Raw genomic sequence first — 57330 nt, forward strand, 5'->3', positions numbered from 1 at the left:
CAGCGAATCTTGCCCAGACCGGAACCGTGTTCGACGCCGCGGCGGGCGATCAGCGGGGTGATGCCGCGGGCTCGGACCAGGCGTCGGTACTTGTCGTGGCCGTAGCCGCGGTCGGCGTAGAGCCGCCTGGGCCGCCGGCGTGGCGTGCCGAATGGGCGGGACAGCGTCGAGCAACGGGATCAGCTGGGTGACGTCGTGACGGTGTCCGCCGGTCAGCCTGACGGCGAGCGGAGTGCCGTGCGCATCGGTGATCAGGTGGCGCTTGGAGCCGGGCTTGCGCCGGTCGACGTGGCGCCAGAGACGCCGAACAGGGTCGCGGGCAGCCGGTTCCAGCCGATGCCGGTGCGCACGACCTAGAGGATGCCCTCCAACGCAGACCGGTCATCCGCGCGACTCGACCCGGAAAGCGGAACCGTCACGGACATGCCGGTACCAACGGCTCGCACCCACAGCTCGGCGGTCACGACCTGCTCACCCATCTAGCAATGCTGGAACACCCGACACCGCAACCGAAACCGACATCCCAGCTCATTCTGAACTGATCGCTAAGCCCCCTTGCGCCGGGACCCGCCCTGCAGTTCCTGATGATGCTGCACGGCCAGCTGGACGATGTGCCGCACATGCGGGTCGGCCAGCACGTACACCTGGCGTTTGCCCTCGCGGCGTGCGCGGACGAGACCCGCGAGCTTCAGCTTGCCCAGGTGGTGACTCGCGGTGGGCACCGTCTGCCCGGTCTCCTCGGCGAGCGTGCCGACGTCGCGTTCTCCGTGCGACAGCAGCCAAAGCAGGTGCAGCCGGACCGTGGCGGACAGCAGGCCGAAGGTCGCGGCCGCGTCCTGGAGCACGTCCGGCGGTAAAGGCGGGGGTTCGGGGGGCACAGCGGTCATCCTCTCGGGTCGGTCTCCAGCGTGACCTAGCACCCATCACTTGCGCAAGTGTTTGACTGTTTTCGCGATCTGCGCTCTACTGGTCCTCGGCCGGCGGAAGACCGGCCGATGAGTCTTGCGGAGGAGGTGAGCCGGGTGACCGGCGAAGGAAGTAGTCGGCGCGGCCGCGCCGGAACCAGGGCCGCCATCGTCGTGGCGTAGGTCCGGGTCCCGCGCGGTCCGCTGCCCGGCAGCAGTGACCTCGAGGGACAGGACCTCCCATGACCCGCTTTCGCACCCACGGCGACGCGCCGGTGCTCACCGTTTTCCGGAACCTGGACAGCTCACCCAAAGGCCTCACCGAGGCCGAAGCAGCCGACCGCATGCGCGAGCACGGCGAAAACCGGGTCGTCATCGCACGCCGGACCGCCCGGGCTTGGGCCGCCGCGCGCAGCCCGTTCGTTGCCCTGCTGACCGCGCTCGGCGTGGTGTTCGCCGTGGTCGGCGACCTGCGCGGCGCGGTCACCGTCGGCGTGATGGTCGCGCTCAGCATCGGCTTGCGGTATTGGCAATACGCCCGTTCCGAGCGGGCGATCGACGCAGTCCGCGACCAGATCACCACCACCGTCACCGTCCGGCGGCGCGCGGCGGACGGCTTCCCCGCTACCGCCCGCGAGGTACCCACGGCGGATCTCGTACCCGGTGACGTCGTCCTGCTCGGTCCCGGCGACGTGATCCCGGCCGACGTCCGGATCGTCGCCGCCCGGGACTTCGTCGTGGACCAGTCCGCGCTGTCCGGAGAGGCGCTGCCGGTCCCGAAGGAGCCCGACACCCCGGCACTCGGCTTCGCGGGCACGTCCGTGGTCGGCGGAACGGCCACCACGGTCGTCGTCGCCACCGGCAACGCGACGTATTTCGGTGCGCTGGCGGCACAATCCGCCGAACCGCGCACGGAATCCAGCTTCGACACCGGGGTCCGCCGGGTCGGCTGGACGCTCGTGCGGTTCATGCTCGTGATGGTCCCGATCGTGCTGGTCGTGAACGGCACGGTGACCGGGGACTGGGCGCAGGCCGGGATGTTCGCCGTCGCCGTGGCCGTCGGGCTCACGCCGGAAATGCTGCCGGTGATCGTCACCACGAACCTCGCCCGCGGTGCCGCCGCGCTCTCCCGGCGGCACGTGATCGTCAAGCGGCTCAACGCAATCCAGGACCTCGCGGCGATGGACGTGCTCTGCGTCGACAAGACCGGCACGCTCACCGAAGACCGGATCGCGTACGCGCACAGCGTCGACTACTCCGGGAACCCCGACGGCGAGGCGGCCGAGTACGCCGGGCTCGCCGTGCACTTCCAGACCGACCGGCACGACCGGCTCGACGAAGCCATTGAGACCCTGTTCTCCCACCAGGACGACCTGGTCACCGACGCGCTGTTCACCGGCGTCGGCGAAATCGGCTTCGATCACACGCGGCGCCGGGCGAGCGTGGTCGTGCGGCGTGGCCGCGAGTACCTGCTGATCAGCAAGGGCGACCCGGACGAGATCCTGCCGCGCTGCAGCCACGCGCGGCGCGAGGGCATCGTCACGGATTTCGACGACGCTGCCCGGATCGGCGCAACCGAGCTGGTGCGCGCGTACGCCGAGCACGGCATGCGGGTGCTCGCGGTCGCGGCGCGCGAAGTCACCGCGGGATTCGACGAGCGCGACGAGAACGGGATGGTGCTGGTCGGGTTCGTCGGGTTCGTCGACCCGGTCCGCGACGGCGTCTCCACCGCGGTGAAAGCCCTTGGTGCGCAAGGGGTGGCGCTCAAGATCCTGACCGGGGACAACCAGCACGTCGCCACCCGGGTCGCGGAATCGGCCCGGATCCCGGTCGGCGAGGTCGTGCTGGGGCACCGGATCGAGACGGCTGACGACGCTGAGCTGCGGGAAATCGTCAAGGACACCACCGTGTTCGCGAAGCTCACGCCCGCGCACAAGGCCCGGGTGGTCACGGCGTTGCGGGAGAACGGGCATGCGGTGGGCTTCGTCGGCGACGGCGTCAACGATGTCACCGCGCTGCGGACCGCCGACGTCGGGATCGCCCCGGACACCGCCACCGACGCGGCCAAGGACGCGGCCGACCTCGTGCTGCTCGAACGCGACCTGGGCGTGCTCGCCCGCGGCGTGACCGAGGGACGGCGGACGCTCGGCAACACGCTCAAGTACGTCAACATCACCGCGGCATCGAACTTCGGCAACGTCCTTACGGTGCTCGCGGCAAGCGCGTTCCTCCCGTTCCTGCCCATCCTGCCGATCCAGCTCGTGGTCTCGAACCTGTTGTACGACCTGGCTCAGCTCGCGCTGGCGTGGGACCGGGTGGAGGACGACTACCTGAGCCGCCCGCGCCGCTGGGACGCCCGCGGGCTCACCGGGTTCATGCTCGTGTTCGGGCCGCTGTCGTCGCTGTTCGACCTGGCGACGTTCGCGGTGCTGTGGCATGGCTTCGGCGCGGGCAGCAACCCGCTGTTGTTCCAGACCGGCTGGTTCGTCGAAGGTCTGCTGTCGCAGCTGCTCGTGGTACTGGTGCTGCGGGGCCGGACGATTCGCGCCGCCCGGCCGGTGGTGCTGGCCGCGGCTGCCGCGGCAGTCGCCGGATTGCTGCTGCCGTTGTCCCCGCTCGCGGGAGCGCTGAAGATGCAGTCGCTCCCTCCCGGATATCTCCTGTGGCTGGTTGTCGTGCTGACCGGGTACGCGCTGGCCGCGCAGCTGGTGAAACGCGTCCGCACCTGGTGGTGACCGTCCTTTTCGGACTCGTAAAGGCAAGAAAGTGAGAGCGCAGATGACGACTGCGGAGATGCTGCTGCGCCTTGGCGCCGGTGTGGGCCTCGGCACGGTGATCGGATTCGAACGCCAATTCCGCGCGCGGATGGCCGGACTGCGGACGAACGCCCTGGTCGCGGCCGGGTCGACACTGTTCGTGCTGCTGTCCGCGCACGGGTTCACCGGCGGGAGCGCCGACCCGACGCGGGTGGCCGCGCAAATCGTGTCCGGGATCGGTTTCCTCGGCGCCGGGGTGATCCTGCGCGAGGGACTGACCGTGCGCGGCCTCAACACCGCGGCGACCCTGTGGTGTTCCGCCGCGGTCGGGTCGCTCGCCGGAGCCGGGCTGTACAGCGCCGCCGCTGCGGGCACGGTCGTGGTGATGGCGGTCAACATCGCGCTGCGTCCGCTCGGCCGGGCGGTCGACCGCCGTCCGACGACCGGGCGCGAAACCCCGACGTCGTACACCTTCCTGGCGGTGACCAAAGACGATGCGGAAGCCCATGTCCGCGCTTTACTCGTCCAAGCATTGGCGCGCACCGATTTCGCGTTGCAGTCGATCACCAGCACCAACGCCGACGTTCCTGGCCAGGTTCAGGTACGCGCGGAGCTGTGCGCCGATCAGCGTGACGACAAGCAGATGGAGTCGGCGGTGAGCCGGCTGTCCATGGAACCTGCGGTGACCAGCGTGCGCTGGCAGGCCGAGCTGGCCTACGCCGAACGGGACGGAGACAACTAGACATGCTGCGTACCTTCCCGACCCGCGACGCGCTGGCGCGGCCCCGCCGCACCGCCGCCGACGTGGCCGTGTTCCTCGGCGCCGCCGCGCTCCTGTGGCTGATCGTGCGGCTCGCGCACGGCGCCGACGTGCCGTGGACCCCGGAGACCGGAACGTCCACAGTGTCCACTGACCCGGCCGAACTCCCGTACTACGCCGGGCGTTCGCTGCTGCGGATGTTCGCCGCGCTCGTACTTTCGATCGGCTTCACGTTCGTTTACGCAACGGCCGCCGCACGCTTGCGGCGGGCCGAGAAGATTCTGTTGCCGACACTGGACATTCTGCAGTCGGTGCCGGTGCTCGGGTTCCTGTCGGTGACCATCACCGGGTTCATCGCGCTGTTCCCCGGGTCGCAGCTCGGGCTGGAATGCGCGTCGATCTTCGCGATTTTCACCTCGCAAGCCTGGAACATGACCTTCGCGTTCCACCATTCGCTGGTATCCCAGCCGCGCGACCTCGACGAGGCATCCCGGCTGTTGCGGCTGTCGCGCTGGCAGCGGTTCTGGCGGGTGGACGTGCCGAGCGGAATGATCCCGCTGGTCTGGAACGGCATGATGAGCTTCGGCGGCGGCTGGTTCTTCCTCACCGCATCCGAGGCACTGAGCGTGAACAACCAGAAGTTCGCGCTGCCCGGGATCGGTGCGTACGTCGCCGCGGCGTCCGGCGAGGGCGACCTCGGCAAGGTCCTGCTCGCCGTCGGGGTGATGGTCGTCCTGATCGTCGGGGTCAACGTGCTGTTCTGGCGTCCGCTCACGGCGTGGGCGGAGCGGTTCCGGATCGAGAACTCCGAAGCCGCCGAAGCACCCCGCAGCCTGGTCCTCGACCTGCTGCGCCGCTCGCGGATCCCGGCGCTGCTCGGACGGTTCTTCGGCAAGCTCGTATTCCCGCTCGACCGGGCGCTGGCGGTGTTCGGGCTGGCCGAGTACCCGCTGCGGTTCTCCCCCGCCCGCCGCCGGGCGGCCGACATCGCGTTCACCGTCGTAGTGTTCGGGCTGATCGTCTACGGACTCGTGCGCGCGGTGCAGTTCATCGGCGAGACCACCGGGTACGCCGAGATCGGGCACGTGCTGTTGCTCGGGCTGATCACCTTTGCCCGGGTCGTGACGCTGGTGGTGGTCGGGACGCTCGTGTGGGTGCCCGTCGGGGTGTGGATCGGGATGAACCCGCGGGTGTCGCGGCTCGCCCAGCCGATCGTGCAGGTGCTGGCGTCGTTCCCGGCGAACTTCCTGTTCCCGCTGATCACCGCAGTGCTCCTGGCGACCGGGGTTTCCCTTGACTGGGGCGGCATTCTGCTGATGAGCCTCGGCGCGCAGTGGTACATCCTGTTCAACGTGATCGCGGGCGCCTCGGCGATCCCGCACGACCTGCGCGAGGCCGCGGCGAACCTGCGGCTGCCCCGTGCGCTGTGGTGGCGCCGGCTCGTGCTGCCCGCGATTTTCCCCGGGTACGTCACCGGCGGGATCACCGCCGCGGGTGGCGCCTGGAATGCGTCGATCGTCGCCGAAATCGTGTCCTACCACGGGGTCACGCTCACCGCGACCGGGCTCGGCGCGTACATCAGCGACGCGACCGGGTCCGGGGACGCCGGCCGCATCCTGCTCGGGGTGGCCGTGATGAGCCTGTACGTCGTCGGTCTCAACCGGCTCTTCTGGCGGCGGCTGTACCGCCTCGCCGAGCGCCGGTTCTCCCTGTCCTGACCCCAGTTCCGAGAGGTTGTGTGCCATGTCCGAAGTCCTCGTGTCCGTCGAGCACGTCAGCACGAGCTTTCCCGGGTCGGCCGGGGACGAGCTGCGGGTCCTCGACGACATCACCCTCGACCTGCGCGGCGGCGAGATCGTCGGACTGCTAGGCCGTTCCGGGTCCGGGAAGTCGACGCTGCTGCGCACGATCGCCGGTCTGATCGGCCCGACGCACGGCACGGTGCGTTACCGCGGCGACGAGCTCGACGGAGCCAACCCGGGCGCCGCGATGGTGTTCCAGACCTTTGCCCTGATGCCGTGGCTGACCGTGCAGGACAACGTCGAACTCGGTCTCGCCGCCCGCGGGGTACCCCCGGCCGCCCGGCGGGAACGTGCGTTGCAGGCCATCGATCTGATCGGGCTCGACGGCTTCGAATCCGCGTACCCCAAGGAACTTTCCGGCGGCATGCGGCAGCGGGTCGGGTTCGCCCGCGCGCTCGTGCTCGAACCGGACGTGCTGCTGATGGACGAGCCGTTCTCCGCCCTCGACGTCCTGACCGCGGAAAACCTGCGGACCGAGCTGATGGCACTGTGGCAGCGCGACGATTTCCCGACCAAGGCCGTGTGCATCGTGACGCACAATATCGAGGAGGCCGTGCTGCTCGCCGATCGCGTGCTGGTCCTCGGCACCAACCCGGGCACGCTGCGCGCGGAGGTGGACGTTGACCTCGCGCGGCCCCGCGACCGCAAATCCCCGGCGTTCGCCGCTCTCGTCGACCATCTTTACGACCAGCTGACCGGCCGCGACCCGGCCGCCGTCGAACCCGCACAGGCAACACCGACCGCGCGCCCGCTCCCCCACGCCTCGGTAGGCGGGCTGGCCGGTCTGGCGGAACTGGTGCACGCCCGCGGCGGCCGCGCCGATCTCCCCGACCTGGCTGCGGACCTCAACTTCGAGGTGGACGACCTGCTGCCGCTCGTGGACGCGGCGGCCTTGCTGGACCTGGTGTTCGTGGCCGGTGGCGACCTGCACCTGACCCCGGTCGGCACCGCCTTCACGACCGCCGACATCCAGACGAGCAAGAAGGTCTTCGCCGGTCAGGTCCGCGACCGGGCGCCGCTGGTGCGCACGATCGTCAACGCCCTGACGGCCAGTGCGGGCGGAACACTGCGCGCGGAGTTCTTCCTGGACCTGCTCCGCCGCGGTTTCTCGGCCGCCGACGCACGACAGCAACTGGACACGGCCATCGATTGGGGCCGCTACGCCGAACTGTTCGACTACGACACCGACCGGGACCGGATCACCGTAGCTGCTTCGTGAGGAAGCTGCGCACCGGCAGCAGCAGCCCACCCGCCGACAGCACGATGAAGACCACCTGGTGCACATGGTCCTTGCCGGGCGGCAGCCGGGCGACGAGATGTACCAGCCAGAACACCGGGTAGAACCACAGCACCCACCACGCCCACCGCTCCCGGCGGCGGAACGGGACCAGCGTGATCAGCCCGCCGAACAACCCGGTGCCGATCGAGGCCAGCCCGTCGGCGCGCGTGAGCGCGTCGGCGGGAAACGCGACGGCGACGAGGCCGAACCCGAGGACGCCCGCGCTGACGATCGCCAGGCAGAGCCAGCCGATCCGCATCCGGACGTCCTCGCGCATGCGGTGAATCTACGCCTCGCCGCCCGGAGCGGGAACCGAGTGCGGTGCCGGATTGTCGGCCGGAGCATCCGGGGACGGGTCGCGGTTCACCACCGCGATCGCGGCCGCGCCGATCGCCGCCACCACCGCGAACAGGTAGAACCCCCACGGATAAGCCAGCCCCGCGGACAGCAGGAATCCCGTGACCAGCGGACCCGACATCGCCCCGAAGCGGCCGATTCCGCTTGCCGCACCGAGACCCGTGCCGCGCGCCTCTGCCGGGTACACCCGCGCGATGTACACGTACACCAGCACCTGCGAGCTGAACGTGAAAATCCCCGCCAGCAGCACCCCGGCGTACACGCTCACGCCGGGCAGCTTGATGCTCAGCAACGCCAGGAACACCGCGGCCGCCACGAACCAGGTGATCGTGGAGCGGCGGTACCCGATCCGGTCGGCCACCCGGCCGCCGATCAGGAGCCCGATCACCGCGCCGACGTTCAGCACCAGCAGCAGCGCCAGCGCCGCCCCGAGTTCGTACCCGGCTTCGCGCATGATCTGCGGCAGCCAGGTGTTGAGGCCGTAGACCAGCAGCAGCCCCATGAATGACGTCACCCAGAAGGCGATCGTCGCCCGGCCGTAGCCGTGCCGGAACAGGATGGCGAGCGGGTTGCGCTCGCGAGCCGGCCGCGGGGCCGCCGGCGTGCCGCGGGCTTGTAGCAGCGCCGCGGACTCGGGCAGGAACTTCACCATCAGCGGGACCAGGATCAGCGCCGGGGCCGCCCCGATCACGAACATCCATTCCCAGCCGAACCGTTGTACCACCAGGATCCCGAGCAACGCGGTGAGCACGGCGCCGACGTGGTACCCGGTCATCAGCACCGTGGTCGCGCTGCCGCCGCGGCCGACCCGGGCGTATTCGGTGATCAGCGCCAGCGCCGTCGGCAGCACGCCGCCGAGCCCGAGCCCGGCGAGGAACCGCAGCACGCCGAACAGCCACGGGCCGTTCGCGAACGCGCACAGCAAGGTGAGGATCGAGAAGCTGGTCACCGTCAGCAGCATCATGCCGCGGCGGCCGAACAGGTCGCTGAGCGGGCCGATGGAGAACGCCCCGACCGCCACGCCGAGAAGCCCGACCACCGAGATCAGCGACGCCGTGTTGGGGTCCAGCCCCCAGCTTTTGTCTTTGAGCAGCGCGGGCAGCACCACTCCCAGCACCACCAGGTCGAAGCCTTCGAGCGCCACTGCCGTCCAGCACAGCGGAGCGACCCAGCGGGCGTAACGGGCCCGGGGATCGGCGGGGACAGTCATGGGATCACCTGCGTCGTCGGAGGGGACTGGAGTCAGAACGGGTACTGCGGAAGGTCGCCGCGCACGGTGACCCACTGCGTTTCGGTGAACGCGTCGAGGTTGGCCTGCGCACCCCCGTGCCGCGAGCCGGTGCCGGAATCCCCGACCCCGCCGAACGGCGCGAGGGCCTCGTCGTTGACCGTCTGGTCGTTGACGTGGACCAGACCGGACGGGATCCGGCCGGCCAGCGCGAGGCCACGCGCGACGTCCCGGGTCAGGATGCCCAGTGACAGCCCGTATCCGCTACCGCCGGCCAGGCGGACCGCTTCGTCCACTGTGGAAAACCGCACGACCGGGGCCACCGGGCCGAACACCTCGTCGGCGTAAGCCGGCGCGGTGAGCGGGACATCGGCCAGTACCGTCGGCTGGTAGAACAGGTTCTCGTACGTGCCGCCGGTGGCGATTCGCGCTCCTGCTGCCGCGCTGGCCGTCACCACCGAGTGCACGCGGTCGCGCTGACCTGCATCGATCAGCGGGCCGAGTGCGACTTCGCCGCGAGCCGGGTCGCCGACGGTCAGCTTGGCCGCGTGTTCGGTGAGCGCAGCGGCGTAGTCGTCGGCGATTTCGGCAGCGACCAGGTGCCGTCCGGTTGCCATGCAGATCTGGCCGGAATGGTTGAAGGACCCGAACGCGCCGACCGAGGCGGCTTGCTCGACGTCCGCGTCCGCGAGCACGACCAGCGCCGAGTTTCCGCCGAGTTCGAGGTGCACGCGCTTCAGCCGCTCCCCTGCCACTGCGGCAATCTTGCGGCCCGCAGCCGTCGAACCGGTGAACGCAATCACGCGGACCAGTGGGTCTTCGACCAGCGCCGCGCCGACGTCCGCACCGCCGGGCAAGAGATGGAACAGACCATCGGGCAGCCCGGCTTCCTCGAAGATCCGGGCCAGCACCACGCCGCCGCACACCGCCGTGCGCGGGTCGGGTTTCGCCAGCACCGCATTGCCCAGCGCCAGCGCGGGCGCGATCGCGCGAATGGACAGGATCACCGGCGCGTTGAACGGCGAGATCACCCCGACCACTCCGGCCGGGACGCGGCGGGCCATCGACAGCCGGGGCTGGTTGGACCGCAACAGCTCGCCGTACGGATGCGCGGCCAGCGCGGCAGCTTCGTGGCACTCCTCGGCCGCGACGGCACGGGTCTGGAACTGCGCGAACGCCCTGGTGGCACCGGATTCCCGCACGAGCCATTCGTCGATCTCGTCGCCGTGGTCTTCGAAAAGCCTTGCCGCGCGGCGTAATACGCGTGCCCGATGGTCGTACGGCCGCGCCGCCCATTCCCGCTGCGCTTCCTGCGCGGCCGCAGCGGCCTTCGTCACGTCTGCCGCGGTGGCCGCCCCGACACTCGCGAGCACCTTGCCGGTGGCCGGTTCCACGGCGTCGTACTCACCACCTTCGCTGCGAATCCAGCCGCCGGAGAAGATCCGGCCCTGCCACTGGTTCCCGCTGAGCAACTTCACGGCGTCACCGCCACTTCCAGGACGAGCGGTTCGGCGCGGGCGGCCAGCGTCAGCAGCACCTCATCCAGCGCCACCTCCAGGTCCGCGTAGGTTTCGACCCGCCGGGCCGGGCAGCCGAGCGACTGGGCCAGACCACTCACGCTGACCTCGTCGAACGACGGCCACGGAGCGGGTCCACCTTGGCGCGCGGCGAGTTTGTCCATGATCGCGTACCCGCCGTTGGCCAGCACCACGACCAGCACGCCGACGCCGTAGTGCGCGGCACTCCAGAGCGCCTGGATCGAGTACAGCGACGAACCATCACCGACCACCGCGACCACCGGCCGGTTCGGGCCCGCCATCCGCAGGCCGATCGCGGCCGGTACGGCGAAGCCGAGCCCACCCATGGCCGCACTCAGAAACCCGAGCGGTTCGCGGGCCGGTACCAGGGCATGCAGCAACGGACGGCTCGACGGACTTTCCTCGACCAGCACGACGTCCTTCGGCAACCGGCGCGCCAGCAGGCCGAACACGTGCCCGGGCTCGAGTGGTTCGCCGGGCAGCGGCGGTGCAGGCAGGTCGACCGTGCGCCCGATCCGGCCCGGCCCCGGTTGGCGGGCCGGAACCAGCTCGGCCAGCGGACCGCACACCGCCGACGGCCTCGCCAGCACCGCGAGGTCGGCCGGGCTTCGGTTCGCCTCGGCGGGATCGTCGGTGACGACGGCGATGCGGGTGTCCGGTTCGGTCAGCCGTCCCGGCTCGCGCGGGTACTGGCGGAACACCGGCGCACCGACGGACAGCACCGCGTCGTGCGCGGACAACACCTTCCGCAGCTCCGCGCGACCGGGCGGCAGATGTCCGGCGAACTGCGGATGGTCCTGCGGGAAACCGGCGCGGGCGCCGAAGGCCTCCTGCCACACTGGGCAGGCGAGCCGCTCGGCCAGCGCGGTCAGGCCACGCCACGACTCGGCGTCGTCCGCGCCGGCACCCACGACGAGCACCGGATTGCTTGCCGCGCCGAGGAATTCCGCCAGCTCGGCAAGAACAGCGGGTTCGGCGGCGGTCGCGCGGGTGAGCCGGGCGGGGGCGGGCAGCGGCTCGTCGAGATCGGCGGGCGCGGACCAGTCGTCCATCGGCACGATCACCAGCGCCGGACCACGGTGTTCGCGGGCCTCGTGCCAGGCCCGGGCGAGCGCGCCGGGAACGTCCTGCGGGCGCGGCGGTTCGGCGACCCATACCGGAGCGGGCCGGGCGAGGTCGTCGAGGCGGTCGCCGGTCAGGAACGGCTCCAGCGCAAGGTGCCGCCGGTCCTGCTGCCCGACCAGCACGACCAGCGGCGCCCGGTTGACGCGAGCGGTGGCCAGCGCGCCGACCGCGTTCCCGAGCCCGGCCGTGGTGTGCAGGATCGCGACCGCGGGCCGCTCGTGCGCCAGCGCCCAGCCGGTGGCCATCCCCACGACGGAACCCTCGTGCAGGGCCAGCACGAACTCCAGGTCCTCGGGCAGGTCGGTGAGCAGGGCGATCTCGGTGGACCCGGGATTGGCGAACAGCGTCGTGGCGCCGAACCGGCGTAGCACGTCGAAAGCCGCATCGCGAACGGTGGTGGTGCTCAAGAACTCTCCTCCGGAGCCGGGGTGGGTGGCTCCGGAGTGTCCGCGTTCGCAGACGGCGCGCCCAGCCCGTCTTCCACTGACCGGAAAAGTTTTCAGGCCTGCAATGCGCGCGTGACCCCGAGTGCGGCCATCCGCACCACCGGCACCAGGGGCGAGAGATTCGGCGTACTGCTGGGCACCACCACGGAAATCGCCGCGACGACGTGGTCTCCCGGCCCGCGCACCGGCGCCGCGACGGACGACGCGCCCTCGGTCATCTCATTGCGGGAAATGCAGAAACCCTGCAGCCGGACCTCCGCGAGCACCTCGCGCAGCCGGGCGGGATCGGTGATCGTGCCGCTCGCCCGGCGCTCCAGCCCGGCGGCGAGCACCCCTTCGAGACACTCGAACGGCGCATGCGCGAGCAGCACCTTCCCCGGACCGGCGGCGTGCAACGGCAACCGCAGCCCGACCCGCGACGTGACCACGACGTCCGGATGCGCCTCGAGCTTTTCGAGGTACAGCGCGCGGCCCTCGTCGAGCACCACGAGGTGGACGACCTCGTGGGTCACCTGGAGAAGATCCTGCAGATACGGCAGCGCGACGTCGCGGAGTTCCCGCCCGCCCGGCGCCTGCGCCCCGAGCTGCCACAACCGCAGCCCGATCCGGTACCGCCCGCGCCCGGTGCGTTCGAGCGCCCCCCAGCCGGTGAGCTCGGCGACCAGCCGGTGCACGGTGGCCGGCGCGAGCCCGGTCGCCCGGGTGATCTCGCCGTGGGTCTGTTCGGGACGCCCGTGCAGGAACGAATCCAGCACTGCGAACGCGCGGCTGAGAACCGTGCGCCCGGGTTCGGCGGCGTTGCCGGCGATCGGTGCCTCCGGGGCTGCGGTGAAACGGGACGGGGACTGGCAGTCCATCATCCGCCAGTCCCGCGGACAGGGCAACCCACAGAGTCCGCTCACGACGTGACTGTCCACACTGGACACTCCGCGGCCCCACCCCGCCCAAGTCCGTGAAGGGAACCATCACGGACTCAGATTCCCTCATGGTTCCCTTCACGGACTCAGATTCCCTCATGGTTCCCTTCACGGACCCACGAGCCGCTCCTGCCTGGTCAGCAATGCGCACGCCGTCGCGAATGCGCCCGGCAGGTCGTGCGCCATCCCCGCCACGATGTCGTCCAGCGCACGCAAACCCGCCCGGTCCAGCAACGTCTTCTCGTTCGTCACCCACTCCCCCCGCGCGGCCAGCACCGCATGCGCCGTCTGCATTGCCGCGACGCCCGCCGAAGCCGCGGTCTCGGTGCGCTTGTCGTGCTGGACATACGCGGACCTCGCGTATGTCAGTGTCCGTTCTGCCGCTGCGTGCCAGAAGTCCGGCGCACTTACCCGCAGCAGCTCCGGGTACGACGGTCTCGGCAGCTCGCCCCGCAGGACGCGGTTCAGCGCAAGCTCCGCGACGACCAGGTAACTCGGGATCCCGGCCAGGTGGAACGCGAGCGGCTCCCAGCGGAACCGTCCGGCACGGGCCTCGGCGAGCTCGTGCTCGACCACGTCCAGGTCGCGGTAGTGCACATCCACCGGACGGCCCTCGACGGTGAGCCACGCACCGCCGTTGAACACGCCGCCGCCCCATTCGCCGAGGCCGGACACCGTGCCGGGAAGGCCGAGCGCGCGCAGGTCGTCCGGGTCGAAGGAGCCCCGGTAGTAGACCGCGTAGTCCCAGTCGCTGTCGGCGCGGTGGGTGCCGCTCGCCCGCGACCCGCCCAGCGCGACCGCGGTGACCCCGGGCAGCGCGGCCAGCAGGTCGGCCACGTACCCGGCGAAAGTTTCGTCGTCGTTTTCCGGCATCTGTCCAACCTGCCATGAAACGCCGCCGCGATCCCGCCGTTTTCCCCTCCGGCAGCGGAAACGGCCCGCGCTCTCCCACCCCGACGGGGAGAGCGCGGGCCTTCGCCCACCGGCTGGAGGGTCGGTGTTCCTCCCAAGAACACCGGCCCCTCCGGCCGATGAGCCGCTCGAGACGGTCCGGCTCAGTGCCGCAGCGCGACCGCCACCGGACCGTGAGCCGCCCTGCGCTCCGCCGCTCTGACCGGCGTCCTGGTGCAATACCGCTCCACCCGCTCCATCAGCACGGCGGCGACCATCACGACCAACGGCGTAGCCAGCGCGAACCACATGGTCCACCTGGTACCCATCCGGACCGGAGTCCAACCGTCCTTTCTCCGATCGGGTGATCACCGCCCGTACACTGGGGCTATGCGCACGCGACCGACGCTCACCTGGGCCGGGCCCGCCGAACCCCTGCCGCGCACCGGCACGGTGGCCGACGTGGCGGAGGTCGTCGCCGGGCGAGGCGTCCTCGTGCTCAGCGGGGCCGGGATCTCCACCGAATCCGGCATCCCCGACTACCGCGGCGAAACCGGCAGCCACCGCACGCACACGGCGATGACGTACGGCGAGTTCACCGGCAGCGAAGGCGGCCAGCGCCGGTACTGGGCCCGCAGCCACGTCGGCTGGCGGATGATCGCGCGGGCCACGCCGAACACCGGCCACCATGCGGTTTCCGCGCTGCGGGCAGGCGGCTGGCTGTCCGGGGTCATCACGCAGAACGTCGACGGCCTGCACCGCGCGGCCGGTACGCCGGGTGTCGTCGAACTGCACGGGAACCTCGACCGCGTCATCTGCCTCGGCTGCCGCCGCACCAGTGCGCGCGAAGACCTCGACACCCGGCTCCGCGCGGCCAATCCGGATTTCACCGCGACGGCAAGCCGGGTGAACCCGGACGGCGACGTCGAACTGGCCGAGGACGTCGTCGCCACCTTCCGCACGGTCCCTTGCACCGGCTGCGGCGGCGTGCTCAAGCCGGACGTGGTGTTCTTCGGCGAGAACGTGCCGCGCTCCCGGGTCGAGCGCTGTTACCGGCTGGTCGACGAGGCTTCCGCCCTGCTGGTGCTGGGTTCCTCACTCACCGTCATGTCCGGTCTGCGGTTCGTGCGGCACGCGGCGAAAGCCGGTAAACCCGTCGTGATCGTCAACCGCGGCCAGACCCGCGGCGACGAGCACGCCACCGTCCGGGCCGACCTGCCGCTCGGCCCCGCGCTCACCGAACTGCTGTCCCTGCTGGAAAACGCGTTGCCCGAGGCCACAGCCGGCCGTTAACCTCCGGGTACTCCGACGGAACGGTTCCGGGAAGTACGCCGCAGAGCGAACCGTCCAGCCTCCGAGGCCCAGGAGCGGGCGGCAAACCCGTTTTTGCCGACCCTGGAGATTTCCCATGTACATCGGTATCGGCCTGCCCATCGGCGATCCGGCCGCACTGCTCACCTGGGCCCGGCGCGCGGACGCCGGCCCGTTCCGCACGCTCGGCCTGCTCGACCGGCTCGTGTACGACAATCCCGAACCGCTCACCGCGCTGGCCGTGCTCGCCGGGGCGACCACGCGCATCCGGCTGCAGACCGAGGTCCTGCTCGCCCCGCTGCGTGGCACCGCGTTGCTCGCGAAGCAGGCCGCCACGCTCGACCGGATGTCCGGCGGCCGGTTCGTGCTCGGGCTCGGCGTCGGCGGCCGTGCAGACGACCACCACGCCGCCGAAACCCCGCTGCACGACCGCGGCCGCCGGTTCGCAGAGCAGCTCGCCACCCTGCGTACGCTGTGGTCCGGCGACAGCGTCGGCCCGGCTCCGGTGCGCGAAGGCGGTCCGGAAGTGCTGATCGGTGCCTTCAAACCGGTCGCGCTCGCCCGGATCGCCCGCTGGGGCGACGGGCTTCTCGCCGCCGCCCCGCCGTCGTGGGCAGGCAGCCTTTTCGACACCGTCCGCCGCGACTGGCGCGACCACGGCCGCGAAGGCGAACCGCGACTGGTGGCCCAGGTGAACGTCGCGCTGGGTCCCGACGAAGTCGTCGACGACGCGAAAGCGGCAATGCACGCGTACTACGCCTTCACCGGCACGCCGGAGCGGATGGTCGCCGGAATACTCACCACCGCAAGCGAAATCCGCGCCGCGATCCGCGCCTACCACGACCTCGGCGCCGACGAAGTGATGCTGTACTGCCACGGCCGCGACCCCGACCAGGTCGACCGGCTTGCTGACGTCTGCTGAACGACCGCCGACGTAAGCTCTCGCCATGCAGGACCGGCCCGGTGAGCGCGTCCATCCGCGCCGCAGCTTCCTGCTCGGCGCGGGCGCGGTGGTCGCCGGTTCGGGCGCACTTTCGGCCGCATTGTCCCGTTCCGCGCCCTCGGTGGCGCGGGACGGCTTCGGCGCGGACTGGCTGTTCGGGCCGTTCGTCCCCGGCTGCACCGATCCGGAGTTCGACGACACCTCGCTCGCGCTGGTGTCCGTGCCGCACTGCGTGGTGCCGTTGTCCTGGCAGGACTGGGATCCCGCCGCCTGGCAGCACCTCTGGGTGTACCGGCAGCATTTCCTCGCTCCGGCGGAACTGCGGCGCAACCGCGTTTTCCTGCAGTTCGACGGCGTACTCAGCGCGGCGACGGTGTACCTCAACGGCCGCCGGGTCGCCACCCGCAGCGGTGGCTACCTGCCATTGCGCTGCGAAATCACCGGCATCCTCACCGATCACGACAACGTGCTCGTGGTGGTCGTCGACGGCCGCTGGCAGCAGAACACCCCGCCCGACCTGCCCGAATACCCGAACCCGACGGCGATCGACTTCTACCAGCCCGCCGGGTTGTATCGCGCCGTGCGCCTGACCGGGGCGCCGCAGACCTGCCTGTCCGACGTGTACGCCCAGCAGATCGCCGTCCTCACCCCGAACCGCGAAGTGCTCGTGCACTGCACCGTGGACGCGGCGAAAGCGGTGAAAGGCGCGGTGCAGCTCACCGCGACGCTCAGCCAGGACGGTACGGAAATCGCGTCTTCCCACACCGACATCACCGGACTGCCCAAGGGAACCACCACCGCGACGGTCTCCCTGCAGGGCCTCGGCGCAGCGCGGCTGTGGGACGTGGACGACCCGGTGCTGTCCGATATCCTGGTCACGCTCTCGATCGGCGGCCGGAAAGTGCACACGTACCCGGTCCGCACCGGATTGCGCGACGCCCGGTTCACTGTGGACGGTTTCCGGCTCAACGGGCGGCCGCTCAAGCTGTTCGGGCTCAACCGGCATCAGTGGTACCCGTTCGTGGGCGGCGCAATGCCCGACCGGGTGCAGCGCCGCGACGCCCAGCTGCTCAAGGAACTCAACTGCACGATGGTGCGCTGCTCGCACTACCCGCAGGCGACCGCGTTCCTCGACGCCTGCGACGAACTGGGCCTGCTGGTGTGGGAAGAACTGCCGGGCTGGGACCACGTCGGCGACAGTGCGTGGCAGGAGCTGGCGGTGCGCGACGTCCACGACATGATCGTGCGCGACCGTAACCATCCGTCGATCATCGTGTGGGGCACCCGGGTGAACGAGACGCTGGGCCAATACGCACTGTACGGGCGCACGGACCAGCTCGCCGCCGAACTCGACCCGATGCGGCCGTGCACCGGCGCCGTCGCGGGCGAACGTGGCTACGTTTCGCCGCTGTACCCGGTGAAAGCGGCGGGCGGGGTGTTCTCGTTCAACGACTACAGCCGTCCGCACCCGCCCGGATCACCGCCTCCGCTGCGCCCGCCTCGCCACGGGGTGCCGTACCTGGTCAGCGAAGCGGTGGGCACACTGGTCGGCTCGCCGTACTTCCGGCGCACGGATTCCCTTGCCGTGCAACGAGAACAGGGGATGCTGCATGCCTGGGTGCACGACCACGCGGCGGCCGATCCGCGCTACTGCGGGCTGATCGGATGGTGCGGCTTCGATTATCCATCGGGCTGGTACCACAACTACCGGGGCGTGAAGTATCCCGGCGTCGTCGACTTCTTCCGGATTCCCAAGCTGGGCGCGGGTTTCTACCGCGCCCAGCGCGATCCGGCGCGCGGGGCGGTGATCGAACCGGCCTTCTACTGGGACTTCGGCCCGGGTTCACCGCCGAACGGACCGGGACGCGACGCGATCGTGTGGTCGAACTGCGACGTCCTGGTGGTCACCGTCGCGGGCCGTCGGCCGGTTACGATCCGGCCCGATCGCGAGCGGTTCCCGCATCTGGCGCATCCGCCGTTCACGGTGGACCTGCGGGTGCACGGCCGTCCGGAACTCACCATCGAAGGCCAGGTCGGCGGGCACACCGTGCTACGCAGGCGATTCAGCGCAGATCCGGCGTACGACACGCTTTCCGTCACCGCCGACGACGGCGAGATCACCGCCGACGGCGAAGACACCACCCGGGTCGCGATGCGTTCGCTCGACCGCTATGGCGCGCCGCGGCCCCACCCGCGCGGAATCCTTGCCGTGACCGTCGATGGGCCAGGCGTGCTGATCGGCGACCCGTACCTGGATTTCGCCGCACTGGGCGGCGCGGCCGCGGTGTGGATCCGGTCGATGCGGGGCAATCCCGGTGTTGTGACCGTGACGGCGACCCACCCCTTTCTCGACAGCGGCACTGCCACGATCGCGTCGGTCTGACTCACCACACGACCGGGACCTGCGAAACCCCGCCGGTCAGCCGATTCGACCGCACCTCCAGCTCGCTCGCCGGGACCGCCAGCCGCAAGCGGGGGAAGCGGCGGAACAGCGTCCCGAACACCACCCGCAGTTCGGTCCGCGCCAGGCTGGCGCCGATGCAGAAGTACCCGCCGTAGCCGAAAGCGAGGTGTGCGTTGGGGGTCCGGGCGCCGTCGAACTCGCCCGCGGCGGCGAACACCGCCGGGTCGCGATTGGCCGACGCGGTCGAGATGATCACCGCGTCACCGCGCGGAATCCGGACCCCGCCGAGGTCGACGTCCTCGTGCGCGTACCGCAGCAGCCCCAGCCCGCCGGGCGCGGACATCCGCAGGATCTCCTCCACGGTCGCATGCACGCGCCCCTCGGGATCGGCGGCCAGTGCGTCCCGCCGGTTCAGGTCGGTGAGCAGGAACAACACGCCGAGGTCGATCCGGTTCGAGGTGGTCTCGTGCCCGGCGAAGAGCAGTCCGGCCGCGAGGCGGCCGAGGTCGTCGTCGGTGAACGTGGGGTCGTCTTTCTGGGCCGCGGCGAGGTCGGACACCACGTCGTGACCGGGGTCGGCACGTTTCGCGTCCGCCAGGCCGGACATGTAAGCGGTGAACTCGGCCATCGCGACCTGGGCGTCGCCGCCACTGTCGAGCACGCCGATCCGGTCGGACAGGTCGCGGAACTTCGCCCGGTCGGCGTACGGCACTCCCAGCAGTTCGCAGATCACCAGTACCGGCAAGGGAAACGACAGGTGTTCGTGCAGGTTCACCGGCGTGTTCGTTGCGTCGCGCGCTGCTGCCAAATCGTCGAGACAGCGATCGGCCAGTTCCTGGATCCGGTCGCCGAGCCGCCGCATCCGGTTCGCCGAAAACGCCGGGACCAGCAGCCGCCGCAGCCGCGCGTGCTCCTGCTGCTCGGTGTCGTAGTCGCCCTGCGGCCCGTTGAGGATCGCGGCGTCGGACACCGCGGACGCCTCCTCCGGCGCCGGATGCGAACGGCCGAACCGCTTGTCCGAGAACACTTCCCGCGCCTGGTCGTACGCAGTGACGAGCCACGCCGGGTCCCCTTTGGGCGTGGTCACCGGAACGATCGGCCCCTCCCGCCGCAGCACCTCGTACAGCGGCGCGATGTCCAGCACGTTCGGCCGCGCGAAGGGCAGGCGGGCGGTGGTCGTCATCGGGGGTCCTCCAGCACGTTGGGCCAGGCGAACGGCAGCTTCGCAGTGGTTGTCATCGGGGGTCCTGCAACACTTCGGGCCACGCAATCGGCAACCGGGCAGTGGTCGTGATCGGGGGTCCTGCAGCGACGTTCCGCCGGGCGAACGGCAACCGCGGAGTCATCGTCATCGGGCCCCCTCCACAACACTTCCGGCCACGCAATCGGCAACCCGCGCAACGGTCATCATCACGGCGCCTCCACCACATCCAGCCGCGCGAACCGGGCACCGGCCGTCATCGGGACTCCCCCTCGGCTTCCGCCGCGCGGACGCGCAGCGACGAAATCCAGCGCAGTTCGTCCTCGTCCCGGCGCCCGACTTCCGCCAGCACGAGGCGGCTCCACGGGTCCGTCTGCCCGGCCGCGAGTTTCTCCATCCGCTCCCGGTGCGCGGTCACGGCCTGCTCCTGCGCGTCGAGCACCCGCAGCCGCTCGGCGGGCGTGAGCTCGCCGAACCCCGCCAGCCGCGCGAGGAACTCCGCGGTGTCTCCGGCCAGTTCCGGCGGGAGGTCGGCGAGCAGGTCGTGCAGCATCTCCCGGCCGACGTCGGTGATCGCATAAACGTGTCGCGGCGGACGGCCCTCCTGCGGCTCGGCCGTCCGCGTGACGGCACCGGCCTCGGCAAACCGGCGCAGCGCCGGGTACAGCGAGTTGTTCGACAGCGCCCGCCCGCTGGTTTCCTCGACCTGTTTGCGTAGCTCATAGCCGTGCCACGGCCGCTCGGCGAGCTTCGTGAGCAGCAGCACGTCGATCCACATATAGGTCACCGTAACCTAGGTTCTGGTGACCAGGCAACGGATTTGGTCCGGTTTCCGGGGGAAGATCTCGGTCAGGCGCGCAGCACGGCCGCACCCCTTACGCGTCCCGCGGCGAGGTCCGCCAGCGCACGATCGGCCTCGGCCAGCGGGTACGGCTGGGTCTGCACGTGCAGCCGATGCCGTCCGGCGAAGTCCAGGAACTCCCTCGCGTCGGCGCGGGTGTTGGCGGTGACGCTGCGGATCTGCCGTTCCTGGAACAGATGGTCCTGGTAGTTCAGTTTCGGAATGTCGGTGAGGTGGATCCCGGCTACCGCAAGCGTGCCGCCGCGATCGAGCGCGGCGAGCGCGACCGGGACGAGTTCACCCGCTGGGGCGAACAAGATCGCGGAATCGAGTGGTTCCGGCGGGTCGTCCGGGCTGCTGGCCGAAGTCGCGCCGAGGTCGAGCGCCAGCCGGCGGGCGGCCGCCGACCGCGTCACGACGTGCACCGCCGCCCCGCGCGCAATCGCCACCTGAGCAGCAAGGTGTGCGCTGCCACCGAATCCGTAGACGCCGAGCCGTCCGCCTTCGGGAACCGCAGCGCGCTGCAACGCCCGGTACCCGATCAGTCCCGCGCACAAGAGCGGCGCGAGCTCGTCGTCGGAGTAGCCGCTGGGCAGCTGAAGCGCATATTCCGCCGGGACGACGGCGTATTCGGCATAGCCACCGTCGGCGTCCCAGCCGGTGTACTCCGATTCCAGGCAGAGGTTTTCGTTACCCCGCAAGCAAAAACGGCAGCGGCCGCAGGTGTGCCGCAGCCAGGCGATCCCGATCCGGTCACCGCGCGCGAACCCCGTTCCCCCGGCGACCTCCCCCACCACCTCGTGCCCGGGGGTCACGCCGGGCCGGTGCACCGGCAGATCCCCTTCCGCCACATGGAGATCCGTGCGGCAGACGCCGCACGTCCGCACCCGCACGAGCACCTCGCCCGCGCCGGTTCCGGCACCGGCCCGCGTTCCCGCCGGAGCGGCCCGGTCCCGATCGGGCCCGGTTCACGCACTCGCCACGACCACATTTCCGCCGCCTCCGTTTTTTGTCGGACCCGGAAGATATGGTGCCAGGACGACGAAGAGGGGGACTAATGCAGTACGGGCTCTACCTGCCACCGTTCGGGCCGTTCGGCGATCCGGGTGTGCTCACCGATCTGGCCGTACGCGCGGAAACCGCGGGCTGGGACGGCGTTTTCCTGTGGGATCACGTCGTTCCCGCACAGCCGCCGATCGCCGACCCGTGGACCACGCTCGGCGCGATCGCCCAAGCCACCCGGCGGATCCGCCTCGGGCCGATGGTCACCCCACCGGCCCGGCGGCGACCGTGGGTACTGGCCCGGCAAGCCGCGACGGTCGCCCGGCTGTCGCACGGCCGGCTCGTGCTGGGCACCGGCATCGGGTCCGACGAAACGGGAGACTTCAGCCGGTTCGGCGATCCGGCTGAGCCGGGTGCCCGGTCCGCACGCACGGACGAGGCGCTCGGCATCGTCCGCGCGATGTGGGCCGGAAAGGCCGTGCACCATCACGGTGAGCACTATCGGGTGGAACTGGACGCAACCGAGCCGGAGCCGTACCCGATCCCGCTGTGGACCGCGTGCACCACCACTCATCCGAGAGTGCTCGACCGCGCCGCTGCCAGCGACGGAGTGTTCCCGCTGCCCGGCCCGCACCCGCCGGAACCCGCGACGCTGGCCCGGCTGGTCGCGCGCGTCCGCCCGCCGGACCGACCGTACGACGTTGCGGTGGCAGGCAATGCAAGCCCAGCCTGGGACGAGCCGGTCACCGCCGATCTCGCAGCACTCGCCGACGCGGGGATGACGTGGTGGATGGAATCCCTCATCCACTTCGACCCGCTGGAGCTGTCATTGGCAGTCGTCGACGCAGGCCCGCCGGTCGGGCGATGACGAGAATGGCGGTGAACTCCTGATCCAGGTCCAGGCAACTCAGCCGATGACGACGATGGCCGTGCACTCCTCAGCCGAGTCCGGATCCGCTCCAGCGGACAGCGGCCCACTGGCGCTTGCGGTCGCCGAGGCCGATCAGCGATCACGACGATGGCCGTGCACTCCTCGGCCAAGTCCGGATCCGCTCCAGCGGACAGCGACCTACTGGAGCTGTCACCAGCGGCCGCCGAAGCCAGTCAGCCGATCAGCCGGTAACGATGATGGCCGTGAACTCCTCATCCAGATCCGGATAGCTCCAGCAGAGGGCGCCGTCGGCATCGAAGCACGGGACCTCGCCGTCGGAGTTCTTGCCTGCGGCGAAAGCGGCCGCGATTTCCGTGAGGTAGGCGGCAAAATCCGGCCAGCCCTCGGCGAAGTCCGCGGTGTCGTCCTTGGACCGCCAGCCCACGCGACCGTATCCGGGACCAGGGCGGCAGTCGAGCACGAGCAGGTCGTCATCGAGCTCGGCGAAGGGTAGCCATTGGGCGTGCCACCACCAGTCGTCGTCGGCGTCGTCGCCGAGGTCGTCGGCGGCGGTTTCCACAAGCATCTGCCGCGTCGTCGCGATTTCCGCGAGGGACAGCAGGCGCAAGCCGAAGAAGTCGGTGCTGCCGTGGTCCTGCCCGTCGTGATGCTGCGCCGAATCAGCGAACCCGGCGGGAACTTCGAGGCCGACAGCCTTCTCCAGAGCCGCGATCTGCACCCCCGTCGCCGGGCCACGCTGCGCCCGCGCAGCGGACGGTGCATGCCGCGCCAGCCACCCGTCGATCACCACCCAAGCGGCGGATACGTCTCCCATGCGGTGCAGAATCCCGTCACCCCCGGCAGTTGTCGAGCACGCGAGGTGTGCCCGGAAACCAGAACTGCCCGAACGGACAGCGCGTGGGTTGCCCCAGCAGACCGCAGTCGGGACAGGCTCGCCTCGGAAGTCGGGACCAGGGCACCACCGCCGCTACCCACGGTAAGTAAGTCTGGGACCACTACCCCGTGCACGTCCCGCTTCGGAACCAAGACATCCGGCCACTGCCTCACACATCACGCGCCCTGACCACCGGGCGTTCCCGGAAACCGGGCCAACCCGACCGGACTGCCAACTCCAGGGCCACTCCTGCCCACATCCCATCCGCCCGCACCACCAGACACTCCCGAAACCGGGCCAACCCAACCACCAGCATCCCGCCTTCCGGCAAGCTCGACCGCCAGAGTGGGTAACTCCACCACCAAGCACACCCGGAAACCACGACGACCCGACCGATCACCGTGAAGCACCACCGCGCGGCACCGTCGTGCGCATCCGGCCACCCGGAGTAACCGGTACCGCCGGATGTCCCCCTTCGGCGGCTACCGCGGGGGCCCGGGGAGGGCTACCGTGGAGTGTGGTTGAGCCTCCAGCCACCGTGTTTTCGTCCCGCGCGCCGGGAGTCCCGGTGCCCGGCCGGTCTGGCACACCACCGCGGCCCGGCGTGCGGCTCAGGAGAGAAGTGCCGTGATGACCGCCCCACAGCACATCGGAAGACCTCCCGCCCTGCCGTGGCCGGACCCGACAGGGTCGCTGTACCTGCACGTCCACCGCCCGGCCCCCGGCACCGCCGTCGTCGAGGCGGCCGGGGAAATCGACCTGGCCACCGCGCCGCACCTGGCGGAGGTCGTCGAAGCCCGGCTGCGCAGCACGGTGGGCCTGGTGATCGTCGACCTGCGCCGCACGACGTTCCTCGCCGTAGCCGGTCTCCGCATCCTGCACCGGTTACAACTGCGAGCCGCCGCGGAAGGCGCAGACTTCTACGTCGACCCGGGCGAATGCCCCACAGTCCGGCGGCTGCTCTCCCTGCTGCCCCTGGGCTGCGAACGCCCGGGGTCCGCGGAAGGCCTCACCGAAACAGCACTCCCGAGGCCCGGGGTACGCCACCCTTCGCAGGGGTAGCAGCCGGAGCGGACGACGCCCGCTCGAGTCACCCGGCACCACACGCCGCGAGGCGACTCCGCCCACCAATCGACGACGCACCGACCCGGCTCAAACCGCACCCCGCCACTCACCTGGGCGGACGAGGCACCAGCCGAGCCAGACGTCCCGAAGCAGACCCCTCAACCGCGCACCCTCGACTTTTCAACGGCACCCCGGCCGCGGCGACCCACTCGCCAGGAGGATGACGGGTTCACCCGATTCGAGCCACACCCAGGCCCACCTGCACGCCGCCAGGCAAGCCCGATCGCCGGACGGACGCCACAAGCCCCCGCCTCGGCCGCGAGCCAACCTCGCCCACCAGCCGGACGACATGCCGCTAGGTTCATGCCGCCCCGGGCCGAACGACCTACGGCAAGCCTGCCCCCGCACGCCGGACGGACAACGCCGCCACAGCCGCACACGGTCAGGCAGCCCGCGCATGCCGGACGGGCAACGCGCCCGAACTACCCAGCAAGACAGTCCCCGCACGCCGGGCGGACAACGCACCCGTCAAGCCGCACCCGGCCCGACCCTCGACCCGGAACCGCACACATGACCCGCCCGCTCCAGCCCGAACGCGGCCCGACCACCGCCCACGACCCGGACCCGCGCACAATGACCCGCCCGCTCCAGCGCGAACGCGGCCCGACCACCGCTCACGACCCGGGTCCGTCACCGCACGCAACGACGCGCCCGCTCCAGACCGGACATGGCCCGGTCCAACCTCACGCGGCCCATCAACCAACCGCAGCTCCGCCACGGCACGACCACGGGCACAGCTCCGCCACTCCCCGACCAAACCCACCACGGCCCGAGCACCCCCACCGCAGCCCAACCCCTCCGTCCACAAAGGACTCAAGCGCCTGGGTCGCGGAAATCCTCCGGGCTCACATCGTCCAGCAGGTCACGGAAGCGGCGGATCTCGTCCTCGTCCGGTTCGTCGTCGCCGTCCAGCGCGGACTCGTCGCCCGCGGCTACCGTGACGTCCACCGCTGCCTCGTCCAGTACTGCCTCTGCCACCTCCAGGGGCGCCTGGGTGCGGAGGCCGATCGCGATCGCGTCGCTGGGGCGGGCCGAGATGCGGATGCCGTCGGCCAGTACCAGGTCGGCGTGGAAGATGCTGTCGCGCAGCTGGGTGATTTCCACGCGTTCGACGTGTTGTCCCAGTGCGGACAGCACTTCGATGATCAGCTCCACCGTGCCCGGCCTCGCCGACACGACGTGCTCCTGCGCGGCCGCCAGTTCCTGGGCCTCCGGCGCGCCGATGGTGATCGCCAGCCAGCGGCGCGAACCGGATTCCTCGCGCAGCAGCACCACCGGCGCCGACTCCTGTGCCACCACGGCCAAGCCCTGCACCCGCACGTGCACCATGGGATCACCCCGTTTCCCAGACAGTTCTCCCCAGGTGACTACCCAACCATCCGCCGTTTGTCACGCGAATTCGGGAACAACCCGACGTGTCGGGACGGCTCCGGATGGGTATGCGGCTGGCATGGACGACGAGGGACCCGGCTTCGCGCCCCGTGGCGGGATGCCTGCGGTGGACCGCCTGCTCGACGAGGTGATCGAGCTCCGGCTGCCGGCGGAGACGAACCAGATACCGCTGGTACGCATGCTCGCTCAGGCCGTCGCGGCGCGGGCCGACTACGGGCTCGACGCGATCGCCGATGCGAAAATGGCCGTCGACGAGGCGTGTGCGCAAGTGGTCGAGGCAGCTGCGCCGGGGGTCTCGATGACCTGCCGCTTCACCGTCTCGCCCGGTGGTATCCATCTCACCGTGGAGAGCCACACCCGCAGCCCGCACCCGCCGAGTGAGCGCAGCTTCGGCTGGCACGTGCTGACCACGCTCGCCGCCGCCGTGTCGGCACGATGCGTGCCGGATTCGGCACCGGGTGTCTACGCGCTCGCCCTCGAGCTCGACCTCCATCCGGAGACGACCGGGTGAACCAGCAGCCGATCACCCGGCGCCGGGACGAGTACGCCCATACGGCACCGTGGTTCGAGGAGCTCGCCGGCCTGCCCGCCGGCGACCCCGGACGCACGCGCCTGCGGGAACAGCTCGTCACCGAGTTCCTGCCGGTGGCCGAGCACATCGCCACCCGTTTCACCGGCCGTGGCGAACCCCGGGAGGACCTCGTGCAGGTCGCCCGGATCGGCCTGATCAACGCGATCGACCGGTTCACCCCTGACCGCGGCCCGGACTTCCTGTCCTTCGCCGTGCCGACGATCATGGGCGAGATCCGCCGGTACTTCCGCGACACCGGCTGGTCGGTCCGCGTCCCGCGGCGGCTCAAGGAACTGCATCTCGCGCTGAGCCACGGCTCCGGCACGCTCTCGCAGACCCTCGGCCGCGCGCCGACCCCGAGCGAGCTCGCCGAGCACCTCGGGCTCGACGTCTCCGAGGTCCACGAAGGACTCATCGCGGGCAACGCGTACCAGACCCTGTCGGTGGACAAACCGGTGCACGACGACGCCGAACCGCTCCTGCTCGCCGACACCCTCGGCGGGGAGGACGCCGAACTCGAGCACATCGAGAACCACGAGGCACTGCAGCCCCTGCTGCGTGAACTGCCGAAACGCGAGCGCGCGATCCTCGTGATGCGGTTCTTCGGCGGCCTCACCCAGACCCAGATCGCCGAGCGGGTCGGGATCTCGCAGATGCACGTGTCCCGGCTGCTTTCGCAGACGCTGGAACGACTCCGCGGCGAGCTGACCGGCGAACCCTGATCGAGCGAACCGGAAAACACCCGCTCCGGGGTCGCCCGTCCGGGCCCGATCCCGTTGTCGCACCCGTCCCGATCTGCAAAGATCGCGAACCTGTCGACCGATCCGAGGAGGGACCCGATGACCTCGCGACTCAACCCGTACATCAGTTTCGCCGGCGACGCGCGTGCCGCGATGGAGTTCTATCACGACGTGTTCGGCGGCCGGCTCGACCTGAACACCTACGGCGAAGCCGGTGCACCCGCCGAAGCAGGCAACGCGGACAACATCATGCACGCGCTCCTGGAGAGCGACAACGGCTTCACGCTCATGGCGTCGGACGTCCCGCCCGGCATGGAACACAACCCCGGCACCAACATTTCGGTCAGCCTCAGCGGCGACGACACGGATCTGCTCCGCGGTTACTGGGCGAAACTGACCGACAGCGGCACCGTGTCGGTCCCGCTGGAAAAGCAGATGTGGGGCGACGAGTTCGGCGCGTGCACCGACCGGTTCGGCATCAGCTGGATGGTCAACATCGGCGCACCGCGCTGACAGTTTTCGCGGAAACGCGATGCGAGTAGTGATCGTCGGCGGCGGCTTCGCGGGTACCACGCGGCCCGCGAGCTGCAGCGCACCGCAGGCGCCGAAGTGGTCGTCGTCAAGCCCACGGACTACTTCCGGTACCTGCGGCTGCTGCCCGAAGTCGCCGCCGGGATCCTCGGCCCGCGCAGCATCACCGTGTCGATCCCGGACGCCCTGCCCGGGGTGCACCTGGCTCTCGACACGGTGACCGCGGTGGATCTCGACAGCCGCACCGTGCGCGACACCGATCCCGAGGACGGCGAACTCGGCTACGACCGGCTCGTGCTCGCCGCGGGCAGCGTCAACAAGCTGCTCCCGATCCCCGGCGTCGCCGAGCGGCTTCCGCGGGGTGGTACGTCGGGTCCGGCCCGATCCGCTGGTCTCGGACCTCGGCCTGGAGACGCGGAATGGCCGCATCGTCGTCACCGCGCAGCTCGGTGTCCCGGGCCGGCCGGAGGTACGCCGCAGCGGTACCGGACCTCACCAAGCCCGGTTCGATCACCCCGATGACCGCGCAGCACGCCCGGGCACGCTCGCCGGTCGCACCGTGGCGGCGTCGCTCGGGCACGGACGGCCGCGTCCGTACCGGCACCACGACCTGGGCTTCGCCGTCGACCTCGGGCTCGCGCCGAGCGGCCGCAAACCCGTTCCACGTCCCGCTTTCCGGCCGTCCGGCGGTGACCGGGCTCTCTGCCCATCGCGGACGCTGACGCGTCAACAACCGGTATCGTGGCCGGGAGACGACGAGGAAGTGACGTGATGGAACTCGGGATCTACAGCTTCGGCGACCGGCCGCCGGACCCGCGCACCGGGGAGCAGGTGCCGGTCGCGCAGCGGCTGGCGGAGACGGTCGAGCGGATCCGGCTGGCCGACGAGCTCGGTCTCGGCTTCTACGGCCTCGGCGAGCACCACCTGGAGCAGTTCGCCATCTCGAACCCGGCGACCGTGCTGGCCGCGGCGGCGAGCGTCACCGAGCACATCACGCTGTCCAGCGCCGTCACCGTGCTGTCCACCGAGGACCCGGTCCGCGTGTACCAGCAGTTCACGACGCTGGACCAGCTCAGCCGCGGCCGCGCGGAACTGCTCGCCGGGCGCGGGTCGTTCACCGAGTCGTTCCCGCTCTTCGGCGCCGACCTCGGCGAGTACGACGCGCTCTTCGAGGAGAAGCTCGCGCTCCTGCTGCGGCTCGACCGCGAGGACCCGATCACCTGGTCCGGCCGGTTCCGCCCACCGCTGACCGGCGCGCACGTCTACCCGCGCCCGTACGGCAGGCGGCTGCGGATTTCGGTCGGCACCGGCGGGCATCCGGAGTCGTCGGTGCGCGCCGGGCTGCTCGGCCTGCCCGTGGTGTACGCGGTGATCGGCGGCGAGCCCGAGCGGTTCGCGCCGCTCGTGGACCTCTACCGGCGGGCAGGCGAAGCGGGCGAACACTCCCCCGGCGACCTGCACGTCACGATGAGCGCCATCGGGCTCATCGCCGAAAACTCCCAGGACGCCAAGGAAAGCTTCTACCCGTACTGGCTCGAGACGATGAAGTACGGCGCCCGCGCCCGCGGCTGGCAGATCCCCACGCGCGCCGAGTACGACGAGTACACCCGTGGCGCCCGTGCGCTGTTCACCGGCAGCCCGGACGAGGTCGCCGACCGGCTCATCACCGTCGGCAAGCTCACCGGCGCCGACCGCTACGCCCTGCAGATGGACTGGTCCGGCGTCCCGCACCGGATCGTGATGAAGTCCATCGAGCTGCTCGGCACCGAGGTACTCCCCCGCGTCCGCAAGGAATTCGACCCTGCCTGAGTCAGGACAGGACCTTCTGCAACGCGGTTCCGTCCGGTACCCCGAGCCCGGTACACGCGTCCCATCCGGCGGCAGCCGAGAACGCGCCGTTGCCGCCCTGGGTGATGTCGCGGAACCCCGGCTGCACCTTGCCGGCGCCCACCCCGGCGTACAGCTTGCTGTGCACCAGCCCGAACCCGTGCCCGGCGGACTGCGCGAGACGGCTCAGCAGCGCCGCCCACAACGGCGAAACCGCGCTCGTACCCCCGACCACCGCCTGCTGCCCGTCGACGAGAATCCGGTACCCGGTCGCCGGATCGGCGTTCCCGGCGACGTCCGGCACCCCGCGGCCGCCGCTGGGCACCCCGGCGGGCTGCTGGAAGCCCGGCACTGCGAAGACGTCACTCACGCCGCCACCGGTCGCCCCGCCGCCGGAGGTGTTCCAGACGGTTTCGGAGTCCACTGTGGACGGTGGCGTGCCGTCGAGCCGGGTCCCGCCGCAAGCCAAGGCATGCGGGCTCGACGCCGGGAAATCGACGTGCTGAGCCCCGTCGTTCTGCCCGTCACTGCTGCCGTTGTCGCCGGACGCGCAGCACACCGTCACCCCGAGCGCGGCCGCGTCCGCGAACGCCTGATCCATTGCGGTACGCGCCTGCTCGGTCCACTGATCCTCGGACTGGCCCCAGCTGATGCTGACCGCAACCGGCGTCGGCGTCGCATGGATCGCGGTGCTGACGGCGTCGAGAAAACCTTGGTCGGTGTTCGGCGCGAAGTACACGACCTGCGCGGCACCCGGCGCGAGCGCGCCGATCACCTCGATGTCGAGCAGCACCTCGCCGTCGGCCGAATCCGGGTCGCCGGCCGGAGCGTTCTTGCCGCCGTCGACCCCGGCCGCGGTCACCTTCGGTTCGGCGATTTTCAAGCCCGCGAAGTAGTTCTCGAGATCCTCGGGCCGGTACCCACCGCCGAGCTCGATCACCGCGACGGTCTGGCCGGTGCCGTCGGTACCCGCCGGGAAGCCGTACAGCGACCCGACCTGGTCCGGCGTGAACCCCTGTGCGGCAGCGTCGGTGTGCAGCCGGAACTGCGCCCGCGCCTGCGGCCGTTCGTCGAGCCCGAGGACGGCGACCACCGCGTCCCCCAGCGCCGCGGGAACCTGGAGTTCCCCGCTGCGGACCGGAAATTCGCCGGAGCCGTACCGGACCTGGCTCAATTCGGTCCCGAACGTGGCCGCCATCGCGCGAGCCGGGCCCCGCACCGAAACGCGCCGCGATCCGGCATGCAGGTCGGTGACGGTCAGCCCGGCGTCGGTGAGGACCGTGCGCGCCAGATCGAGGTCGTCGGACGTGGCGCCGTACTGTTCGGCCAGTTCTGTTGTGGTGAGCGGTCCGCTCAGCGCGGCCGCATCGAGAGCCGCGCGGCGCCGCAGGACGACCGTGGCGGTGATCGTGGCGTCCGGGTCGACCGGGCCGAGTACCTCGGCCGCGGTGAACGACGGACGCCTGCTTCCGGAAATTGACACCCACTGTGATTCTGTCATCACCCCATGGTCACCCCTCCGGGGCGAACGCACCACCGACGCTGTCCGGAGATCTGTCCGGCCGATCACCTGGACGGCGGTCACCGCGTGTTTCCGGGCGGCAGCACAGTGTTCGCATGCGACGGATACTGACTCTCGGCACGGCCGCCGTGCTCACCCTCGGTGCAGTCACCGCGTCGAGCAGCGCGGAGGGAGACCTGGCCGCGCACGGCTGGGTCGGCACGTGGGCGGCGTCGCCCTCGGCTGCCGTGCCGAACACGTCCCAGGGGTATCCGAACTTCTCGATCCGCAACGTGGTCCACACCAGCGCGGGCGGAACTCAGGCGCGGGTAAGGCTTTCCAATACCTTCGGCACCACACCGCTCGTGTTCGGCCACGTCACCCTCGCCGTCGCGGAGACGCCCAACAGCCCCCGCGCCGCGGGCGGCACAATGCGCTCCCTGACGTTCGGCGGACAGTCCACAGTGGTCGTTCCGCCCGGCGCCGAGGTGCTGAGCGACCCGGCGTGGGTGCGCGTGCCCGCCGACGCAGACCTCCTCGTGACCACCTACGTACCAAGCCCGTCCGGCCCGGTCACCTTCCACCCGCTCGCGCAGCAGACGTCGTTCTTCACCCGCAACGGCGATTTCGCGGGCGAGGAATCGGGGACGTCGTTCACCGAGCAGACAGCGGTGTGGCACTACGTCAGCCAGGTCGACGTACGCGGACCGGCGCGCGGCACCGTGGTCACGCTCGGCGATTCGATCACCGACGGCGCCGACTCCAGCTGGGGCACCAATCACCGCTGGCCGGACCTGCTGAGCGACCGGCTGCACGGCCGGCTCGGCGTGCTCAACGCCGGGATCAGCGGAAACCGGCTCCTGCTCGACGCCCCGCCCGGCCAGGGATCGGGCCGCAACGCGCTCGCCCGGCTCGCCGACGACGTGCTCACCAACGGCGACGTCCGCACCTTGATCGTGCTGGAGGGCATCAACGACATCCAGCAGGACCCGCACCAGACCGACCCGGCGCCGATCATCTCCGCGCTACGCCAGATCGTCGCGCAAGCCCACGCGCAGGGCATCCGCGTGCTCGGCGGCACGCTCACGCCGTTCAAGGGCTGGCAGGTCTACGACGCGACGCTGGAGCAGACCCGGCAGGCGGTGAACACGTTCATCCGCACCAGCGGGATCTACGACGGCGTCATCGATTTCGACGCCGCCCTCCGCAATCCCGCCGACCCGCTTACCATGCTCCCGGCCTACGACTCCGGCGACCACCTGCACCCGAACGACGCCGGGTACCAGCGGATGGCCGACATGGTCCCGCTCAATCTCCTGTGACCGCCACGATCGGCCGGCGCGGGAACGTCAGCACGGCAAGGAGACTGAGCACCCCGACGCCGACCATGTAGAGCGAAACCGACAGCGACGTCCCGGTGGAGCTCTGCAACGCGGTCGCGATCAACGGCGCGAACCCGCCGCCCAGCACCGCACCGACGGCATACGCGAACGACGATCCGCTGTACCGGTAACGGGATTCGAACAGCTCCGCGAACAACGCGGACTGCGGGCCGTACGTCGCGCCGAGGCCGATGTTCAGCACCAGCACGGCCAGCAGCAGCAAGGCGGGCTGAGCGGTGTCCACCAGCAGGAAGAACGGGATGGACCACACCACCAGCAGCACCGAACCAGCCAGGTACACGGGTTTCCGGCCGACCCGGTCCGACCAGATCGCCGCCGCGACGATGCTCACCAGCCACACCACGCTGCCCGCGATCACCACGACCAGCATCGTGGTGCTGGACAACTTCAGCACGGAGGTGCCGTAGGAAAGCAGGTATGCGAAGAAGATGTATCCGAGCGCGGTGTTGGCGATGAAGCTGACCGCGGCGGCCAGCACCTGCTTCGGCCGCGCGCGCAGCACTTCGACGATCGGCAGGCGGCTGCGCGTGCCGGTGCTGCGCAGCTTCGCGAACACCGGGCTTTCCTCCACCCGCAGCCGGATCACGAGCCCGACCACCACGAGCACCAGGCTGAGCAGGAACGGGATCCGCCAGCCCCAGGACCGGAACTGGTCCGGCGACAGCGAGCTGTTCACCGCGAAGAACACCAGCTGTGCCAGGATCAGCCCGGCGGGGACGCCGATCTGCGAGAACGAACCGTAGCGCCCGCGTTTGCCCTCGGGGGCATGCTCGACCGCCATCAGCGCGGCGCCGCCCCACTCCCCGCCGGCCGAAATCCCTTGCAGCACACGGAGAACGACGAGCAGGACCGGCGCGAGCACGCCGGCCTGCCCGAACGTCGGCAGCACCCCGACCCCGGCGGTCGCCAGCCCCATCAGCACGAGCGACGCCACCAGCATCGCCTTGCGCCCCACCCGGTCCCCGAAGTGGCCCCACACGATCCCGCCGAGCGGCCGCGCCACAAACCCGACGCCGAGCGTCGCGAACGCGGCGAGCGTGCCCGACGCCGGGGACAGCGACGGGAAGAAGAGCTTGTTGAACACCAGGGCAGTCGCGGTGCTGTAGATGAAATAGTCGTACCATTCGATCGTCGTCCCGACCGAGCTGGCGAGCGCCACCCGCCTGATCCGCCGTGCGGTGTCGACCTCTTGCTCGAGCACGTCCGCGCCCCCCTTTTCCGGCTACCGGCGGGTCATGATGGCACGGATGATCACCCGGGTCGACCGACGGAAGGCGGGTGCGGCCTCAGTTGCCGGCAGAGGTGCCCGGCGGGGCAAGCAGGGTCAGCGACAACCTCGACTCCGCGAGCGCCTCCACCGCATGCGGCATCGACGGCGGCAGGTGCACGAGGCCGCCCGGCCGCAGGTCTGTGACCTGGCCACCGGCCGTGAGGCGAAGGTGCCCGTCGAGCGCCTGCAGCAGGAGCGCGCGGGGGGCGCGGTGTTCCTTCAGCACGTACCCGCGCTCGAAGGCGAGCACGATCACCCGCGCCGCCTCGGTGTCGAGCACCGTGTGGTGCCCGAGTTTTCCCGCCTCGATCGGGGCCAGTGCCAGCAGGTCGCCGATCACGATCGGCTCGGTTTCGCTCATGGGACGGCATTCTGCCCCAGCCGCGTCACCCCGCCCTCGCGATGAGCTCGTCGGCGACCCACTGCACGGCTCCGGCGGGGTACGGCGACGGCAGCCCGAGGACGATGTGCCCGAATCCGGCTTCCCGTGCCGCGCCGATCGCGGCCCGCGCCGGACCCGGCCGGTCGTACGAAACGCCGACGTGGATCGACCGCGTGATCTCCGCCGGGTCGCGGCCGATCTCGGCGCAATAGCGGTCGAGCAGTGCACTGCGGCTCACCGCGTCCGGGAGGTCGCCACCGGGGATGTTCCATCCGTTGGCGTGCTCGGCGGCCACGCGCAGCGTTGCGCTGGCCCGGCCACCGATCACGATCGGCGGATGCGGACGCTGTACCGGCTTCGGGTTGCCGAACGCGCCGGTGAGCCGGAGGTGCTCGCCGCCGAAGTCGAACGGCTTGTCCTCGGTCCACAGCTTCTTGATCACCGTGCACGCTTCGGCGAACCGGGCGACCGCGTCGGCGGTTTCCAGGTACGGCAGGCCGTACCCGTCGTACTCGCGGCGGGCCAGCGGGTGCCCGGGCCGCGAGCCGACGCCGATGCCGAAGTCGAGCCGCCCGCCGGAAACGATGTCGACGGTGGTCGCGATCTTGGCCAGCACCGCGGGCGGGCGGAACCGGTTACTGGTCACGAGAAGCCCGAGCCGCAGCCGTTCGGTCTGCGCGGCCAGTGCCGAAAGCAGGGTCCAGCCTTCGAAGACCGGGCCGTCCGGGTCGCCGCCGATCGGCATCAGGTGGTCGAAGAGCCACGCCTGCCCGATGGCCGGGATCGCGTCCGCCTCCCGCCAGATCCGCTGCAGCTCGGGGTAACCGACCTGCATCGGCGCGGTCATGATGCCGAACACGGTGCTCATCGGGACTCGATGCGCCCGAGCGGCGTCTCCGGCACTGCGGCCCAGCTGTCGTCGGCGGGGTCGAGCGCGCTGCGCAGGTACGCGACGGTCAGCTCCTGCAGCAAAGCCACGCGCTCCGGGCTTTCGTCGGTGGTTTCCTTGGCCTCGTAACCGGGGATGCCGCCGAGCGAGTGCTCCGCGCCGAACAGCGTGACCAGGCTCTTACTGCCGGGGCTGAGGCGGTACGGGTCGGTGAACCAGTCCGGGCCGCGGGTGGTGAGCATCGACTGGTCCGCGTCCCCGGCGACGATCAGCGCGGGCGTGGTCATCCCGTCGAAACTCGGGTTCATGAACGGGAAATGCTCGGCCGCGAACGGCGTCAGGTCGGCGCCGCCGGTGCCGGTGAGGGCGAGCAGGACCCCGGCTTTCACCCGCGGGTCGGTCAGGTCCTCGCCGACGCTGCCGTCGGCTTCGAGCACGCGCGCGCCCAGCAGCATGCTGGCCGACTGCGCACCCCAGGAGTGCCCGGCCACGGCAATGCGGCTGCGGTCGAGCCGCCCGTGCAGCCCGGGTACGGCTGCTTCGACGGTGTCGAGCTGGTCGAGCACGTGCCGCAGGTCCTCGACGCGCAGCTTCCAGACCTCCGGCGTACGCGGGTCCTCGGCAGGCAGCGCGCGGGTGCGCGAGTCGAGGTGGGTGGGCTGGACGACGACGAAACCGTGTGCGGCCCAGTAGTCCGCGAGCGGACCGTAACCGTCCGCGGACGAACCGAAACCGTGCGAGAACACGACGATCGGGAGCGCGTCGCCGAGCGTGGGCGCCGTGACGCGCACCGGCAGGTCCTCGCCGCGGCCGGGGGCGGCCAGGGTGACCGGCTTGACGGAGATCACCGGGAGCACCGTGGCCTGTGTTGCAGTCATGAAGGGACGACCTTTCCGTCTTCGGAGCACGAGGTGTGGTGGGCCGGAGCCCGCTCTGGCATGATGAACAAACGGAACCTCGCTCCGGTAACTATACGGAACGCTGTTCCGGTTGTCTACACGCCTTGGGAAGGAGTGGTCCGTGAGCTCGAATGCGGGAGCCCGCACGAAGCGAGCCGACGCCCGTCGCAACGAGAAAACCCTGCTCGACGCGGCCGCCGCGGTGTTCGTCGAGTCCGGCGTGGACGCCCCGGTACGGGACATCGCCGCCCGCGCGGGGGTCGGCGTCGGCACCATCTACCGCCACTTCCCCACCCGGGCGGACCTGATCATCGCGGTGTACCGGCACCAGGTCGACGCGTGCGCCGAGGCGGGCCCGAAGCTGCTCGCGGAGAGCGCTTCCCCGCATGCCGCGCTCGCCGCGTGGATCGACCTGTTCGTCGGCTTCCTGGTGACGAAACACGGCCTGGCCGGGGTGATGCAGTCCGACCACGCCGGTTTCGAAAGCCTGCACGCGTACTTCCTCGACCGGCTGGTCCCGGTGTGCACGGAGCTGCTCGCCGCGGCTGCCGGGGAAATCCAGACCGACATCGACGCGTACCAGCTGATGCGCGGCGTGGGAAACCTGTGCATCGGCGCGGAATCCGACCCGCGCTACGACGCCCGGCGGCTCGTGAAGCTCCTCATCGCGGGCCTGCGGCAGCGGGACTGACCGGGGTCACTCCAGCGGGCCGCGGGCGGCCCGCTCCGCAATCGAGCGGTTCACCGGAACGTCGAGGCCGCCCTCCACGATCTCGCCGCGCAGCCGGTTCGTGGCCTTCCAGCCGTCCAGCGCCCGATCCGGATCCGCCGCCGCCACCGCGAGCAGCAACGCGTCCACGAGCAGCAGGTGCCCGATCGGGCTGCTGGGCAGCAACGTCTCGGTCGACGGCGTCACCAGCACCGTGTCCACCCGGTCGGCGAAATGGCTCGCCAGCACCTCGGTGATCAGCACGATCGGACAGCCGATGCGCGCCGCTTCGGCGATCGCCACGTCGTGCTCGCGGACGTGCCGCAGCGGCGCGACGAGGACGAGCGACGAGCCCGCCCGGAGCTGACCGAGCTCGTCGGCGAAGTTGTACCCCGTCTGCCCGCTGGCGGTTGCCGTGCGGCCGATCCGCCGCAGCCCGAGCGCCAGCGCGTCGGCGACCGGCTGCGCGGAACCGTAGCCGACGACCAGCGTGTGCGAGGCCTTGGCGAGCGTCCCGGCGGCCGCTTCGAACGCATCGGCCGGCACCGTGTTCGGCAATGACCGGACCAGCTGCGCGGCGTCGAGACTGATTTTGGCCAGCAGCTGACTGGTGTCGTCGGACTGCGTGAGGTGTTCGGCCAAGGTCTGTTCCGGATCACGGACCGGGTTGAGCATCGCGGCCGCCGCACGGCGCAGCTCGCCGAGACCGCTGTACCCCAGCTGCTTGACCGTGCGGATCACCGTCGCGTCACTGACCTCGGCCCGCCGGGCGATCTCCTGCGCGGAGAACACCGACGCCTCCGCCGGGTGCAGCGCGAAGAAGTCCACCACCCGCAGTCCCCCGGCACTGAGCTGGTCCCGGACCTGCGCGATCCGCTTCGTCAACGACGGTTCCATCTAGCCCCCACTAGACATTCGAGTTTTCATGAAGTAAACACTACATCATCCCTCCCGATCCGACAGCCGCCCCGGCGGCAGTGATAATGGTGGTGGTGACATGCGACGAACCCGGCGGGCTCTCGCGGGCACGCTGCTCCTGGCCCTCGCCCTCGGCGGATGCGCTCTCAGCTCTGCGGGCCCGGCCGATCCCGCGCTGGTCGCCCGTCCACACGGACGCTGCGACCCGGACCTCGCCAAAACCCTGCCCGCGCCGGTGCGCCGGCACGGGGGGCTGCTGGTCGCGACGGTGCCGCACACGCCGCCCATGGCGTACTACGCCGAGGACAACACGACCATCGTCGGCTTCGACCGCGACATGAGCCAAGCGATCGCGGACGTCTTCTGCACCGCCGCCGTTCCCGTTCCGGCCAGTCTCGACGCGATCGTCCCCGGGCTCGCCGCCGGACGCTTCGACGTCGTCCTCGCGTCCCTCAGCCCCACGGCGGAACGGCGGAAGAACGCCGATTTCGTCACCTATTACAACGGCGGACAGGGTTTCCTCACGCTCAGCACCGCGACCTACCCGGTGAAGTCCTATGTGGACCTTTGCGGGCGCACGGTCGGCGTGGTCGTCGGCTCGGTGCAGCAAGGACAGCTGGAGGAAGCCGCGGGCACCTGCGCGAAAGCCGGGCGCCCGGACTGGCGGCTGAACCTGTTCCCCGACGGCAACGCAGCCGTCCTTGCCTTGCGCAGCAGCCGGATCGACGTGCTGTACTTCTCGATCTCCCTCACGCAATACGTGGCGAACCGCGCGCCGGGCGTGTTCCGCCTTGCCGGGCAGTACAAACGGTCGCTCGTCGCCGTGGGCCTCGCGAAGAATTCGCCGCTCACCGAACCCGTCCACCGTGCCGTGGGTGCGCTCATGGCCGACGGCACCTACCGGAAGATCCTCGCGAAATGGGGTCTTCAGGACAACTTCCTCTCCGGTACCGAAATCCTGAAAGGCAGGTCGTGACCATGCTTCCCGAAGCCGTCACCGGCACCGCCGCCGGCACGGACCCACCCCTGCCCGCCCGCATCGCCGGCCGCCGGAAGGCCGGTACGTGGGTGACCGGCGTGGTCGCCGCGCTGCTCGTGGCGCTGGCCCTGGTCTCGGCGTTCACCAACCGGAACTTCTCCTGGCCGGTGTTCGCGCACTACCTGTTCAGCCCCGCCATCCTGGCCGGGCTGGCACGGACCGCCGAAATCGCGTTGATCGCGATGGCCTTGTCGATCGCCGCGGGCATCGTGCTCGCGATGATGAAGCAGTCGGCCAACCGGGTACTGAACGCCGCGGCGGGCGCGTACATCTGGGTGTTCCGCGCGACCCCGCTGCTCGTGCTGTTGCTGCTGCTCTACAACCTGGCCGCGCTGTATCCGAAGATCTCGCTCGGCGTGCCTTTCGGGCCGGACCTGTTCTCGGTGGACACGAACACGGTCGTGACGGTGGCCGGGGCGGCGATCATCGGGCTCACGCTGCACGAAGCGGCGTACTGCGCGGAAATCTTCCGCGCCGGGCTCATCTCGGTGGACCGCGGGCAGCAGGAAGCCGCGGAGGCACTGGGCATGCCGTCCGGCCTCACCCTCCGGCGGATCGTGCTGCCGCAGGCCATGCGGGCGATCGTGCCGCCGCTGACCAACCAGTTCGTGAACGTGGTGAAGACGACGTCGATCGTCAGCGTCATCTCGATGCCGGAACTGTTGTACAGCGCGCAAATCATCTATGCCCGCACGTACGAGACGATCCCGCTCCTGATGGTGGTGACGTTCTGGTACCTCGTGGTGACGGCGCTGCTGACGGTCGCGCAGCGGCGGATCGAGCGGTACTTCAACCGCGGCCGGGCCGTGCTGTCCGACGGTGCGTCGCGCAAGCTTTCCCGGCTGGCTTTGGAGGCAGGACGATGACGGCTCCGGCGGTCGAGATCCGTGGCGTGCACAAGTTGTACGGGTCGCTGCACGTACTGCACGACGTCGATCTGGTCGTGGCGCCCGGCGAGGTCGTCTGCCTGATCGGGCCGTCCGGTTCGGGCAAGAGCACGTTGCTGCGGTGCATCAACAACCTGGAGAAAATCCAGGCGGGCGTGATCCAGGTCGACGGCGGGCTGGTCGGGTACCGCCGCGCCGGGCGGGATCTGGTGGAGACGACGAACCGGCAGACCTGCCGCGCGCGGCGGAACATCGGCATGGTCTTCCAGCAGTTCAACCTGTTCGGCCACCTCACCGTGCTGCAGAACCTGATCGAGGCACCGGTCCGCGTACGTGGCGTGCCGCGGGCCGAGGCGGTGCGGCGGGCCGAGGATCTGCTCGAGCGCGTCGGGCTGGCGGACAAGCGGGCCTCGTACCCGGCCCAGCTGTCCGGCGGGCAGCAGCAACGGGTCGCGATCGCCCGTGCGCTGTGCATGCGGCCGACGCTCATGTTGTTCGACGAGCCGACGAGCGCGCTCGACCCGGAACTGGTCGGCGAGGTCCTCGACGTCCTGCGCGACCTCGCCGCCGACGACATGACGATGCTCGTCGTCACGCACGAGATCGGGTTCGCGCGCCAGGTCGCCGACACGATCGTGTTCATGGACCAGGGACGGATCGTCGAACGCGGTCCTGCCGCGCGCGTCCTCGATTCCCCGCAGCACGAACGCACGCAGCGTTTTCTCGAAAGGGTCGGCTGAACGACATGGAGGGGTCTGCAGTGGAAACCGTGGAGTACGTGGTGGTCGGCGGAGGGGTGGCCGGCACCGCGACGGCGTGGCGGCTCGCCGGGCGGGGCGCGGACGTCGTCCTGCTGGAGGCGGACGAGCTCGCGTCCGGCGCGTCCGGCGGTCCCGGACGGCGCGGTGTCCGGGCCGGTGGACGGGACCTGCGGGAGCTGCCGCTGGTACGTCGCGCGCTGGAACTGTGGCCGGGACTGGACGCGGAGCTCGGCGCGCCGACCGGATACCGGCGCAACGGGCTGCTGAGCCTGTACGACGTCGAGATCGCCGGGGTGTCCGGCTGGCAGAGCCTGCCGGCCCGGGTGCAGGCGCAGCGGGCGGCGGGCGTGCGCTGCGAGATCGTCGAGCGGGAACGGCTGGACGACCTGCAGCCGGGCATCGGCGACGAGGTGCGGTTCGCCGTGCACACGCCGGACGACGGGACCGCCGACCATCCGGCGACCACCCGCGCGTTCGCGAAGGCGGCAGTCGAGCGGGGAGCGCGGATCCGGGAACACACCGCGGTCACGAAACTCGTGCCCGGCGATACGGTCACGCTGGAACTGGCGACCGGCGAACGGCTGCGGGCCACGCGGAAGGTGATCCTCGCGGCGAACCGGTCGACGCCCCGGCTGCTGGCCGATTCGTTCGGGATTTCCTTGCCGTTGTGGGAAAAGGCCACGCAGATCACGTTCGTTGCGGCGCCGCCGGGGTGCACGCTGAACCACCAGCTCGGGCACCCTCGGCGGTCGCTGTCGGTGAAGATGACCGACGAGGGCCAGGTCATGCTGTCCGGCGGCCGGCCGGGTGGCTGGAACCCGGTGACCGGCGCCGGGACGACCGATCCGAGCGTCCTGCGCACCGCCCTGTCCGACCTCGCCGCGACGCTGCCGGCACTCGCGGGCGCCGAGGTACTGGCGGTCGACAACAGCCGCGCGGACACCAGCACGATCGACCTGATCCCGGTGGTGGATGCGGTGCCGGGCTTCGATCGGGTGCTCGTGGCCACCGGCTGGAGCGGTCATGGGTTCGCTCTTGCCCCGGCCGTCGCGGAGGCTCTGGCTTCGTGGGCGTTGGATGGAACGCGGCCGGAAGTGCTGCAGCCGTTCACGTTCGCCCGCCTCGGCGTCGGCTCAGTGTGACGGGACCTCGATCTCGACGGCTTTCCGATCCGGACGCAGGCCCCGCCAGGCGGTGTGGCGCAGGCGGCCGTCACCGGGGGTCAGGCGGCGGTACACGACCTCGCCGACCATCTCCGGTTCGAGCCAGTGCGCGCCGCGCGCCCGGTCGCGGGGTACGGCGTCGGCGAACGGGCTCGTGCGGCGTTCCAGCGGGGTGAGCCGGGCTTGCAGGTCCTGGAGCATCGCATCGGTGAAGCCGGTGCCGACGTCACCCAGGTACCGCAGGTCGCCGGACTCCGGGTCGTGCGCGCCGAGCAGCAACGCGCCGATCGTGCCTTCGCGGCGGCCCTGGCCTGGGCGCCAGCCGCCGAGCACCACCTCGGTCGTGTGGACCAGCGGATGCTTGAGCCAGTCCGGGCTGCGGCGGCCGGGGTGGTAGCGCGAGGTGCGGGCCTTCACGACCAGCCCTTCGAGCATCATCTTGCGCGCGACGTCCAGCAGCCCGGCCGGGGTGAGGCCCTGTTCGGCGAGGTCCCCATGCCGGTACCAGGGCGTGATCGCGACCAGCTGCCGGTCCGGCGGCTCGATGCCGGACAGGATTTCGCGGCGCTCCTCATACGGCGCGTCGAGGAAGGTCTCGCCGCCGAGCCGCAGCACGTCGAACGCGAAGTACGCGACCGCGTGCCAGCTGCGGTTCTGGAGCAGCCCGAAGTCCGGGCGGCCGTGCTCGTCCAGCGCGACGATCTCGCCGTCGAGCACCGCCGCACGGCCGCCGAGTGCCTCGCCGAGCGCACCGGACAGCTGCGGAAACCGGGTGGTGAAGTCGTTGTCGTTACGGCTGGTGAGCACCGTGGTGCCGTCCGGAGCGATGCGCATGATCGCCCGGTAACCGTCCCATTTGAACTCGTAGGCGTACGCCGGACCGGCACGCAGCGTGCCCCCGTCCGGGGTCGCCAGCATGGGCTCGATCGCAGCCGGGACACGGTCGGCGGGTTCGGGCATCGTGGGAGCACCTCCGCGCACCACCGTAAGCCGGACGCGGCGGATCCGCCGCCGTAGGATGGGTGCGTGCCGGACAAGGAATTCGAACGGATCATCAGCGCCCTGCGAGACGTCGAGCGCGGCCGCGGCCGCGACTACACGTCCTTCAGCGTGCGCGGCAAGCGGTTCGGGTACCACTGGCCGCGCACGGACACGGTCGGCCTCAAGCAGACGATCTCCGAGCAGCAGGCACTCGTCGCGGAACGCCCGGAGGTCTTCGAGGTCCAGTTCACGGCGGGCGGGTTCGGCTGGGTGGTGGTCCAGCTGAGCGGCATCGAGCGAGACGAACTCGCGGAACTGGTGTATGAGGCGTGGCGGCTTTCGGCTCCGGAGGAGCTGGTGGCGGAGGTTCCGTTACCGCAGCTGTGATCCTGCGGTTCCGGCACGGGATGGGCGCGGAGTTTCGTTGCCACCGCTGCGCTTACGGCACCGGCCGCGGAGGTCTTGGTGCGGTGAGCCCGCGCATCCAGCGCCGGTCGCGGAGGTTCCGTTAGCGCCGCCGTGATCCTGCGGCCCCGCATCCGGAGGCGCCGGAGGCGGAGACCCGGTCGCCACAGCCGTGAACCTGCCCATCCAAGACCGGCGGCGCAGGTCGCCGAAGGTCCGTTACCGCAAGCCGTGATCCCGCGGCTCCGCATCCGGAGGCGGAGACCCGGTCGCTACAGCCGTGAACCTGCACCTCCGGCCGCCGGAATCCTGCCGCAGCATCCTCGCCGCGGTGCCCGATCTGCTTCGCGCCCCGTCCGGCCGGAGTGCCGCGGCTGTCCACATGCGACAGATCACCCGCCGAACCTGGCGCCACCGCCGCCATTCCGCGGCCCCGCCCGTCACCAGGGGTTGTTGTCCTGCTCGTCGGGGTCGACGCGGCCCGGGCGGCGGGGCGAGAGCGGAGTCGGGGGCGGCGGGGTCGCCGGTGGGCGTGCGGCCGGTCCCGCGGCAGGGGCCGGGGGCGGTTCCGGTGCCGGAGGCGGCGGGCTGTCCTGCGGATCAACCGGGTCGGGGAAGCGGTCGCGGAGGGTGCCGAGGAGTGCGGTGCGGGTGTCCGGGTCCTCGTCGCCCAGCTGGCGGCCCATCACCTCGGCCACGCGGTCGGTGATCCCCGACTGCGCACGCCGCATCGTGGACAGCACCATGCGCGCCAGTTCCTCCGGCGGGATGGTGCGGGTGCGCGAGCCGAACACGAGGTCCGACACGATCCCGTCCGCGCCGACGGTGACCCGCACCGTCCCGTCCGGGCTCGCCGCCGTCAGCCGCAGCTGCTCGGTTTCCTGCTGGGCCGCCGCGTAGCGTTCCGCTTTGCGGGCGAACCCGGCCGCCCATTCGTCCATCCGCCGGATCGCCTCGTCGGGGTCCCTGATCAGGTCGCCCAGCCCACCCGCACCGGTCATGCTTCGTTTCTCCTCGAATCCCGTCACCCGCCCGGCGGGTCACTCCTGCGGCGTGCGGTTCACGATCCGGAAGTCCGCCGGCCTGCTCACCCGCCGCTGCTCCACCGGATCGCGGTCGGCGGGCACGGAACCGTCGTCCTGGACCGCCTCCCGGTGGGCCGCGACCGTACCAGAGCCCGAACCGAACCGGCTCGACGCAGTCTGCTCCGCCTCGTCGGGAGTGATCGGCTCGACCCGCCGCAACGCGGTCTCCGCGAGCGGCGCCTGATGCGCGGCGGCCATCCCGCTGTCCGGTTCGACGCGATGCAGCACCCGCTCCGCACCCCCGACCTGACGACCCTCGACCACCGGATCCCGATGCGCGGCAACCAAACCCTCCGCGGCCTCCCCCCGCTGCAGCATCGGCTCCACCGACGCCTGCCGCGCAGCCATCGGCGCCTCCGCCGCGACACCCCGCTGCAACGTCGGCTCCCCGGCCGCATCACGGCCCGCCGGAACAGAACCATCCTCCGCCGAACCACGGCGCAGCGTCGGCTCACCGCTGTCAGGCCCGAACCGTTGCAACGTCCGGTCTTCCGCGTCGCGGTGCAGCGTCCGATCCTCACCACCCGCATCACCCCGGCGCAACGTCTGCTCGCCGCCGTCGGGCCCGGACCGCTGCAGCGTCCGGTCCTCGCCTTCCGGATCACCGCGCCGCAGCGTGCGCTCGCCGTCCACCGGATCCTGGCTCGCGGGCACCGAGTCCGCCGAACCACGCCGCAACGTCGGTTCCCCGGCCTCGTCACGGCCTGCGGGAACCGAACCATCGTCCGGCGAACCACTCCGCAACGTCGGCTCCCCGGCCTCGTCACGACCCGCCGGAACAGAACCATCCTCCGCCGAACCACGCCGCAACGTCGGTTCGCTGCCTGCCAGCGGCGACTGGCGGGCCGAACCCAGCCCGTCGCCGCCGCGGTGCAGGTCGCTTTCCGCCGAGGCCTGCTTCTTGAACGGCTGGGCCTCGCTTTCGTCGCCCTCCTGGTAGGCCTTCGCCGCGGTGCGGACGTTGTCGGCCGTCGCGCGGACACCCTCGATCGCCGCGCTCACCGACTCCTTCGCCTTCTCCCCCGTCGGGTTGATGATCGGCGGAAGGAACGCGCACAGCAGCCCGTACGCGTGGTCGGACATCGCGTAGTCCGCGGCCTGCACCGCCTTGTTCAGCCGGTCGATCAGGCCGTCGAGGTGGCTCGCGTGCGCCACCAGCTCGTCGGGCTCGACCTGGAACTGCCCGCTCACTCCCGCCTCACTTCCAGTCCTGGTTCTTCCAGTCCCCGATCACCGGCGGCGCGACGACCTCGTCCGGCGCGAAGAACGACGGATCGTCCGACTCGACGTAGTCCGCGATCTTGTGCTCCTTGTCCTCCGGTCCCGTACCGCCCCGGCCGCCCCCGGCACCCATGCCGCCCATGCCAGGGGAACCCGGCGCACCCTTGCCGCCGGCACCCGGGCCGCGGCTCAGCGGCTCCTCGCCCGGGTTGCCGATCGCCCCGGTGACCGCACCCGGACTCGCCGGACCCACCGCGCGTCCGCCGAAACCGCTCCCGCCCCCGCCGAGGCGGCTGCTGATGCTTTCGCCGTTCACGCCACCGGTGCGGCCGATCCCCGGGACCTTGCCGCCGGACCCGCCGAGCGGGCCTCCGGTCGTGCTGTCCGGGATCTTGCCGGACAGCGGCGGGATCTTCCCGAGCGGACTCTCCCCGATCGACGGGATCTTCCCGCCCAGCGGGCTCCCGGTCGACGGAATCCTGCCGCCGGTCGGACCGCTGGTCGACGGGATCTTCCCGCTGAACGGAGTAGTACCCGTCGACGGGATCTTGCTCCCGCCAGGTCCGCTGTTCGGGGTGAACGGCGGCGGGGTGAACGACGGCGGCGTGAACCCCGGACCTCCGCCCGGCCCGCCACCGGCAGGACCACCCGGCACCCCGGGACCGCCGCCCGGGAAGACGGGCCCGCCGCCGCGGGTGTCCGGCAGGTTCAGCGGCGGCGGCGTGAACCCTTGCACCTTCGTGGAATCGGTGTTCCCGGGGTGGAATCCGCCGGGAATCGTGCTGCCGCCGGGCGTGTCCGGCAGATGCAGCGGCGGCGGGGTGAAGTTCCCGCTCCCGCCCGGAATCGACGAGCCACCCGGGCCGCCCGGCATCTCGAACTTCGGCGGCACCGTGGTGTGGCTGCTGCCCAGCGGCTTCCCGTCGGGGCCGATCCCGCCGGGATTGCCGCCCAGCGGCATCCCGTCCGGCCCGATCCCCCCTGGCCCCATCGGTTTCCCGTCCGGACCCATCGCCAACGGCTTCCCATCGGGACCCATCGGCAGCGGCTTGCCGTCCGGACCCATCGGCAGCGGCTTGCCGTCCGGACCCATGGGCAGCGGTTTCCCATCGGGACCCATCGGCAGCGGTTTCCCGTCCGGACCCATCGGCAACGGCTTCCCGTCGGGACCCAGCGCGCCCGGATGCCCGTCCGGCCCGCCGCGGATCAGCTGCGCCGGATCCCGGTGCGCTTCGGTCTCGCCGCCGGGAAGTTTCGGCGGCGCAACGAACTGCGGCGTCGCCACCGCCCCGCCGACGGTCTGGTCGAAGCGCGTCATGATCTGCGCCGCCTGGTCGCGCGCGGCCTGCTGGTCGCGGAACGTCTTCATCGCCGCACCCGCCGCGAGCGCGTACACGACCGGGTCACGGATGGTCTGGAGCTGCGCGTTCGCGTCCTGCACCGAGAATTTCACCGGTGGGTTCGCGACCATCGCCTTCTGCGTCTCGTGCAGCGCCTGCGAGTGGATTTCCTGCTGCCGCCCGGAAAGCGTCGCACCCTGCGCCGTCGACCCCAGCCACTTGCCGACGTTCGCCAGGTGCTCCCGCGCGGCGTCCCCGCCCCCGCCGCGCCAGTTCGCCGTGCTCGCGTTGATCGCAGCCGCGAGGTTTTTCTGGTGCCCGGCAAGGTCATTGCCGATGCGGACCCATTCCTCCGACGACTCCGCGACCGTCTTCGAGTCCGCCCCCGTGCTGATCGCCCGCAGCATCAGCTCGTGCGACGCGTTGCGCCACTCGGTGTGCGGGGCGGTACCGGGCTTGCGCAGCTCCAGCCCGTCGCCGAGGTCGCCCTTCGCGTCGTGCAGGTGCTTCTCGTACCGTTCCTGGATTTTCCGGTCCCGCAGCTTGGGATCGACGACGGGGCCGAGCCAGCCCTTGCGGATCTCCTCGTCGATCTCGCGCGTGGCCTCGTCCCGGATCTCGTCGCCGGAGCGCACATCGTCCGATTTCACCGGCCCGATGTAGTACTTCGACGACGGATCCGCAGTGACCTCGTAGTACGGGCTGCGTGGATCGTAGTCCGGCGACTTCGGATCGGACACGGACGCATGGTTTTCGGTGACAGCCACGAAGTCTCCCTCAGCTCGGCTCGCCGGCGTCAGGTAGACGCTTGAACGTGTCGCGGGTTCCGGATTCGCGCTCGCGATAATTCTTCTTGGCCAGCTTGATCGCCTCGACGTACGTCGGGAACTCGTCGCGCGCCGCCTGCAGCTGGGTGAGCAGCCCCTGGTTGTCGCTCGCCGTGGCGACCATGTGCCCGGCGACCCAGCGCGCGGCCGGGGTCTGCGACATCTCCGGGTGGTTCCCCAGCTTCTGCAGGGCATCCCAGCGCGCCTGCAGTGCGTCGACGACGCCTTCCAGCGACTCGATCATCTTGTCGCCGGTCGAGTCGTCGACAGCGAAAGAACCTTGCTCTGCCAGCACTTTCAGCTGCCGGCCGGCCAGCAGCGGCGCCTTCCCGGCGTCCTCGGTCGTGCCCCGCCCGACCGCGAGAACGCTCCCGGTCACCACCCTCGCCATGGCGTCGGCCTGCCGGGTCTTCTCCGCCTGGACAGTCGTCGCCACGACGGCTTTCGCCAGTGCGTCCGCTTCCGCTTCCTTCATCTGGGCCTTCCCTCCCTGGTTGCCCGCGTCCTCAGTAGACCGCGGAAATGGCTTGCTGCACGGCGCGCGCGACCTCGGACCGCCCCGCCGGCACGTAGTCGGCACTCACCTCTCCGGCATCACCGGAAGTGGTCCGGACCAGATAGCGGCCGTCCTCGGTGTCGAGCCAGCTCAGCGGATCCGCCGCCGTCCGCTCGCCGTGGCGGCCCCAGCCGGACACCGTGATGTGCCCGCCGCCGAGGCGCGGCTGCGCGAACACGCGCGCGAGCACCTCGGGACTGCCCGGCCTACGCGAGATCCGCGGGTCGGCCCGCGGCTGTACCCGGCCGCTGACCTCGATCATCCCGAACGCGTCCGTCTCCACCTCGTCCTCGGCCGCCTCGGCCCGACGGCGCGCCGTCATCGCGGACACCTCGCGCACGGTTTCCTGCCGCACAGTGTGCGCGCCGGTACTCGCCGGACGCGCCCGCGGCAGCACCCCGGTGACGACCTCCACCAGCTCCTCGTCGGCGAACAGCGAGAACAGCAGCTCGTCCGACTCCGGGTCCTGCGTGATCCCGAGCGCCTGGCGGCCGTCGGTGAGCGCGAGGACCGCGATGTCCGCGCCGAGCCCGTCGATCCCGCTCACCGCAACGGATACCCGCGGGCGCGCGAGCAGCCCGAAGGCCAAGCGCACCCGGGGAATCAGGTCGCCGTTCGCCGACAGCCTGCGTTCCTCGACCGCGCGGTGCACCTGCGCGGCGACCCGGACGAACCGCACCGGATCCGACGGCACCGCACCGATCCGCAGCGGGTACCGGCGGATGTCCCCGCCGGTCGCCTCCCCGATCACGAGTGCTTCGACGACGTCGAGACCGAACTCGAACCTGTCCGCCATCCCGAGAACATCCTTCCCACGGCGGTCGTATGCGGCCGCCCGGAACCCGATCGTACCGACGGATTGCCTTGCCATGCCACGGAATCACAACGCGGGAACCGTAGCAGTGGCGCTGGTGGCCCAGATCACGACCGGCGCGCTTGCCTCAAGGGGCACAGCGTTGTGCCCTCACGGACACGACCGGCCCCCTCGCCGTGCGCGTTTCTTGACGGATGCGTGCCCCGAAGCGAATTCTCCGTTGCTGGAAGGAAAACGGGAGCCGGCTCCACAATGGACTTGCGGGGTTACTCAGCGTGCTGCCCGCGCGATGTCCGGTGAGCGGTAAAGGCGTTCCGGGATACTGGCCAGCGTCGAGGGGTGCACTTGTGGGCCCAGGCCGTAGAACTTCTGAAAACTCATGATCAGCGGGTGCCAGGCGTCCGGATCAATGTGGTCAGTGGTGCCGGGAGTGCGGATATCGTTGTGCACGAAGACGCGTTGTACGCGCACTTCCAGGCCCAGTACGCCGCCGCGCTGGGTTTCGTCGTCTTGGGCGAAGGGGTGGACCGACTCCAGGACCGCTTCCATCGCGACCGGGCATTCGGCGACTCTTGGTGGTGCGACGGTTTCCGACGGTATCGGGGTCAGACCGGCGTGGCTGAATTTGTCCGCCACGTGGCGGTAGCCGCGGTCCCGTTTGCGGGGTGGGACGGGGTTGGAGCCGGTCGTCAGGGCCAGGCGGTCCACGGCGGGGGCCTGGGCCGAGGAGGGGAGGTTGAGGACGCATTGGCCAGTGCGGAGGAGGTTGGTCGCGGTCTGGGATCTTGCGCCGAGGCCCAGCATTGCGCGCCAGCCCAGCCAGAAGGCGGAGGAGATGGGGGCCAGGTTGGGAGTGGAGTCTTCGTTCGTGGTGGAGATGAGGACTACCGGGGTGCCGAAGTAGAGGATGTTCGGTTCTATGGGGAGGTGAGAGGTCACGGGTCCAGTTTGCGGAGCCGGGGGGTGGGGGGCTGGCGGGAAATGGACGTTGCTGTTCGGTTTTCCCGGGGGAATTGTTGCGTGGGGGCACCCCGAAGCTCGATGGTGACGACGGTGTTTTGGCTTCGGATCGGGGTGCAGGGCCGGGTCTGGGTGCCTGGGGCCGCTGTGCGCGCGGGTGTGGCTGGTGTGGTGGGTGGGGCCGTGGACGGAACCTTCACGGAATGGTGGTCCGTGAAGGGAACCATGAGGGGGGGAATCAGATTCCGTGATGGTTCCCTTCACGGACTTTTGCGCGTCAGGAGATTCCGGCGCTCGCCAGTGCGCGGGCGGTGAGTACGCGGGCCAGGTGTTTGCGGTATTCCGACGTTGCGTGGGGCTCTTCCGGCGGTGACGTGTCTTCTGCGGCCAGTGCGGCTGCTTCCGCGGCGGTGGCGCCGGAGGCCAGGGCGGCCTCGGTGGCGGACGCGCGCAGCGGGGTGCCGCCCATGTTGATCAGGCCTACTGCTTTGCCGGTGACTGCGACGCCCACGATGGCCCAGTCGATGGCTCGCCTCGTGAACTTTTCGAAGCCCCAGCCTTGGCCTGCTTGGCTCGGCAGGCGGATTTCGGTGAGCAGTTCGTCCGGTTCCAACGGCGTGGTGAACGGGCCCAGAAAGAAATCCGCGGCCGGGATCGTGCGTTCGCCCGACGGGCCGCGGGCTACCAGGGTGCCGTCTGCGGCGAGTACGGCCGCCGGGAGGTCTGCGGCTGCGTCGGCGTGGACCAGGGAGCCGCCGATTGTTCCCCGGTGGCGTACCTGTGGGTCGCCGACTGCGCCGGACACGTGGGCCAGCAGGGGGGCGTGCTCGGCCAGCACCGGGTCATGTTCCAGGTCGTGGTAGCGCGACAGCGCGCCGATCACCACCTCGTTGCCGTCCAGGCGGACGAACTTCAGCTCCGTGAGCGGCGCGATGTCCACCACTACCTCGGGCGCGGCGAACCGCAGCTTCATCAGCGGCAGCAGCGAATGGCCACCGGCCAGGAGTTTGGCTTCGTCGCCGTGTTCGGCGAGCAAGGCCAGTGCCTCGTCCACAGTGGACGCTCGGCGGTAGGCGAAGCCGGCGGGGATCACTCCGTCACCTCCTGTCCGGACGCCTCGATCACGGCACTCACGATGTTGTGGTACCCCGTGCAGCGGCAGAGATTGCCTTCCAGCGCGGCGCGGGCTTCCTGCCGGGTCGGCTTCGGGTTTTCCTTCAGCAGGGAAACCGTCGCCATCATCATGCCCGGCGTGCAGAATCCGCACTGCAGACCGTGTTGCTCGCGGAAAGCGCGCTGTACCGGGTGCAGCTCCTCACCGGTGGCCAGACCCTCCACAGTGGTCACTTCGTGGCCGTCCGCCTGCGCGGCCAGCACGGTGCACGACTTCACCGACTCGCCGTCGAGCAGCACCGTGCACGCGCCGCACGACGTGGTGTCACAGCCGATGTTCGTGCCGGTCAGCTCCACCGTGTCCCGTAGGTAGTGCACGAGCAGGGTGCGGTCCGGCACCTCCCCGGCGGTCGTCTTCCCGTTCACCTCGATCGAGACCCGCACGTCAGTTCGCCTTCCTCGCGTCGTTCAGGGCCGTCCACACCCGCAGCGGGGTCGTCGGCATGTCCAGGTGCGTGACGCCGAGGTGGGCGAGCGCGTCGACCACCGCGTTGTGCACCGCAGGCGTGGAGCCGATCGTGGCCGCCTCGCCGATCCCCTTGACCCCCAGCAGGTTCCGGGTGGTCGGCGTCTCCATGTCCACCAGCTCGAAATCGGGCAGCTCGGTCGCGGTGACGAAGGAGTAGTCCGCGAGCGTCGCCGTGGTCGGGTTGCCGTCCGCGTCGTAGCTCATCACCTCGAGCAATGCCTGCGCGATGCCCTGGCCGAGCCCGCCGTGCCGCTGGCCGCGGAACGTCAGCGGGTTCACGATCGGGCCCGCGTCGTCGAGCGCGACCATCCGGGTCACCTCGACCTTGCCGGTCTCGGTGTCGACCTCCACCACCGCGAGGTGCGCCCCGAACGGGAACGTCGGGCTGCCGTCGCCGAACCAGACGTCCGCGGTGAACCCGCCCGCCTGGCCCGCGACCCGCGCCCAGTCCAGCGTGGCGCTCGACGGCGCGCCGCGCACCTGCCAGGTCCCGCGGTCGACGTCCAGCTCAAGGTCTTCGGGTGCTGCCTCCAGCAGCTCCGCCGCGACCTGCCGGGCCTGCGCCACGACCTCGTCCGCGGCCTGCCGGATCGCCGACCCGCCGAGCTGCAGCGACCGCGAGCCGAACGTGCCGACCGCACGCGGGACCTCGTCGGTGTCGCCGTGCCGCACGGTGATCTTCTCCAGCGGCACGCCCATCCGGTCGGACAGCAGCATCGCCAGCGTGGTGCCGAGCCCCTGCCCGTGCGGCGAACTGCCGGTCCACGCGGTGATCGACCCGTCGGCGTGCACGTCGACCCGGCCGCTCTCGCCACCGCCGTCGCCGCCGGTGATCTCGACGTACGCGGCGATCCCGAGGCCGAGCGCCACCGGGTCGCCCGCCTCCCGGCGCTTCGCCTGTTCAGCCCGCAGCTGCGCGTATCCCGCCGCATCGAGGACCTTGTCCAGCGCCGCCGCGTACTCGCCGGTGTCGTACGAGCCGCCGGTGGGAGTCTGGTACGGGAACTCGTCGGGCCGGATGAAATTGACCCGGCGTACGTCCGCCGGGTCCATGCCGATCTTCGCGGCGAACAGGTCCATCGCCCGCTCGACCGCCGCGGTCGCCTCCGGCCGTCCCGCTCCGCGGTACGCCGCGATCGGCGTGGTGTTGGTGACCACGCCGCGGCTGCGGGTCTGCACCACCGGGAAGCGGTACACGCCGGGCGCCATCAGCTCGGTGAGCGTGGGCAGGAACAACGTGCGCGGGTACGCACCGGCGTCCTGGATCACGTCCAGCCGGTACGCCAGCACGGTTCCGTCGCGCTTACCGCCGATGGTGACGGTGTTGCGCTGCGCGCGGCCGTGCGTCATCGAGGTGAGGTTCTCGCTGCGCGATTCGGTCCACCGCACGGCCCGGCCCGCCTGCCGCGACGCCCAGCCGAGCAGCGTCGCTTCCGGGTCCGCGCCGATCTTCGCGCCGAAACCACCGCCGACGTCCGGCGCGATCACCCGCACCCGGTCCGCGTCGATCCCCAGCCCGGCGGCGACCGTGCTGCGCCCGATCTGCGCGTTCTGGCTGGAAAGCCACAGCGTGACCCGGCCGTCGTCACCCCAGGCCACGGACGCGCCGCGGACCTCGAGCGGGGCGGGCGCCACGCGCTGGTTCAGAATCTCCTCGGTGACCACGACGTCGCACTCCGCGAACACCGAGTCGTCGAACTCTTCCGCACCGTGCACCTGCACGACATTGCTGTCCTGGTCCGGGAACAGCAGCGTCTCGCCGGACAGCGCCGTGTCGAGGTCGGCGACGGCGTCGAGCGGGTCGTAGTCCACGTCGACCAGCTCGGCCGCGTCGGCCAGCTGGTACCGCTCCTCGGTGAGCACGAGCGCGACCGGCTCGCCGACGTACCGCACGACGTCCGCCGCCAGGTACGGCTCGGTGACCGGACCTGCCTTGCGCGGCGCGAGATCCAGGTCCGCCGCGGTGTACACGGCGACCACACCGGGTGCGGTGCGGGCTTCTGCCACGTCGATCCCGGCGATCCGCGCGTGCGCGATCGGGCTCCGCACGAAGACCGCGTGGGCCGCGCCGGCGAGCGCGTCCTCCCGCAGGTCGTCGACGTACGTGCCGCCTGCGGTGATCAGCTTCTCGTCCTCGACGCGCACCACCCGGGTGCCGACAATGCTCATCTGTCCTCCTGCTCGGGTACCCCGCCGACTATGCCCGGTATTCGTTCGCGCGTCAGCCTGAATAGGCCTGCCACGCGAGAACCGCGGCGAGCGCGAGCCCGCCGAGGCCGATCGCGATCCGCAGCGGCGTCGCGGGAAGATAACGCACCAGCACCGAGCCCAGCCACGAGCCCGCAACCGACCCGGCGCAGACGGCGATCGCGGCGGGCCAGAACACCTTGCCGGTGAAGGCGAACACCGGCGCCGCGATCAGGTTCGCGGTGCCGGTGGCCACGTTCTTCGCGGCGTTCGTGCGAGCCAGCGCCTGGCTCCAGACCGTGGTGAGCAGCGCGAGCATCAGCACCCCGGCCGCCGCGCCGAAGTATCCGCCATAGACCCCGATCAGGAACGCCGCGATCCCGGTCAGCGGACCGATCCCCCGGTGCTCGTGGTGCTCGGCCATCCGCCGCAGCCGCGGACCGGCCATCAGCACCACCGACGCGCCGCCGATCAACCAGGGCACCACCAAGGTGAAACTGTCCGGCGAACTGACCAGCAGCACCAGCCCGCCGCACGCCCCGCCCACCGTGGTGATCAGGCACAACGGCAGCAGCCGCCGAGCCTGTCCGCGCAGCTCCGGCTGGGAGCCCGCGGCCGCGCCGGCAGTACTTCCCAGCATCGCCACGGTGTTGGTCATGTTCGCGCTGACCGGCGGCAACCCGGCAGCCAGCAACGCCGGGTACGACACCAGCGAGGCGAGCCCGGCGACCGCGCCGGTGAGCCCTGCTCCGACGCCGGCCAGGAGCAGCAGGGCGAACTTGCCGGCGTCGATGGTCACCGCGAAAGCAGAACATACCGGCTACGCCATATAGGTCGTTATACAGTGGTCAACTCGCCAGCCCCGGTTCTCCGGGCAGCACGAGGCTGTGCCCGGTGTGCTCCACTTTGGCCCGCAGGTACCGCACGTTCCGTTCGGTGGCGAACACGCCCGTGCGGACCCGCTCGCGCACCTGGATGCCGTGCCGCGCCAGCTGCGCTGCCTTGTCCGGGTTGTTCGACAGCAGGTCCACCTGCTGGACCCCGAACACGTTCAGCATTTGCGCGGCAGCCGTGTAGTCACGCGCGTCTTCGGGCAGGCCGAGGGCAGCATTCGCGGCGTACGTGTCCATGCCGGTGTCTTGCAGCGCGTACGCGTCGAGCTTGTTGTACAGCCCGATGCCACGCCCTTCCTGGCGCAAGTAGAGCAGGTACCCACCGGCCGCGGAGATCCGCTCGACCGCCTCCTGCAGCTGCGGGCCGCAATCGCAGCGCGCGGACCCGAAGACGTCACCGGTGAGGCATTCCGAATGCAGCCGCACCAGCGGGACCGGCCCGGGTTCGCCCAGCACGAAGGCGAGGTGCTCGAGCCCGTCGGACAGTCCCGTGAAGGTGACCGCCTCCGCATCCGCCGCCGGCCCGTCGCCGAACCGCAGCGGGATCCGGACCCGCGTGCGCACCTGGGGCATCCTGCTCATGCACAACTCCTTTCCCCCTCGGTGATCCCGACCCTACCCACTGCCCCCGACAAAACTCCGGCGTCCAACGTCACAAGCTTGATCGCGTAAGGTCGGGAATATGGCCGCAAGCCCGGAGCCGTTCACCCCCGGAACCGATCCCGCGCAGCTCGAAGACCTGCGGGTACGGCTCCGTGCCACGCGCTGGCCGGACGCCCCGGAGGACGGCTGGGGCCTCGGCGCCGACGTCGGGTACCTGCGTGAGCTCGTCCGCTACTGGGCCGAGGAGTTCGACTGGCCGAAGCAAGAGGCCGCGCTCGCGCAACTGCCCCGGTACCGCGCCGAGGTCGGCGGGTCGGGCATCCATTTCGTCCACGCTCGCGCCGCCACCGGCCCGGCCCTGCCGCTCGTGCTGTGTCACGGCTGGCCGGATTCGTTCTGGCGCTACGCGAAAGTCGTCCCGCTGCTCACCGACCCGGGCGCACACGGCGCCGACCCTGCCGACGCGTTCGACGTCGTGGTACCCGACATGCCCGGGTACGGCTATTCGGACCGGCCCGAAGGCCCGGCGCCGGATTCCCGCGCGGTGGCCGGGCGGTGGGCCGAGCTGATGACCGTGCTGGGCTACCCACGGTTCGCCGCCGCGGGCGGGGACATCGGCAGCGCGGTCAGCCGGTTCCTCGCGCTCGACCATCCGGACCGCATCATGGCCGTGCACCGCATGGACGCCGGAATCCCCGTGTTCACCGGCGATCCCGCCGAGCTGACGCCGGAAGAACGCACGTGGCTGAAGGGCGCCGCGGCTTGGGGCGCCACCGAGGGTGCGTACGCGGCGATGCATCGCACCAAACCGCAGACGGCCGCGGTCGGGCTCACCGATTCGCCCGCCGCGCTGGCCGCGTGGATCGTCGAAAAGCTGCGCGCCTGGAGCGACTGCGGCGGGGATGTCGAACGCTCCTTCACGAAGGACGAGATCCTCACCAACGTCACGATCTACTGGCTCACCGGCACCATCGGCTCATCGATGCGGATGTACCGGGCGAATGGCGCAATCCCGCCGGAACAGCACGCACGCCGGGTCGAGGTGCCGTCGGGGTTCTCGCAGTTCCCGGCCGACCTGATCCGCGCCCCGCGGGAGTGGCTGGACCGCACGGCGAACACCGTCCGCGTCACGGCCCCGGAGCGCGGCGGGCACTTCGCGCCATTCGAAGAACCCGAGCTGTACGCGCAGGAACTGCGCGACTTCTTCCGTCCCTACCGCTGACCTACCCACCCCACGTCGACGGCATCCACTCCACCTCACCCGGCAAGGGCGGCAATACCGGCGCCAGTAACGCCAAATCCGGCGGCACCAGCACCGCCCCCGAGACCAGCGCCGACACCACCTCCGCGTCCGGGCGACCGGGCCGCACCCGCGCACGTACGCCGTCCAGGACCCCCGCCACCGCATCCGGTGTCCAGCCACCCCCAGGGTCCAAAGTGGACAACCGCGCCGCCGCCAGCGCCACCGGGACCGCCCGCGGGCATTCGTCCCGGCGCAGGAAACTGCGGCCCACCATGGCAAGCACGAGGCGTTCGTCCGGCCGCAACCACACCGCGGGAGCCGCATCCGGTGCGCCGTCGGTGATCCGGACCTCCAGCACGTGCTCCCGATCGCCCGAACCACGCGCGAACACCGGGAGGTAACCCGGCGGCAGCGGGACCGGCGAGGCACCGGTGAACAGCAGCCGCGACCTCGGCAGCCGCAGCGGGACCTTGCCGGTGGCCCGCACCCACCACCGGCCGCCGTGGTGCTCCAGGACGCCGTGCCGCCTGCTGACCCGCCGGTCGTCCTCCCCCAGCGGCACGGTCACCTCGGCCGTGTTCCGCCCGAACGTGACCGGGTCCGTGGCCGACGGGGGCACCAGCACTCCCCCGGTCAGCCCCAGCACCACGAGCGTCCCGGGCGGCGACGCGAACCCGCGCGCCAGGCTCGGATGCCCCGCGGGCAACGTCCGCATCGGCTCGCCCACGGACACCCCCACTCGCTGCCGGAACGCGGTTGCTCCGCGTATCCCGAGTCAAGCAGGCGGCTCCGGGACCCCTCCCGGATCGGCGTCCCCCGCGGGTTCGAGCAGCGCCAGGTCCGGCGGTACCAGCGACGTGGACAGCAGCAGTTCCTTGATCAGGTTGTCGTTCAGCGCATTCCCGACCGGCTCGCCGACCTCCTCGCGGGTGAGCCCGGCGACCCCCGCGCGCGCCAGCCGGGCCCGCACGGCACTCACCAGGTGCTCGACCCGCTTGGCGCTCCACGGCGCATCCGGGTTCAGCTCGGTCAGCTGCTGCGCGACCTGCCGCCACGCCAGCGGCTGCGGGTACGGATCCTGCAGCAAGTACCGC

Annotated in this window: 52 protein-coding genes and 4 pseudogenes (1 of these 56 only partly in view); 22 read left to right on the plus strand and 34 right to left on the minus strand. The window is 70.7% G+C overall.

Going from position 1 to position 57330, the window contains the following annotated elements; genetic code table 11:
• A pseudogene (locus tag OO71_RS49340) lies at positions 1–288 on the minus strand (transposase); the annotation flags it as partial.
• A gap of 257 nt (positions 289–545) precedes the next feature.
• Positions 546–887, minus strand: coding sequence for an ArsR/SmtB family transcription factor (locus OO71_RS30805; protein ID WP_033293479.1), 342 nt, complete (start codon positions 885–887; stop codon positions 546–548).
• Between the two features lie 260 nt (positions 888–1147).
• Between OO71_RS30805 and mgtA the strand changes: the two genes are divergently transcribed.
• Genes mgtA through OO71_RS30825 form a run of 4 tightly spaced genes read left to right on the plus strand, consistent with a single transcriptional unit; the run spans position 1148 to position 7442 of the window.
• Positions 1148–3640 carry a magnesium-translocating P-type ATPase gene (mgtA, locus tag OO71_RS30810; RefSeq protein WP_033293480.1) on the plus strand — a complete coding sequence of 831 codons (2493 nt, stop codon included), beginning with the start codon at positions 1148–1150 and terminating at the stop codon, positions 3638–3640.
• Between the two features lie 43 nt (positions 3641–3683).
• Complete coding sequence (locus tag OO71_RS30815; protein WP_033293481.1) at positions 3684–4403, plus strand: MgtC/SapB family protein; 720 nt, start codon at positions 3684–3686, stop codon at positions 4401–4403.
• A 2-nt stretch (positions 4404–4405) separates the two neighbouring features.
• Positions 4406–6139: an ABC transporter permease gene (locus OO71_RS30820; RefSeq protein WP_033293482.1), complete on the plus strand. Its 1734-nt coding sequence runs from the start codon at positions 4406–4408 to the stop codon at positions 6137–6139.
• Positions 6140–6164: 25 nt separating this feature from the next.
• Positions 6165–7442 (plus strand): ABC transporter ATP-binding protein, encoded by a 1278-nt coding sequence (locus OO71_RS30825; protein WP_051792475.1) that lies wholly within the window; start codon positions 6165–6167, stop codon positions 7440–7442.
• Here OO71_RS30825 and OO71_RS30830 read toward each other — a convergent pair.
• The 7 genes from OO71_RS30830 to OO71_RS51335 form a co-directional block, all read right to left on the minus strand.
• A complete protein-coding gene (locus OO71_RS30830; RefSeq protein ID WP_033293484.1) occupies positions 7423–7779 on the minus strand; it encodes a hypothetical protein in 357 nt (118 codons plus the stop codon). The genes OO71_RS30825 and OO71_RS30830 overlap by 20 nt on opposite strands.
• Positions 7780–7788: 9 nt before the next feature.
• A complete protein-coding gene (locus tag OO71_RS30835) occupies positions 7789–9069 on the minus strand; it encodes an MFS transporter (protein WP_051792476.1) in 1281 nt (426 codons plus the stop codon).
• 32 nt (positions 9070–9101) lie between these two features.
• Positions 9102–10565, minus strand: coding sequence for an aldehyde dehydrogenase family protein (locus OO71_RS30840; RefSeq protein ID WP_033293485.1), 1464 nt, complete (start codon positions 10563–10565; stop codon positions 9102–9104).
• Positions 10562–12157, minus strand: coding sequence for a thiamine pyrophosphate-dependent enzyme (locus OO71_RS30845; protein ID WP_033293486.1), 1596 nt, complete (start codon positions 12155–12157; stop codon positions 10562–10564). The genes OO71_RS30840 and OO71_RS30845 overlap by 4 nt, the downstream gene beginning before the upstream one ends.
• A gap of 92 nt (positions 12158–12249) precedes the next feature.
• Positions 12250–13098, minus strand: a complete 849-nt coding sequence (locus tag OO71_RS30850; RefSeq protein ID WP_245633833.1) for an IclR family transcriptional regulator — start codon at positions 13096–13098, stop codon at positions 12250–12252.
• Between the two features lie 123 nt (positions 13099–13221).
• Positions 13222–13986 carry a nucleotidyltransferase domain-containing protein gene (locus tag OO71_RS30855; RefSeq protein WP_033293487.1) on the minus strand — a complete coding sequence of 255 codons (765 nt, stop codon included), beginning with the start codon at positions 13984–13986 and terminating at the stop codon, positions 13222–13224.
• Positions 13987–14168: 182 nt separating this feature from the next.
• A complete protein-coding gene (locus tag OO71_RS51335) occupies positions 14169–14315 on the minus strand; it encodes a hypothetical protein (protein WP_169776584.1) in 147 nt (48 codons plus the stop codon).
• 79 nt (positions 14316–14394) lie between these two features.
• On the opposite strand from OO71_RS51335, the gene OO71_RS30860 reads away from it, so the two are divergent.
• The 3 genes from OO71_RS30860 (at position 14395) to OO71_RS30870 (ending at position 18641) form a co-directional block, all read left to right on the plus strand.
• The gene (locus tag OO71_RS30860; RefSeq protein ID WP_033293488.1) at positions 14395–15297 is read left to right on the plus strand and encodes an NAD-dependent protein deacetylase; all 903 of its coding nucleotides are present in this window, start codon (positions 14395–14397) and stop codon (positions 15295–15297) included.
• Between the two features lie 115 nt (positions 15298–15412).
• Positions 15413–16237 (plus strand): LLM class flavin-dependent oxidoreductase, encoded by an 825-nt coding sequence (locus tag OO71_RS30865; protein ID WP_033293489.1) that lies wholly within the window; start codon positions 15413–15415, stop codon positions 16235–16237.
• 25 nt (positions 16238–16262) lie between these two features.
• A complete protein-coding gene (locus OO71_RS30870; protein WP_033293490.1) occupies positions 16263–18641 on the plus strand; it encodes a glycoside hydrolase family 2 protein in 2379 nt (792 codons plus the stop codon).
• 1 nt (position 18642) lies between these two features.
• Here OO71_RS30870 and OO71_RS30875 read toward each other — a convergent pair whose 3' ends face one another.
• The 3 genes and pseudogenes from OO71_RS30875 to OO71_RS46665 form a co-directional block, all read right to left on the minus strand.
• Complete coding sequence (locus OO71_RS30875; protein WP_033293491.1) at positions 18643–19845, minus strand: cytochrome P450; 1203 nt, start codon at positions 19843–19845, stop codon at positions 18643–18645.
• A 274-nt stretch (positions 19846–20119) separates the two neighbouring features.
• Positions 20120–20641: a PadR family transcriptional regulator gene (locus tag OO71_RS30880; RefSeq protein ID WP_033293492.1), complete on the minus strand. Its 522-nt coding sequence runs from the start codon at positions 20639–20641 to the stop codon at positions 20120–20122.
• A 71-nt stretch (positions 20642–20712) separates the two neighbouring features.
• Positions 20713–21695: pseudogene (locus OO71_RS46665) on the minus strand (zinc-binding alcohol dehydrogenase family protein).
• A 66-nt stretch (positions 21696–21761) separates the two neighbouring features.
• Between OO71_RS46665 and OO71_RS30890 the strand changes: the two are divergent.
• The gene (locus OO71_RS30890) at positions 21762–22574 is read left to right on the plus strand and encodes an LLM class flavin-dependent oxidoreductase (protein ID WP_156096626.1); all 813 of its coding nucleotides are present in this window, start codon (positions 21762–21764) and stop codon (positions 22572–22574) included.
• A 244-nt stretch (positions 22575–22818) separates the two neighbouring features.
• Here the strand turns inward: OO71_RS30890 and OO71_RS47770 are convergent, their stop codons facing one another.
• A complete protein-coding gene (locus tag OO71_RS47770) occupies positions 22819–23412 on the minus strand; it encodes an SMI1/KNR4 family protein (RefSeq protein WP_084145399.1) in 594 nt (197 codons plus the stop codon).
• 690 nt (positions 23413–24102) lie between these two features.
• On the opposite strand from OO71_RS47770, the gene OO71_RS30900 reads away from it, so the two are divergent.
• The gene (locus tag OO71_RS30900) at positions 24103–24534 is read left to right on the plus strand and encodes an STAS domain-containing protein (RefSeq protein ID WP_245633834.1); all 432 of its coding nucleotides are present in this window, start codon (positions 24103–24105) and stop codon (positions 24532–24534) included.
• Positions 24535–25410: 876 nt separating this feature from the next.
• Here the strand turns inward: OO71_RS30900 and OO71_RS30905 are convergent.
• Positions 25411–25926, minus strand: coding sequence for a bifunctional nuclease family protein (locus tag OO71_RS30905; protein WP_033293494.1), 516 nt, complete (start codon positions 25924–25926; stop codon positions 25411–25413).
• 121 nt (positions 25927–26047) lie between these two features.
• On the opposite strand from OO71_RS30905, the gene OO71_RS30910 reads away from it, so the two are divergent.
• From OO71_RS30910 to OO71_RS30930, 5 genes and pseudogenes are all read left to right on the plus strand, one after another.
• Positions 26048–26500: an ATP-binding protein gene (locus OO71_RS30910; protein ID WP_033293495.1), complete on the plus strand. Its 453-nt coding sequence runs from the start codon at positions 26048–26050 to the stop codon at positions 26498–26500.
• Positions 26497–27282, plus strand: a complete 786-nt coding sequence (locus OO71_RS30915; RefSeq protein WP_033293496.1) for a SigB/SigF/SigG family RNA polymerase sigma factor — start codon at positions 26497–26499, stop codon at positions 27280–27282. The genes OO71_RS30910 and OO71_RS30915 overlap by 4 nt, the downstream gene beginning before the upstream one ends.
• A 117-nt stretch (positions 27283–27399) precedes the next feature.
• A complete protein-coding gene (locus OO71_RS30920; RefSeq protein ID WP_033293497.1) occupies positions 27400–27813 on the plus strand; it encodes a VOC family protein in 414 nt (137 codons plus the stop codon).
• Between the two features lie 19 nt (positions 27814–27832).
• Positions 27833–28520 (plus strand): annotated as a pseudogene (locus tag OO71_RS49345) (FAD-dependent oxidoreductase); the annotation flags it as partial.
• Between the two features lie 82 nt (positions 28521–28602).
• Entirely contained in the window at positions 28603–29640 is a 1038-nt protein-coding gene (locus OO71_RS30930) for an LLM class flavin-dependent oxidoreductase (protein WP_033293498.1), read from the plus strand.
• A gap of 1 nt (position 29641) precedes the next feature.
• On the opposite strand, the gene OO71_RS30935 is transcribed toward OO71_RS30930, so the two are convergent.
• Positions 29642–31159 (minus strand): S53 family peptidase, encoded by a 1518-nt coding sequence (locus OO71_RS30935; protein ID WP_033293499.1) that lies wholly within the window; start codon positions 31157–31159, stop codon positions 29642–29644.
• Between the two features lie 116 nt (positions 31160–31275).
• On the opposite strand from OO71_RS30935, the gene OO71_RS30940 reads away from it, so the two are divergent.
• Positions 31276–32481: an SGNH/GDSL hydrolase family protein gene (locus OO71_RS30940; RefSeq protein WP_033293500.1), complete on the plus strand. Its 1206-nt coding sequence runs from the start codon at positions 31276–31278 to the stop codon at positions 32479–32481.
• Here the strand turns inward: OO71_RS30940 and OO71_RS30945 are convergent.
• The 4 genes from OO71_RS30945 to OO71_RS30960 form a co-directional block, all read right to left on the minus strand.
• Positions 32468–33763 carry an MFS transporter gene (locus OO71_RS30945; protein ID WP_033293501.1) on the minus strand — a complete coding sequence of 432 codons (1296 nt, stop codon included), beginning with the start codon at positions 33761–33763 and terminating at the stop codon, positions 32468–32470. The two genes, OO71_RS30940 and OO71_RS30945, sit on opposite strands and share 14 nt — an antisense overlap.
• Before the next feature lie 85 nt (positions 33764–33848).
• Positions 33849–34193 carry a cupin domain-containing protein gene (locus OO71_RS30950; protein WP_051792479.1) on the minus strand — a complete coding sequence of 115 codons (345 nt, stop codon included), beginning with the start codon at positions 34191–34193 and terminating at the stop codon, positions 33849–33851.
• A gap of 25 nt (positions 34194–34218) precedes the next feature.
• Positions 34219–35082, minus strand: a complete 864-nt coding sequence (locus tag OO71_RS30955; RefSeq protein ID WP_033293502.1) for an LLM class flavin-dependent oxidoreductase — start codon at positions 35080–35082, stop codon at positions 34219–34221.
• On the minus strand, positions 35079–35981 hold the full coding sequence (locus tag OO71_RS30960; RefSeq protein WP_033293503.1) for an alpha/beta hydrolase family protein: 903 nt from the start codon (positions 35979–35981) through the stop codon (positions 35079–35081). The genes OO71_RS30955 and OO71_RS30960 overlap by 4 nt, the downstream gene beginning before the upstream one ends.
• Positions 35982–36123: 142 nt before the next feature.
• On the opposite strand from OO71_RS30960, the gene OO71_RS30965 reads away from it, so the two are divergent.
• On the plus strand, positions 36124–36693 hold the full coding sequence (locus OO71_RS30965; RefSeq protein WP_033293504.1) for a TetR/AcrR family transcriptional regulator: 570 nt from the start codon (positions 36124–36126) through the stop codon (positions 36691–36693).
• Positions 36694–36699: 6 nt separating this feature from the next.
• On the opposite strand, the gene OO71_RS30970 is transcribed toward OO71_RS30965, so the two are convergent.
• Entirely contained in the window at positions 36700–37596 is an 897-nt protein-coding gene (locus OO71_RS30970; RefSeq protein ID WP_162186127.1) for a MurR/RpiR family transcriptional regulator, read from the minus strand.
• Positions 37597–37708: 112 nt separating this feature from the next.
• Here OO71_RS30970 and OO71_RS30975 point away from each other — a divergent pair, with 112 nt between their 5' ends.
• From OO71_RS30975 to OO71_RS30990, 4 genes are read left to right on the plus strand one after another with little or no spacing between them, the layout of a single operon-like run.
• Positions 37709–38605, plus strand: coding sequence for a transporter substrate-binding domain-containing protein (locus tag OO71_RS30975; protein WP_033293506.1), 897 nt, complete (start codon positions 37709–37711; stop codon positions 38603–38605).
• 2 nt (positions 38606–38607) lie between these two features.
• Positions 38608–39534, plus strand: coding sequence for an amino acid ABC transporter permease (locus tag OO71_RS30980; protein WP_063740135.1), 927 nt, complete (start codon positions 38608–38610; stop codon positions 39532–39534).
• Entirely contained in the window at positions 39531–40295 is a 765-nt protein-coding gene (locus tag OO71_RS30985; protein ID WP_033293507.1) for an amino acid ABC transporter ATP-binding protein, read from the plus strand. Before OO71_RS30980 ends, OO71_RS30985 begins: the two co-directional genes overlap by 4 nt.
• A gap of 5 nt (positions 40296–40300) precedes the next feature.
• Positions 40301–41458 carry an NAD(P)/FAD-dependent oxidoreductase gene (locus OO71_RS30990; protein ID WP_033293508.1) on the plus strand — a complete coding sequence of 386 codons (1158 nt, stop codon included), beginning with the start codon at positions 40301–40303 and terminating at the stop codon, positions 41456–41458.
• Here OO71_RS30990 and ligD read toward each other — a convergent pair.
• Positions 41450–42439, minus strand: a complete 990-nt coding sequence (gene ligD / locus OO71_RS30995; RefSeq protein WP_033293509.1) for a non-homologous end-joining DNA ligase — start codon at positions 42437–42439, stop codon at positions 41450–41452. The genes OO71_RS30990 and ligD overlap by 9 nt on opposite strands.
• Before the next feature lie 66 nt (positions 42440–42505).
• Here ligD and OO71_RS31000 point away from each other — a divergent pair, with 66 nt between their 5' ends.
• Positions 42506–42847, plus strand: a complete 342-nt coding sequence (locus OO71_RS31000; protein ID WP_033293510.1) for an MmcQ/YjbR family DNA-binding protein — start codon at positions 42506–42508, stop codon at positions 42845–42847.
• A gap of 458 nt (positions 42848–43305) precedes the next feature.
• On the opposite strand, the gene OO71_RS31005 is transcribed toward OO71_RS31000, so the two are convergent.
• The 11 genes and pseudogenes from OO71_RS31005 to OO71_RS31055 form a co-directional block, all read right to left on the minus strand.
• Entirely contained in the window at positions 43306–43866 is a 561-nt protein-coding gene (locus OO71_RS31005) for a YbaB/EbfC family nucleoid-associated protein (protein ID WP_033293511.1), read from the minus strand.
• A gap of 969 nt (positions 43867–44835) precedes the next feature.
• Positions 44836–45141 (minus strand): annotated as a pseudogene (locus OO71_RS31010) (type VII secretion target); the annotation flags it as partial.
• A 7-nt stretch (positions 45142–45148) separates the two neighbouring features.
• Positions 45149–47278, minus strand: coding sequence for a PPE domain-containing protein (locus OO71_RS31015; protein WP_033293512.1), 2130 nt, complete (start codon positions 47276–47278; stop codon positions 45149–45151).
• Between the two features lie 10 nt (positions 47279–47288).
• A complete protein-coding gene (locus tag OO71_RS31020; RefSeq protein WP_033293513.1) occupies positions 47289–47813 on the minus strand; it encodes a hypothetical protein in 525 nt (174 codons plus the stop codon).
• A gap of 31 nt (positions 47814–47844) precedes the next feature.
• A complete protein-coding gene (locus tag OO71_RS31025; protein WP_033293514.1) occupies positions 47845–48690 on the minus strand; it encodes an ESX secretion-associated protein EspG in 846 nt (281 codons plus the stop codon).
• A 288-nt stretch (positions 48691–48978) separates the two neighbouring features.
• Positions 48979–49647, minus strand: coding sequence for a flavin reductase family protein (locus OO71_RS31030; RefSeq protein ID WP_156096628.1), 669 nt, complete (start codon positions 49645–49647; stop codon positions 48979–48981).
• Positions 49648–49945: 298 nt separating this feature from the next.
• Complete coding sequence (locus OO71_RS31035) at positions 49946–50761, minus strand: FAD binding domain-containing protein (protein WP_033293515.1); 816 nt, start codon at positions 50759–50761, stop codon at positions 49946–49948.
• Positions 50758–51225, minus strand: coding sequence for a (2Fe-2S)-binding protein (locus tag OO71_RS31040; RefSeq protein ID WP_033293516.1), 468 nt, complete (start codon positions 51223–51225; stop codon positions 50758–50760). Before OO71_RS31040 ends, OO71_RS31035 begins: the two co-directional genes overlap by 4 nt.
• A 1-nt stretch (position 51226) precedes the next feature.
• Entirely contained in the window at positions 51227–53479 is a 2253-nt protein-coding gene (locus OO71_RS31045) for a xanthine dehydrogenase family protein molybdopterin-binding subunit (protein WP_033293517.1), read from the minus strand.
• A 52-nt stretch (positions 53480–53531) separates the two neighbouring features.
• A complete protein-coding gene (locus tag OO71_RS31050) occupies positions 53532–54290 on the minus strand; it encodes a sulfite exporter TauE/SafE family protein (protein ID WP_211260652.1) in 759 nt (252 codons plus the stop codon).
• Between the two features lie 55 nt (positions 54291–54345).
• On the minus strand, positions 54346–54972 hold the full coding sequence (locus OO71_RS31055; protein ID WP_162186129.1) for a GTP cyclohydrolase II: 627 nt from the start codon (positions 54970–54972) through the stop codon (positions 54346–54348).
• A gap of 100 nt (positions 54973–55072) precedes the next feature.
• Between OO71_RS31055 and OO71_RS31060 the strand changes: the two genes are divergently transcribed.
• Entirely contained in the window at positions 55073–56215 is a 1143-nt protein-coding gene (locus tag OO71_RS31060; protein WP_033293520.1) for an epoxide hydrolase family protein, read from the plus strand.
• Between the two features lies 1 nt (position 56216).
• On the opposite strand, the gene OO71_RS31065 is transcribed toward OO71_RS31060, so the two are convergent.
• Positions 56217–56969, minus strand: a complete 753-nt coding sequence (locus OO71_RS31065; protein ID WP_156096629.1) for an FHA domain-containing protein — start codon at positions 56967–56969, stop codon at positions 56217–56219.
• Positions 56970–57011: 42 nt separating this feature from the next.
• Positions 57012–57330, minus strand: the 3' portion of a protein-coding gene (locus OO71_RS31070) for a hypothetical protein (protein WP_033293521.1). 509 nt of this gene lie beyond the right edge of the window; only the last 319 of its 828 coding nucleotides appear in the window; the start codon falls outside the window, past its right edge; the stop codon is at positions 57012–57014.

Source organism: Amycolatopsis jejuensis, assembly GCF_000717335.1.
In the GTDB taxonomy this organism is placed as follows: domain Bacteria; phylum Actinomycetota; class Actinomycetes; order Mycobacteriales; family Pseudonocardiaceae; genus Amycolatopsis; species Amycolatopsis jejuensis.

Excerpts from the sequence above, each read along its gene's own strand:
- OO71_RS30805 (WP_033293479.1), bottom strand. The coding sequence starts at position 887 with ATGACCGCTGTGCCCCCCGAACCCCCGCCTTTACCGCCGGACGTGCTC.
- mgtA (WP_033293480.1), top strand. The coding sequence starts at position 1,148 with ATGACCCGCTTTCGCACCCACGGCGACGCGCCGGTGCTCACCGTTTTC.
- OO71_RS30815 (WP_033293481.1), top strand. The coding sequence starts at position 3,684 with ATGACGACTGCGGAGATGCTGCTGCGCCTTGGCGCCGGTGTGGGCCTC.
- OO71_RS30820 (WP_033293482.1), top strand. The coding sequence starts at position 4,406 with ATGCTGCGTACCTTCCCGACCCGCGACGCGCTGGCGCGGCCCCGCCGC.
- OO71_RS30825 (WP_051792475.1), top strand. The coding sequence starts at position 6,165 with ATGTCCGAAGTCCTCGTGTCCGTCGAGCACGTCAGCACGAGCTTTCCC.
- OO71_RS30830 (WP_033293484.1), bottom strand. The coding sequence starts at position 7,779 with ATGCGCGAGGACGTCCGGATGCGGATCGGCTGGCTCTGCCTGGCGATC.
- OO71_RS30835 (WP_051792476.1), bottom strand. The coding sequence starts at position 9,069 with ATGACTGTCCCCGCCGATCCCCGGGCCCGTTACGCCCGCTGGGTCGCT.
- OO71_RS30855 (WP_033293487.1), bottom strand. The coding sequence starts at position 13,986 with ATGCCGGAAAACGACGACGAAACTTTCGCCGGGTACGTGGCCGACCTG.
- OO71_RS51335 (WP_169776584.1), bottom strand. The coding sequence starts at position 14,315 with ATGTGGTTCGCGCTGGCTACGCCGTTGGTCGTGATGGTCGCCGCCGTG.
- OO71_RS30860 (WP_033293488.1), top strand. The coding sequence starts at position 14,395 with ATGCGCACGCGACCGACGCTCACCTGGGCCGGGCCCGCCGAACCCCTG.
- OO71_RS30865 (WP_033293489.1), top strand. The coding sequence starts at position 15,413 with ATGTACATCGGTATCGGCCTGCCCATCGGCGATCCGGCCGCACTGCTC.
- OO71_RS30870 (WP_033293490.1), top strand. The coding sequence starts at position 16,263 with ATGCAGGACCGGCCCGGTGAGCGCGTCCATCCGCGCCGCAGCTTCCTG.
- OO71_RS30875 (WP_033293491.1), bottom strand. The coding sequence starts at position 19,845 with ATGACGACCACCGCCCGCCTGCCCTTCGCGCGGCCGAACGTGCTGGAC.
- OO71_RS30880 (WP_033293492.1), bottom strand. The coding sequence starts at position 20,641 with ATGTGGATCGACGTGCTGCTGCTCACGAAGCTCGCCGAGCGGCCGTGG.
- OO71_RS30890 (WP_156096626.1), top strand. The coding sequence starts at position 21,762 with ATGCAGTACGGGCTCTACCTGCCACCGTTCGGGCCGTTCGGCGATCCG.
- OO71_RS47770 (WP_084145399.1), bottom strand. The coding sequence starts at position 23,412 with ATGGGAGACGTATCCGCCGCTTGGGTGGTGATCGACGGGTGGCTGGCG.
- OO71_RS30900 (WP_245633834.1), top strand. The coding sequence starts at position 24,103 with ATGACCGCCCCACAGCACATCGGAAGACCTCCCGCCCTGCCGTGGCCG.
- OO71_RS30905 (WP_033293494.1), bottom strand. The coding sequence starts at position 25,926 with ATGGTGCACGTGCGGGTGCAGGGCTTGGCCGTGGTGGCACAGGAGTCG.
- OO71_RS30910 (WP_033293495.1), top strand. The coding sequence starts at position 26,048 with ATGGACGACGAGGGACCCGGCTTCGCGCCCCGTGGCGGGATGCCTGCG.
- OO71_RS30920 (WP_033293497.1), top strand. The coding sequence starts at position 27,400 with ATGACCTCGCGACTCAACCCGTACATCAGTTTCGCCGGCGACGCGCGT.
- OO71_RS30930 (WP_033293498.1), top strand. The coding sequence starts at position 28,603 with ATGGAACTCGGGATCTACAGCTTCGGCGACCGGCCGCCGGACCCGCGC.
- OO71_RS30935 (WP_033293499.1), bottom strand. The coding sequence starts at position 31,159 with ATGACAGAATCACAGTGGGTGTCAATTTCCGGAAGCAGGCGTCCGTCG.
- OO71_RS30940 (WP_033293500.1), top strand. The coding sequence starts at position 31,276 with ATGCGACGGATACTGACTCTCGGCACGGCCGCCGTGCTCACCCTCGGT.
- OO71_RS30950 (WP_051792479.1), bottom strand. The coding sequence starts at position 34,193 with ATGAGCGAAACCGAGCCGATCGTGATCGGCGACCTGCTGGCACTGGCC.
- OO71_RS30955 (WP_033293502.1), bottom strand. The coding sequence starts at position 35,082 with ATGAGCACCGTGTTCGGCATCATGACCGCGCCGATGCAGGTCGGTTAC.
- OO71_RS30960 (WP_033293503.1), bottom strand. The coding sequence starts at position 35,981 with ATGACTGCAACACAGGCCACGGTGCTCCCGGTGATCTCCGTCAAGCCG.
- OO71_RS30975 (WP_033293506.1), top strand. The coding sequence starts at position 37,709 with ATGCGACGAACCCGGCGGGCTCTCGCGGGCACGCTGCTCCTGGCCCTC.
- OO71_RS30980 (WP_063740135.1), top strand. The coding sequence starts at position 38,608 with ATGCTTCCCGAAGCCGTCACCGGCACCGCCGCCGGCACGGACCCACCC.
- OO71_RS30985 (WP_033293507.1), top strand. The coding sequence starts at position 39,531 with ATGACGGCTCCGGCGGTCGAGATCCGTGGCGTGCACAAGTTGTACGGG.
- OO71_RS30990 (WP_033293508.1), top strand. The coding sequence starts at position 40,301 with ATGGAGGGGTCTGCAGTGGAAACCGTGGAGTACGTGGTGGTCGGCGGA.
- ligD (WP_033293509.1), bottom strand. The coding sequence starts at position 42,439 with ATGCCCGAACCCGCCGACCGTGTCCCGGCTGCGATCGAGCCCATGCTG.
- OO71_RS31005 (WP_033293511.1), bottom strand. The coding sequence starts at position 43,866 with ATGACCGGTGCGGGTGGGCTGGGCGACCTGATCAGGGACCCCGACGAG.
- OO71_RS31020 (WP_033293513.1), bottom strand. The coding sequence starts at position 47,813 with ATGAAGGAAGCGGAAGCGGACGCACTGGCGAAAGCCGTCGTGGCGACG.
- OO71_RS31025 (WP_033293514.1), bottom strand. The coding sequence starts at position 48,690 with ATGGCGGACAGGTTCGAGTTCGGTCTCGACGTCGTCGAAGCACTCGTG.
- OO71_RS31045 (WP_033293517.1), bottom strand. The coding sequence starts at position 53,479 with ATGAGCATTGTCGGCACCCGGGTGGTGCGCGTCGAGGACGAGAAGCTG.
- OO71_RS31055 (WP_162186129.1), bottom strand. The coding sequence starts at position 54,972 with ATGAGCAGGATGCCCCAGGTGCGCACGCGGGTCCGGATCCCGCTGCGG.
- OO71_RS31060 (WP_033293520.1), top strand. The coding sequence starts at position 55,073 with ATGGCCGCAAGCCCGGAGCCGTTCACCCCCGGAACCGATCCCGCGCAG.